The sequence below is a fragment of the Chryseobacterium sp. 14P4.3.2 genome (assembly GCF_057799275.1).
Genome location: NZ_JBYOKO010000013.1, coordinates 1 through 57,671, shown reverse-complemented (window position 1 = coordinate 57,671; position 57,671 = coordinate 1). Strand labels below are relative to the sequence as shown.

General features: G+C 34.4%; 42 protein-coding genes (1 of these 42 running past the window's edge). 28 read left to right on the top strand and 14 right to left on the bottom strand.

What is annotated here, in order from left to right:
- A protein-coding gene (locus tag AC27VX_RS17495) for a tyrosine-protein phosphatase (RefSeq protein ID WP_300686989.1) crosses the window boundary here: on the top strand, positions 1-544 show its 3' portion. 332 nt of this gene lie to the left of the window's left edge; 544 of the gene's 876 nt are visible here — the last part of the coding sequence; the start codon falls outside the window, past its left edge; the stop codon is at positions 542-544.
- A 122-nt stretch (positions 545-666) separates the two neighbouring features.
- Positions 667-2,061 (top strand): type III PLP-dependent enzyme domain-containing protein, encoded by a 1,395-nt coding sequence (locus tag AC27VX_RS17490; protein WP_236855697.1) that lies wholly within the window; start codon positions 667-669, stop codon positions 2,059-2,061.
- Between the two features lie 62 nt (positions 2,062-2,123).
- Here the strand turns inward: AC27VX_RS17490 and AC27VX_RS17485 are convergent, their stop codons facing one another.
- The gene (locus AC27VX_RS17485) at positions 2,124-2,783 is read right to left on the bottom strand and encodes an HAD family hydrolase (RefSeq protein ID WP_488696938.1); all 660 of its coding nucleotides are present in this window, start codon (positions 2,781-2,783) and stop codon (positions 2,124-2,126) included.
- Between the two features lie 254 nt (positions 2,784-3,037).
- Here AC27VX_RS17485 and speB point away from each other — a divergent pair, with 254 nt between their 5' ends.
- From speB to AC27VX_RS17470, 3 genes are all read left to right on the top strand, one after another.
- Positions 3,038-3,895, top strand: coding sequence for an agmatinase (speB, locus tag AC27VX_RS17480; protein WP_488696936.1), 858 nt, complete (start codon positions 3,038-3,040; stop codon positions 3,893-3,895).
- A gap of 69 nt (positions 3,896-3,964) precedes the next feature.
- Entirely contained in the window at positions 3,965-4,807 is an 843-nt protein-coding gene (locus AC27VX_RS17475; RefSeq protein WP_488696934.1) for a bifunctional helix-turn-helix domain-containing protein/methylated-DNA--[protein]-cysteine S-methyltransferase, read from the top strand.
- A 370-nt stretch (positions 4,808-5,177) separates the two neighbouring features.
- Entirely contained in the window at positions 5,178-5,789 is a 612-nt protein-coding gene (locus AC27VX_RS17470) for an alpha-ketoglutarate-dependent dioxygenase AlkB family protein (RefSeq protein WP_488696932.1), read from the top strand.
- A gap of 144 nt (positions 5,790-5,933) precedes the next feature.
- Here the strand turns inward: AC27VX_RS17470 and AC27VX_RS17465 are convergent, their stop codons facing one another.
- The 4 genes from AC27VX_RS17465 to AC27VX_RS17450 all read right to left on the bottom strand — a co-directional run bounded on the left by AC27VX_RS17465 (position 5,934) and on the right by AC27VX_RS17450 (position 11,797).
- Positions 5,934-7,793, bottom strand: coding sequence for a CocE/NonD family hydrolase (locus AC27VX_RS17465; protein ID WP_488696930.1), 1,860 nt, complete (start codon positions 7,791-7,793; stop codon positions 5,934-5,936).
- 297 nt (positions 7,794-8,090) lie between these two features.
- The gene (locus AC27VX_RS17460) at positions 8,091-10,796 is read right to left on the bottom strand and encodes an outer membrane beta-barrel protein (RefSeq protein WP_488696928.1); all 2,706 of its coding nucleotides are present in this window, start codon (positions 10,794-10,796) and stop codon (positions 8,091-8,093) included.
- An 89-nt stretch (positions 10,797-10,885) separates the two neighbouring features.
- Positions 10,886-11,305: an SH3 domain-containing protein gene (locus AC27VX_RS17455; RefSeq protein WP_236855692.1), complete on the bottom strand. Its 420-nt coding sequence runs from the start codon at positions 11,303-11,305 to the stop codon at positions 10,886-10,888.
- A gap of 6 nt (positions 11,306-11,311) precedes the next feature.
- Entirely contained in the window at positions 11,312-11,797 is a 486-nt protein-coding gene (locus AC27VX_RS17450) for a BON domain-containing protein (RefSeq protein ID WP_236855691.1), read from the bottom strand.
- A gap of 221 nt (positions 11,798-12,018) precedes the next feature.
- Here AC27VX_RS17450 and AC27VX_RS17445 point away from each other — a divergent pair, with 221 nt between their 5' ends.
- Both AC27VX_RS17445 and AC27VX_RS17440 read left to right on the top strand, forming a co-directional pair.
- A complete protein-coding gene (locus AC27VX_RS17445) occupies positions 12,019-13,269 on the top strand; it encodes a dicarboxylate/amino acid:cation symporter (RefSeq protein ID WP_236855690.1) in 1,251 nt (416 codons plus the stop codon).
- Positions 13,270-13,279: 10 nt separating this feature from the next.
- Positions 13,280-14,002 (top strand): phytanoyl-CoA dioxygenase family protein, encoded by a 723-nt coding sequence (locus AC27VX_RS17440; RefSeq protein ID WP_488696925.1) that lies wholly within the window; start codon positions 13,280-13,282, stop codon positions 14,000-14,002.
- Positions 14,003-14,051: 49 nt separating this feature from the next.
- Here the strand turns inward: AC27VX_RS17440 and AC27VX_RS17435 are convergent, their stop codons facing one another.
- Positions 14,052-14,822 carry a hypothetical protein gene (locus tag AC27VX_RS17435; RefSeq protein WP_488696923.1) on the bottom strand — a complete coding sequence of 257 codons (771 nt, stop codon included), beginning with the start codon at positions 14,820-14,822 and terminating at the stop codon, positions 14,052-14,054.
- Between the two features lie 16 nt (positions 14,823-14,838).
- The gene (locus tag AC27VX_RS17430) at positions 14,839-17,640 is read right to left on the bottom strand and encodes a GH92 family glycosyl hydrolase (RefSeq protein WP_236855687.1); all 2,802 of its coding nucleotides are present in this window, start codon (positions 17,638-17,640) and stop codon (positions 14,839-14,841) included.
- Between the two features lie 101 nt (positions 17,641-17,741).
- Here AC27VX_RS17430 and AC27VX_RS17425 point away from each other — a divergent pair, with 101 nt between their 5' ends.
- The 3 genes from AC27VX_RS17425 to AC27VX_RS17415 all read left to right on the top strand — a co-directional run bounded on the left by AC27VX_RS17425 (position 17,742) and on the right by AC27VX_RS17415 (position 21,722).
- Positions 17,742-20,084 (top strand): TonB-dependent receptor domain-containing protein, encoded by a 2,343-nt coding sequence (locus AC27VX_RS17425; protein WP_488696922.1) that lies wholly within the window; start codon positions 17,742-17,744, stop codon positions 20,082-20,084.
- 234 nt (positions 20,085-20,318) lie between these two features.
- Complete coding sequence (locus AC27VX_RS17420) at positions 20,319-21,425, top strand: Mrp/NBP35 family ATP-binding protein (protein WP_236855685.1); 1,107 nt, start codon at positions 20,319-20,321, stop codon at positions 21,423-21,425.
- 48 nt (positions 21,426-21,473) lie between these two features.
- A complete protein-coding gene (locus tag AC27VX_RS17415; RefSeq protein WP_002977212.1) occupies positions 21,474-21,722 on the top strand; it encodes a NifU family protein in 249 nt (82 codons plus the stop codon).
- Between the two features lie 341 nt (positions 21,723-22,063).
- On the opposite strand, the gene AC27VX_RS17410 is transcribed toward AC27VX_RS17415, so the two are convergent.
- From AC27VX_RS17410 to ppk1, 5 genes are all read right to left on the bottom strand, one after another.
- Positions 22,064-25,102, bottom strand: coding sequence for a choice-of-anchor I family protein (locus tag AC27VX_RS17410; protein WP_488696918.1), 3,039 nt, complete (start codon positions 25,100-25,102; stop codon positions 22,064-22,066).
- Between the two features lie 143 nt (positions 25,103-25,245).
- Positions 25,246-25,395: a hypothetical protein gene (locus tag AC27VX_RS17405; protein WP_236855683.1), complete on the bottom strand. Its 150-nt coding sequence runs from the start codon at positions 25,393-25,395 to the stop codon at positions 25,246-25,248.
- On the bottom strand, positions 25,392-26,045 hold the full coding sequence (locus tag AC27VX_RS17400) for an NAD-dependent epimerase/dehydratase family protein (protein WP_488696916.1): 654 nt from the start codon (positions 26,043-26,045) through the stop codon (positions 25,392-25,394). The genes AC27VX_RS17405 and AC27VX_RS17400 overlap by 4 nt, the downstream gene beginning before the upstream one ends.
- Before the next feature lie 220 nt (positions 26,046-26,265).
- The gene (locus AC27VX_RS17395) at positions 26,266-27,150 is read right to left on the bottom strand and encodes a Ppx/GppA phosphatase family protein (protein WP_488696914.1); all 885 of its coding nucleotides are present in this window, start codon (positions 27,148-27,150) and stop codon (positions 26,266-26,268) included.
- Positions 27,147-29,219, bottom strand: coding sequence for a polyphosphate kinase 1 (ppk1, locus tag AC27VX_RS17390; protein ID WP_236855680.1), 2,073 nt, complete (start codon positions 29,217-29,219; stop codon positions 27,147-27,149). Before ppk1 ends, AC27VX_RS17395 begins: the two co-directional genes overlap by 4 nt.
- A 542-nt stretch (positions 29,220-29,761) precedes the next feature.
- Between ppk1 and dnaK the strand changes: the two genes are divergently transcribed.
- The 8 genes from dnaK (at position 29,762) to AC27VX_RS17350 (ending at position 38,849) form a co-directional block, all read left to right on the top strand.
- Positions 29,762-31,654 carry a molecular chaperone DnaK gene (gene dnaK, locus AC27VX_RS17385; protein WP_236855679.1) on the top strand — a complete coding sequence of 631 codons (1,893 nt, stop codon included), beginning with the start codon at positions 29,762-29,764 and terminating at the stop codon, positions 31,652-31,654.
- A gap of 231 nt (positions 31,655-31,885) precedes the next feature.
- Positions 31,886-32,455, top strand: coding sequence for a helix-turn-helix transcriptional regulator (locus AC27VX_RS17380; protein ID WP_488696911.1), 570 nt, complete (start codon positions 31,886-31,888; stop codon positions 32,453-32,455).
- Complete coding sequence (locus tag AC27VX_RS17375) at positions 32,452-33,699, top strand: tyrosine-type recombinase/integrase (protein WP_488696909.1); 1,248 nt, start codon at positions 32,452-32,454, stop codon at positions 33,697-33,699. The genes AC27VX_RS17380 and AC27VX_RS17375 overlap by 4 nt, the downstream gene beginning before the upstream one ends.
- A complete protein-coding gene (locus AC27VX_RS17370) occupies positions 33,696-34,475 on the top strand; it encodes a hypothetical protein (RefSeq protein ID WP_488696907.1) in 780 nt (259 codons plus the stop codon). Before AC27VX_RS17375 ends, AC27VX_RS17370 begins: the two co-directional genes overlap by 4 nt.
- A gap of 125 nt (positions 34,476-34,600) precedes the next feature.
- Positions 34,601-34,978: a helix-turn-helix domain-containing protein gene (locus AC27VX_RS17365; protein WP_144281937.1), complete on the top strand. Its 378-nt coding sequence runs from the start codon at positions 34,601-34,603 to the stop codon at positions 34,976-34,978.
- The gene (locus AC27VX_RS17360) at positions 34,975-36,204 is read left to right on the top strand and encodes a primase-helicase family protein (protein WP_024564151.1); all 1,230 of its coding nucleotides are present in this window, start codon (positions 34,975-34,977) and stop codon (positions 36,202-36,204) included. Before AC27VX_RS17365 ends, AC27VX_RS17360 begins: the two co-directional genes overlap by 4 nt.
- A 422-nt stretch (positions 36,205-36,626) precedes the next feature.
- Positions 36,627-37,409 (top strand): DUF8464 domain-containing protein, encoded by a 783-nt coding sequence (locus tag AC27VX_RS17355; protein ID WP_488696904.1) that lies wholly within the window; start codon positions 36,627-36,629, stop codon positions 37,407-37,409.
- 279 nt (positions 37,410-37,688) lie between these two features.
- Positions 37,689-38,849, top strand: a complete 1,161-nt coding sequence (locus AC27VX_RS17350; protein WP_488696902.1) for a hypothetical protein — start codon at positions 37,689-37,691, stop codon at positions 38,847-38,849.
- Between the two features lie 331 nt (positions 38,850-39,180).
- Here the strand turns inward: AC27VX_RS17350 and AC27VX_RS17345 are convergent, their stop codons facing one another.
- Together AC27VX_RS17345 and AC27VX_RS17340 are read right to left on the bottom strand one after the other, a co-directional pair.
- On the bottom strand, positions 39,181-40,275 hold the full coding sequence (locus AC27VX_RS17345; RefSeq protein ID WP_488696900.1) for a nuclease/transposase family protein: 1,095 nt from the start codon (positions 40,273-40,275) through the stop codon (positions 39,181-39,183).
- 1 nt (position 40,276) lies between these two features.
- Positions 40,277-41,092: an RNA polymerase sigma factor gene (locus AC27VX_RS17340; RefSeq protein WP_488696898.1), complete on the bottom strand. Its 816-nt coding sequence runs from the start codon at positions 41,090-41,092 to the stop codon at positions 40,277-40,279.
- Between the two features lie 356 nt (positions 41,093-41,448).
- Here AC27VX_RS17340 and AC27VX_RS17335 point away from each other — a divergent pair, with 356 nt between their 5' ends.
- The 10 genes from AC27VX_RS17335 to AC27VX_RS17290 all read left to right on the top strand — a co-directional run bounded on the left by AC27VX_RS17335 (position 41,449) and on the right by AC27VX_RS17290 (position 57,565).
- On the top strand, positions 41,449-41,706 hold the full coding sequence (locus tag AC27VX_RS17335) for a helix-turn-helix domain-containing protein (RefSeq protein WP_488696896.1): 258 nt from the start codon (positions 41,449-41,451) through the stop codon (positions 41,704-41,706).
- 198 nt (positions 41,707-41,904) lie between these two features.
- On the top strand, positions 41,905-44,814 hold the full coding sequence (locus AC27VX_RS17330; RefSeq protein ID WP_488696894.1) for an SNF2-related protein: 2,910 nt from the start codon (positions 41,905-41,907) through the stop codon (positions 44,812-44,814).
- 15 nt (positions 44,815-44,829) lie between these two features.
- A complete protein-coding gene (locus tag AC27VX_RS17325; protein ID WP_488696892.1) occupies positions 44,830-46,569 on the top strand; it encodes a site-specific DNA-methyltransferase in 1,740 nt (579 codons plus the stop codon).
- A gap of 2 nt (positions 46,570-46,571) precedes the next feature.
- Entirely contained in the window at positions 46,572-49,262 is a 2,691-nt protein-coding gene (locus AC27VX_RS17320) for a DEAD/DEAH box helicase (RefSeq protein ID WP_488696890.1), read from the top strand.
- 2 nt (positions 49,263-49,264) lie between these two features.
- A complete protein-coding gene (locus tag AC27VX_RS17315; protein WP_488696888.1) occupies positions 49,265-49,477 on the top strand; it encodes a hypothetical protein in 213 nt (70 codons plus the stop codon).
- Positions 49,464-51,785: an AAA family ATPase gene (locus tag AC27VX_RS17310; protein WP_488696886.1), complete on the top strand. Its 2,322-nt coding sequence runs from the start codon at positions 49,464-49,466 to the stop codon at positions 51,783-51,785. Before AC27VX_RS17315 ends, AC27VX_RS17310 begins: the two co-directional genes overlap by 14 nt.
- A 103-nt stretch (positions 51,786-51,888) precedes the next feature.
- On the top strand, positions 51,889-52,158 hold the full coding sequence (locus AC27VX_RS17305; RefSeq protein ID WP_488696884.1) for a hypothetical protein: 270 nt from the start codon (positions 51,889-51,891) through the stop codon (positions 52,156-52,158).
- A 45-nt stretch (positions 52,159-52,203) separates the two neighbouring features.
- Positions 52,204-54,000, top strand: a complete 1,797-nt coding sequence (locus tag AC27VX_RS17300) for a hypothetical protein (protein WP_488696882.1) — start codon at positions 52,204-52,206, stop codon at positions 53,998-54,000.
- 143 nt (positions 54,001-54,143) lie between these two features.
- On the top strand, positions 54,144-56,504 hold the full coding sequence (locus AC27VX_RS17295; protein WP_488696880.1) for an AAA family ATPase: 2,361 nt from the start codon (positions 54,144-54,146) through the stop codon (positions 56,502-56,504).
- 5 nt (positions 56,505-56,509) lie between these two features.
- A complete protein-coding gene (locus AC27VX_RS17290) occupies positions 56,510-57,565 on the top strand; it encodes an HNH endonuclease (protein ID WP_488696878.1) in 1,056 nt (351 codons plus the stop codon).
- Positions 57,566-57,671 lie beyond the last annotated feature (106 nt).

The window sequence follows — 57,671 nt, the reverse complement described above, 5'->3', positions numbered from 1 at the left end:
AATTTACAAAAAATATTCAGCTTTTGAAGATGAAGGAGATCAGTTGGCTCAGGCTAGAAAATTAGTTCTCAAAGGGAAAGTGAATGCTTCAGATGCCGATAAAAGAATGATTGATTTTTATCGTGAATACGTTACAGAAAATCCGGAAATTATAAAGTCCATCATCAATGAGGTTCTGGAATCTAAAGAACCGGTTCTATATCACTGTACGGCAGGTAAAGACCGAACCGGAATTATTACTGCTTTAGTTTTAACCATTCTGAAATTTGATAAAGAGACTATTTATAATGAATATCTTTTGTCTAACAATTACAGAAAAGATCTTGTTCAGAAAAGACTCCGTTTGGCAAATACCTTACATTTCCTTTACCCAAAGATGGATTTACAGGTGCTGGAAAAACTAAGCTGGGTAGAAAAAAGATATCTGGATGCTGCTTTTGATGAGATCAATAAAAAGTATGGATCAACGGATGCCTACATTCAGCAGGTACTGGGGGTTTCTGAAAGTAAAAGGGAGGAGTATATTCAAAAGTTTACCTATTGATTATCAGAGATAAATTTTTGTAAGATATGATATTGGGGGATAATTTAAAATTATAATAATTTTAACACCCAAAAATCAAACTTTTTTAGCAATTTTGCATTTCTTAATTCACTTGTTTAGAAATGAAAATAAAGTACTCGGAACTTATTGATCAGACGTTATATTTCCCTACAGAGGAGTTTAATGTTTCTGAGAACAATTTGTTGTTTCACGATGTTCCATTGATGGACGTTGTTGAGCAATTTGGCACTCCGCTAAAGATTAGCTATTTGCCGAGAATTTCTCAAAATATTCAGAAAGCCAAAAGCTGGTTTAAAGAAGCTTTTGAAAAAACCGGATATAAAAAGAATTATACCTACTGCTACTGTACAAAATCCAGTCATTTTAATTTTGTATTGGAAGAAGCTTTGAAAAACGAAATTTCAATAGAAACTTCTTCTGCTTATGACATGGATATTGTAAAATCTCTTTACGGGAAAGGTAAGGTAGATAAGAATATTGAGGTAATCTGTAATGGTTTTAAAACAGATGATTATCTGATGAAAATCTCAGATATGATCAATAATGGGTTTGAAAATATTACTCCGATTCTGGATAACTACCGCGAGCTGGATAAACTTACGGAAAGTATAGATTCAACCTTTAATATCGGAATAAGAATCGCTTCGGAAGAAGAACCTAAGTTTGAATTTTATACCTCAAGATTAGGGATCGGATATAAAGATATTATCCCTTACTACAGTCAGAAGATCGCTGAACACCCGAATGCAAGATTGAAAATGCTTCACTTCTTCATCAATACGGGGATTAAAGATACTTCTTATTACTGGAATGAGTTGTACAAATGTCTTCGTGTGTACGCACGTTTGAAGAAAATTGCTCCTGAAGTAGATTCACTGAACATTGGTGGAGGTTTCCCAATCAAAACTTCTTTGAATTTTGATTATGATTACCAATATATGGTAGAAGAGATTGTTTCTCAGATCAAAAAATTCTGTGAAGAAGAAGGAGTAGAAGAACCAAACATCTATACCGAATTCGGAAGTTTTACTGTTGGAGAAAGTGGAGCGAACCTCTATAAAATTATTTCTCAGAAACGTCAGAACGACAGAGAAAAATGGAATATGATCGATTCTTCTTTCATGACAACACTTCCTGATACATGGGCAATTTCAAGGCACTTCATCATGCTTCCGCTAAACCGTTGGGAAGATACTTATGAAAGAGTCTTTTTAGGAGGATTGACTTGTGACTCAGATGATTATTACAACTCTGAGCAGCATACCAATGCTATTTATCTGCCGGTTTTCAGTGATACAAAACCTTTGTATATCGGATTTTTCCATACAGGGGCTTATCAGGAAACAATCGGAGGTTACGGTGGAGTTCATCACTGTCTGATGCCTCAGCCAAGACATGTCCTGATCCAGAAAGATGAAAATGGTGAATTACACTACGAAATTTTCCGTGAAAAGCAGGAGCCTGAAGATATTTTGAAAATTTTAGGTTACAAATAATAAATTGACTTTAGTCAAAACGTATACAAAACGAAAGCTCTCATCACTGAGAGCTTTTTTATTTAGAAATAATTTGAAATTTTATCAAGTTCGAGATCATCATAATCAGAAACTACGGTGTCTGCTAACGTATAGTCCTGATTTTTTGAATGTGGACTTCTGTAGGCAGCACAGAATATTTCAGCTCTGTGAGCTGCTAAAATTCCATTCGTAGAGTCTTCTATAACCATACAGTTTTCAACTGGTTCACCTGCCATTTCGGCTGCTAAGAGAAAAACTTCAGGATGAGGTTTGGATTCTTTTAAATCCGCTCCACTTATTTTTCCACTGAAATATTTCTCAAGACCGAATTTTTCAAAAACCATATTAATAGTGGTCATTGTTGCGGAAGAAGCCAATATAAGTTTGATATTATTTTCATGATAATGCTCGATCAGTTTTTTTACCCCCGGAATTAAGTCAAATTCATCATCATTATAAAAATAATCTTTGAAATGAGATCTTTTGATTCCGGAAATAGCTTCGTGAGTATAATCCAGATTAAATTGATTGATCAAAGTTTCACAAACCCTCTTGGTAGAAGCCCCTGTGAAAGAGGTATATAAATCTTCGGAAACTGTAATTTCCAATTCATCAAACGTTTTGAAATAAGCTTTTCTGTGAAGAGGTTCCGTATCTACAATCACCCCGTCCATATCGAAAAGAACAGCTTTTAAAGACATATTGAAAGTTTTACGTAAAAATAGCTATTTGAATTGAAAGATGAAAGATGAAAATTGAAAATGGAGATTTCATAGTGAAAAGCCTGAATTTATAATACGGAAAAGTACAATGAAGCCTGAAATATCACCTCTGAAATCGAGTATCTTAGCCCTTTCAATTTTCAATTTTCATTTTTCCGTTTTCAACTCTTAACTTCTTCGTATCTTTGTTACCGATATTTCAATAGTAAAACATTAAAATTTTTAAATAAAGCATGAGAACATACGCAGGAATTCCCGAAGAAAACGCATCGTTAGAGAATTCGAAAGTAATGTTGGTAACTGTTCCTTATGATGGAACTTCAACATGGGGTAAAGGAGCTGATAAAGGTCCGGAATTATTCTTAGACGCTTCTGAAAACATGGAGCTTTATGATATTGAAACACAAACTGAGCCTTATCTTCAGGGAGTGTATATGGCAGGAGAAGTTTCTGAAAACTCTACTCCAGAAGCAATGACAGAAGCTGTTTATCAGAAAACAAAAGAGCTGTTGAATAATGACGGAAAACTATTCACTCTTTTTGGTGGAGAACACTCTGTTTCTATTGGTTCTATCCGTGCAGTAGGTGAGAAGTTTGAAAACCTTACCGTTCTTCAGTTAGATGCTCACACAGACTTACGTCCGGATTTTCACGGTTCTACTTCTAACCACGCCTGTGCAGTTTTTGAAGCGAACCAAAAGCATAATTTAGTTCAGGTGGGAATCCGCTCTATGGATGTAGAAGAGGTTGAATATTTACCGGAAGGAAGAGTATTCTTTGCTCACGAAATCGCTAACAACGAGAACTGGGTTAATGATGTATTGGAAAAAGTATCAGGAAACGTATATATTACGATAGATTTAGATGCTTTTGATCCTTCTATTGCTCCTTCTACAGGAACTCCGGAGCCAGGTGGACTACAATGGTATCCAACATTGGAATTATTAAGAAAAGTATTTGAAAAATGTAATGTGGTAGCATTTGATATTGTAGAATTAATGGATTCTCCAATGGCTAAACCTTCAGCTTTCTTATCTGCTAAGCTGTATTATAAAATGCTTGCTTATTACGATATTTATAACAACAACTAATATTCCGCAAGAATCGGATTTTTTCTGCCGTATATTCTTCGGAAATTTGTGAGGTAAAAATAATATAAGATGTCCACACAAAGTCAGATAGATTATAATAGAATTGCCAAAGCGATAGAATATATCCAGCGCAATTTCAGGCTTCAGCCAAGTTTGGAGGAAGTGGCAGAAAATATTCACTTAAGTCCCGCCCATTTTCAGAAGATCTTCACAGATTGGGCAGGAACAAGTCCGAAAAAATTTTTACAGTTCATCAGCCTTGAACATGCTAAAAATTTATTGAAGGAAGAAAAAGCAAGTTTATTTGATACCGCTTACGAGACAGGATTATCCAGTACCAGCAGACTTCATGATCTGTTTGTAAAGATAGAAGGAATGTCTCCGGCGGAATATAAAAACGGTGGAAAAAGCCTTGTTATCAATTTCAGTTTTTCCGAAAGTCCTTTTGGAACTTTATTGGTAGCTTCTACAGAAAAAGGAATCTGTTATATGGCTTTTGAAAAAGATAAAGAAACAGCATTAGGGGAGCTGAAACATAAGTTCCCCAATGCTTCTTTTCTTGAAAAACAGGATGCACTTCAAAAGAATGCATTGTCCATATTCGATAAAGACTGGACAAAACTTAATACCATAAAACTTCATTTAAAAGGAACAGATTTTCAGCTTAAAGTCTGGGAAAGCCTACTGACTATTCCCATGGGAAAACTATCTACCTATGGAAGTCTTGCTGAAAAAATTGGAAATCCAAAAGCATCAAGAGCAGTGGGAACAGCTATCGGAAGCAATCCGGTCGCATTTCTTATTCCATGCCATCGCGTGATTCAGTCTACAGGGCATCTTGGTGGTTATCGATGGGGTATTGATAGAAAACAACTGATGATGGGCTGGGAGAGTTCACAGATTTACACATAAACAAATCTTTACTTTAACCGTAAAAACTACAAAAGGCTTTTAGAAAAAGGTTAAGACTGAGTTTAATTTGTATAAAGTTAACACGATGAAAATCAAAGATTTGCAAAACTTAAGTGGTCTTCGTATACATCAGGTTTCTTACTTAAATTAAATGTTTAAACTTTTGTGGAAACAGGTTTTGGCTAAAGCTGATTGACTTTCTTATCCTTTATTAAACACGTTAAAGTCTATTTCTCTTGATGAAAATTACCGTGCTATTGTGGAAAATATTATGGTAATTTATAAATCATTACCAAAATGTAACGGTTGTAAAAGATCACCAATCTGCTTAACCTCAAAATCATAAATACATTTTTCAAATTAAATAATTATGTTGAGTCTCTTTGAAGAAATATCAGATTATCCACTTAATGTTATCCCACATGACGGAACCGTTCATTATTACGGAAAAGTTTTTTCTAAAGAAAAGTCTGATCTGTACTATGACTATTTATTCAATCAAATACCGTGGGAGAATGATGAAGCGGTAATATTTGGAAAGCTCATTTTAACTAAACGAAAAGTAGCCTGGTTTGGAGATAAACCTTTTGAATATACCTATTCAAAAAGAACAAAATATGCCAAATTATGGACTCCGGAATTATTAGAATTGAAGAAGAAGTGTGAGGAAGTTTCCGGAGAAACCTATAATTCATGTCTGCTCAATTTATACCATGACGGAAGCGAAGGCATGGCGTATCACAGCGATGGTGAGACAGATTTAAAAAAGCATGGTGCAATTGCTTCTCTTACTTTTGGAGCGGAAAGAAAATTTTTATTCAAGCATAAAACCACCAAAGAAAAGGTAGAAATATTCCTGGAAAACGGAAGTTTATTAATTATGAAAGGAACCACTCAGGACAATTGGCTTCACAGGCTTCCACCCACTACAAAAGTGAAAACTCCCAGAGTAAATCTGACATTCAGAACGATTGAAGATTAAGTGTATTGCTTCCGGATCAATAGGAGTGGGATTTAGCCCACTTGAACAAAAACAACAAATTCATTTGACTTTAGACAAAATCTAAAAATAAACTTCAAGTTCTCAAAAACAAAAAAAGCTGTTCAAACGAACAGCTTTTTCAATTTATTTTAAAACTTCAGCTTCAATAGAGCTGTCATCATATACTTTGATAAACGCTTTGGTGTAATCCTCTTTCGTTGCAAAATTTGGATTATCCATGAATTTCTGCGGATTGATGGCGAAAAGCGGGAACCATGTACTGCTGATCTGAATCTGGATTTTGTGTCCTTTTTTGAAAGTATGAACTACATCCTGAAGTCTGAAGTTAACAGCCGTTTTCTGATTGGTAACCAGAGCTTCTCCCTTTTCTCTCGAATTTCGGAATCTTGCAGGCATGATTTCACTTCTTACCATCTGATGGTAGTTTCCGTAGATCACACCATCTTTCTTTTCTGCAGGTTTAAAATCTTCAGGATAAACGTCAATCAGTTTTACTGCAAAGTCAGCATCTGTAGAAGAAGAGGCAATATTCAGTTTAGCCATGATTTCTCCGGCAAAAGCCATGTCTTCAGTCAAAACATCAGTAGTGAAAGTCAGAACATCAGGTCTTCCTACTGCAAATCTCTGATCTTCCGACATATAATTTTTGGGAGTAAAGCCATTAAAGTCTTTTAAATGATCTGAACTTAAAACAGGGTTGTCAGGATCACTGTAATATTCAGAATATCCATTTCCTGAAGTTTTTTTCAAAGTTTTATCAGACAGATAGAAGTTTACTTTCTGTGCATTTTTAGGGGGATAAGAAGCAAATTCTTTCCATTCTTTTGCTCCGGTATCATACATTAGAGCTTCCGGAAGTCCTGCATCTTCTTTGGTATTGCCCTTCAGGTAATGGTTGAAGAATTTTGTTTCAACATTTTTCTGATAATAGGTAGCAATGCTGTCTCCAAAATAAGTTTCACTGTGGAAATGTTTTCCCTGTTCCTGTGACCAGCCGCCATGGGAAAATGGCCCCATTACGATTGTATTTTTAGCTTTTGGGCTTGTTTTTTCAATCGTTTTATAAATATTCAAAGGGCCGGAAAGGTCTTCTGCATCAAACCATCCTCCTACAGTCATTACCGCATGGTTGATATTCTTCAGGTGAGGAAGTAGGCTTCTTTTTTGCCAGAATTCATCATAGTTGGTATGATCCATAATCTCCGTCATGAAGAAGTTATTTTTATAATACTTTTCATAAGCATCCTTTAGAGTACCAAGTTCTCTGTAGAATTTTAATCCATCTTCAGAGGTTTGTTTAATGAAAGAATCCATATACCATGCTTTTGTTTCTGGTTTTACTTTCTGAACTCCAAAAACCGGAAATGTTCTGAAATATCCCAGCATAAATCTTCCGTTGTGAAGGAAATCATCATTCCAGAAATCAGAAATAGGAGCCTGAGGAGAAGAGGCTACCAAAGCGGGATGCTGCGACAATGTTCCTACAGCAGTATAGAAACCAGGATAAGAGGTCCCAAACTGTCCTACCTTACCGTTGTTGTCCTTAACATTTTTCAAAAGCCATTCAATAGTGTCATAGGTATCTGTACTTTCGTCAACATCTTTTTTCGTTTTGTGTTCCACCTGTGGTGTCATATTGGTAAAAGTCCCTTCACTCATATATCTGCCACGTACATCCTGGTAGACAAAAATATATTTGTCCTTCATAAGATACGTGTTAGGGCCTACTTTTGCTTTGTATTCATTTTCTCCGTACGGAGCAATACTGTAGCAGGTTCTCTGCATCAGGAAAGGATATTTATTCTTATTGGAAATATCTTTCGGGATATATACGGCTGTGAAAAGCTTCACACCATCGCGCATCGGAACATAAAATTCTTTCTTGGTGAAATTGTCTTTAACGAAATTGTCTTTTTGTTCCGTTGTCTGAGCTTTTCCAAGAATGAAAAAAAGAATAAGTAAAACTGAAATATGGATTTTCATAAAAAAAATTTGTTGCTAATTTAAAAATAAAAAGACTTTCAGCGATGAATCTTCTTTAAAAAGGTTTTGGGGTTTGACTTTTGTTAAATCATTCCGTCAAATGCCCCTTGTGAAAAACGGGAATTGTTATACATCCATTTGTACAATTTGTGAAAAATAGAATAGAAAAAAAGTTAATTATAATTCCTGTACCTTAAGTGTATTAAAATGTTTGATGATAAAAACAGAAATCAGAAATAAAAAACAGCCGGAAATGTCCGGCTGATCATTAAAAAATATATAAAAGTATGGTGTTTATTATTTTTTACCTTTGAATGTATTCAGTTTCATACTGATAGAAAACATAATGTATCTTTTCAGAATAAGGTCTTCGCGGTCCTCAAAATAGGTGTCTGTAATTGTTCTTCTGACACTTTGGTTTTGATTTAATACGTCGTAAATTTTGATTTTTGCTGTAAACTGTTTCTTATAGAATGCATATCCAAGACTGGTGTTCCAGAAGTAAAAATCTTTTTTAAAGCCCGGTGCAATATTGGAATTGGTATTGTATTCAAAGTCATTACCAAAAACAAATCTGCTTTGGAAAAGATAATTCGTTAGTTCCAGTTTTAATGACTGGCTGGTTGTATTTACGCTGTTGATATCAGAATTAGAATATTTGGAAAAATTATAATTCAGGCTGTATGATGGTTTTATACTGAGCTTGTCTTTGATATCAAAATTAAAGTTTAAGGAAGGACTGATGCTGTATGAATTGCTTTTGATCAGCTGACCGTTGATGGAGCTGTTATTGTACATGTAGCTCATAAGAAACCTTGGGCTTATGATGAGTTTTTTATCCTGCCATTTAAACGTTTTGTTTAAACTTGAACTTATATTAAAGCTTTTATTTCCGCTGATATTATCATAAGTGACAATTTGCTTCCCGGTATCATCATATCGGGTATAATTAATGACATCATTGTTTCTGTAAATAAAACCTGCATTGATATAGTAATTGATACCGGAAACAATATTATAGCTGTTAAAAGAGATCATGCTAGTGGACATCCATGAATTTTTCAGATCCGGATTTCCGGTATAGGTGGCCAGAGGATCCGATTCATCCTTATAAGGAATTAATTTTTCAGCACTTGGAACAGTGAATCCTGAAGAGTTTGACACTATTAATCTTTGGCGTTCAGAAAGAACATATTGAACATTTACCATGTATCTTGGAAGAGCAAAGTTTTTCTTAAGCTCATATTGCTGGCCTTTAAAGACAGAATTCACCTTCATGTCCGAAATATCAAGATTCACAGTGGCCCACGTACTTATTTTCTTTTTTGTAAGATAAAAAGAAAGCTCAGGGGAGAACTGATTGATTCTTTGTTCCATACTGTTTGACAAAAGAATATTGTATTTGGAATATTGTCCCGTAGTATTATCGAAATCATTAAAGTCCCTGAAATCCCTGGATAATTTTGAAGTGTAGTTCATTTCCATACTTATGGTTGCAGAATCGGAGATCGGTTCTGTGTATCCTGCATTGAAGCTATAGTCATTACCCTGGCTTCTGTTTTTTTGCAGCTGGTTTCTGTTATCTGTTGTAATTCCGGATTCTCCGTAAAATGTATTTTGGGAGAGGTTAATAGTATTGGTCTTGGATTCGGAAATTGAAGTGTTGACCCTTGCAGAGATTACACGTCCTTTTTTCTTCAGATTTTTAGAAAAATTGATGTTGGGACTGAAAGTATTATTTTCGCTGTCTGTAGTATTGGAAGACTGGCTTTCATTCAGAAGCTGGTCATTTTTTGATGTTGAAGATTTTGATCTTCCTGAGCTGAAGCCTTCTGATCTTGAAAAAGAGGGGGATATATAAATATTGGTTTCAGGATCTAGTTTTATTCTGGTAGAATTATCAAAACTATATTGCCTGGACTCATTTTTATTACTGTTTTCAGAATTTGTTTTTAGAATATTATCAGGAAGAAGAGTTGTTCTGGATACTTTTGATGCCGTTTCTCTGTTAGACACGGAGTATTTTAAGCTGAGGTTGTCCAGATCTGCATCTTCTGAAAGTTTGTCATTGTAATTAAGCCCAATGGTTGAAGATCTCAGAATCCCGCCGCCACTGCTTTGTGTTCCGCCACCTCTGATACTTCCCATATTATCAAAAACATTATCACCGGAAACACTTCTTGAATTGATATTATTGGACGAAAGCATCAGGCTTACTTTCGTATTTCCTTTAAAATAACTTACCATTCCGCTTCCCTCATATCGTTTATCTGAACCATAGCCAACGATTGCTCTTGTAATCAGGCCTTTGTTTTTCTTTTCATCAATATTAAAATTGATAGTGGCATTTTGAGACTTAGGAGTTTTTTTGCTGAATTCTTCCTGTTTTGTTTTGGTAGTGGTAACCTGAATATTTTTAATAATGTCTGCCGGAAGATTTTGAAGAGCCATTTTTCCGTCTTTATCGAAAAAAGGTTTTCCATTGACCATAATCTGGTCAACATTCTTGCCGTTGACCGTGATTTTATCATCATTGCTGACTTCAACTCCGGGAACCTGTTTCAGCAGTTCCAGAATATTGCTGTCAGGGCGCACTTTAAGTGCAGACGCGCTGAATTCTACTGTATCATTTTTTATTTTTACAGGAGAAATAGTGATCTTTACCTCATCAATATTGATTATTTTTTTTTGTTCAAGAATTATATCATCCAAAGATAAGGGTTGATCAATTTTTTCAAATCTCTTAGAATAAGACAGCTTTTCGTTATCAATTTTCAGAATGGAGGGCTCTTCCTGATTGTCTATTTTCAATGAAAATTTCCCTTCGTTGTTAGTTGCTGTATAATTGACGATAGATGAATCTTTTGCCTTAATCAAATAGACGGTAATATTTTCTACCGGCTTTTTCCCAGAGTCAGAAACTTTTCCGTTAATATAAAGTTTTTGTGCAGGCACTATCAGCATACCACATACCAGCAACATCAAAAACAAGAATCTCTTCATTTGGCTTTTCAAAGCGGTAAAAATAGAAAAAACATCTCCATATAGAGATGTTTCTTAAAAATATTTAGTGAAAATTATTTTTTATGAAATTATGCCTTCAAATATCTTGAATAAGCATAGCCTTCCTGGCCGTCAGTAGTTTTTACTTTCCACCAGTCATCAGAAGTTTGTTCAATTAAAGTTACAGAAGAACCTTTGGCAGCTTTACCTACCACTGCAGCTTCAGTAGAAGGCTCCTGTCTGATATTCAGATTAGAATCTTCCGTTGCAACAGTTAATGAAGCTCCGGAAGCAAGACCTGCAACCTGTACGTCAATATTAATATCTGAAGAAGAATAGGTAGAATCAATAGCTCCTAAAGCATTCCATACTGCGTCTTTTGCTGCTGTATTGGAAGCATTACCGGAAACATAAAGAATACCGTCCTGCTCCTGAACCTGAAGGTTTGAAATTCCAGCTGATTGTGCTGCTGAAACTACGCTTGAATATTTATCTTGTAATTCGCCCATTTTAAATTATTTTACAATTAGGTTGTTGTTATATTTTCCGATTTTCAAAGCATCTACAGATTCTTTGATCTTTCTAGCCTGTAGGCTGGAAACATTTCCTGTAAGAGTAAGCTGTCCGTTTACAATTTCTACTTTTACAGAAGGGAAATCTTTTACCGCATCCTGAACTTTTTTCTGAACAGCAGGATCTACAGCAGATGTAGTCTCAACAGCCGGAGCCGGAGCTGCAGCTACAGTACTCATATCCATTACTTCTTTTATTCCGTTAATGGCTTTTAATTTTGTAACCATTGCATCTTTAGACTGAGCGTCAGCGAAAGTTCCGCTTAAGTGAGCTACACCATCTTTTACTTCTACAGAAGCACCGGGATTTGAAGTTACTACAGTTGTAGCCTGAGTCTGAAGATCGGCATCAGAAATTTTCTTTTTACAAGAAACTGCCCCGAAGGATACAGCTACAGCTAATGCAGCCATTGCGATAGTTTTTTTCATATTGTATATTTATTTAATGTTGTTATACTATCAAATGTAACAATAAAATTTGTACCAAAAGAATAAAAATTCAATAAATGTTTCTTAATTTTTTTGCAATATTTTCTAAACCAGAGTTTTAATTTTTAAGGATTAAAAACTTAATGTAAAATTAACAGGCATTGAAGAAAATCTTCTGCCAATTGAAAAACCATTATATTTGCGCAAATTGAACTATATATATGAAAGGACAGAATAAACTTTTTATAGCAATTATCATTGCACTTACCCTTGGAGTAGGAATTGGAGGGATAGTACATGTGAAGTATCCGGAAAGTGCAGAACCTTTTTCCAAGAATATAAAACTTTTGGGAACTGTTTTTATCAGATTGGTACAGATGATTATTGCTCCCCTGGTTTTTACAACTTTGGTAGTAGGAATTGCCAAAATGAGTGATATCAAAATGATCGGAAGAGTAGGAACAAAAGCAATGCTTTGGTTTATTTCCGCTTCTTTGATTTCTCTTTTCATAGGATTGATACTTGTTAACTGGCTGGAGCCTGGGCATGTAACGAAACTGCCAATTCAGGATGTTGCATCTGCGGACGAGCTTCTTAAAAGCAGTAAGAGCTTTTCTATGGAAGACTTTGTAAAACACATGATTCCTAAAAGTTTATTTGAGGCATTTGCTACCAATGAAGTGTTGCAGATCGTTATATTTGCCGTAATGTTTGGAGTTGCACTGGCTAATTTAGGGGAAGACTATTCTAAACCTGTAGTGAAACTTTTTGATATTATTGCCCATGCTATTCTTAAAATGGTAGGGTATATCATGTGGTTTGCTCCATTAGGAGTATTGGGAGCCATTGCAGCAGTAGTTTCGACTAATGGTTTTGAAATCTTTAAAGTATATGCAATTTATTTAAGGGACTTCTTTTTTGCAATAGGAGTACTGTGGCTTGTACTTTTATTAGTAGGGTATTTAATTTTAGGAAATCGTCTTTTTGATCTTTTAAAAAGAATTAAAGAACCATTATTGATCGCTTTCTCTACTACGAGTTCGGAAGCGGTATTTCCAAAATTGGTGGAAGAACTTGAAAAATTCGGATGCAACAGCAGGGTAGTATCTTTTATCTTACCGCTGGGGTATTCTTTCAATCTGGATGGAAGCATGATGTATATGACCTTTGCTTCAATATTTATTGCTCAGATCTATGGTATCGAAATGACTCTTGGACAGCAGATCACCATGCTTTTGGTGCTGATGCTTACTTCAAAAGGAATTGCAGGAGTTCCGAGAGCTTCACTGGTTATTATTGTGGCAACATGCTCTATGTTTGGAATTCCGCCGGAAGGGATCGCTTTAATCTTACCAATTGACCATTTCTGTGATATGGGAAGAAGTATGACAAACGTATTAGGAAATACATTAGCAACTTCTGCTGTTTCGAAATGGGAAGGGCAATTAACAGAGCCATTGGACAAAATCTAAATATTAGTCAATGAGTTTAAAAAACTTAGAAACCTGTAAAAGCCATATTTTTGAATATGGCTTTACTGTTATAAATAATGTGTTCTTACAGACAGAAATTGAAGCAATAGAACAAGTTTTAAGGAATATAGATACTTCAAAAGAGAATTTCAGGAAATCTGAAGACCTTTTTGCGATAAGACAGTTTTTAAAAGAAGTTCCGGAAATTAAAGATCTTGTTTTTAACGACAATATTAAAATAGTGATTAAGGAAATCTTCGGAGATAAATATTTCGTCGTAAAAAGTATTTATTTTGATAAGCCCGAAACCTCCAACTGGTACGTAGCATATCATCAGGATCTGACTATTTCTGTGGATAAAAAGATAGATTTGCCAAATTTCGGTCCGTGGACAACGAAGCAGAATCAGTTTGCTGTGCAGCCTCCGTTGAAGATTTTGGAAAACATTTATACCATCAGAATCCATCTGGATGATACGGATGAAAACAACGGGGCATTAAAAGTAGTACCAAAATCCCATGCCAAAGGAATTTACAGACCGGAAACCATTGACTGGACAGTAGAAACGGAAGAAATCTGTAACGTAGAGAAAGGCGGAATCATGATTATGAAACCTCTTACCCTTCATGGTTCAAACAGAACAACTAATGGTAGGAAGAGAAGAGTGATTCACATCGAATTTTCAGACATGCAGCTTCCGGAAGTCTTACAGTGGTCAGAAAAAATGAATTAAATTTTTTTTAAAATAATAAAACCCTTCAATTCTGAAGGGTTTACTTTTGTTACCAGGAATTGGATATCATTTCTTTGTCCTGGGCTTTTATATTTTCTTTATGGTAGAAGAGTAATAACAAAAATTCTTTTTGTACTGAATTGCCAGAGACTATGGGAGCAGAAACTGCAATTTGCCTTCTCAATGCAGTCTCTATAGTTTTATCTTTACTTCCAAAGCTGATGACAGGTGTCATTTCTTTAATCCTGGACAGACCATTTATTTTTACTTTGTATATCGCAAAAGGCTGTTTAGGCTTGAAACCGCTGATTTTTGACAAACCGGATTTACCGCTGCTTTGGCTGTCATCATAGTAAGATGCAAACTGCAGACCTTTTAACTTGTCTTTATTTTTGTCTAAATAAGAAAAAACTTCGCTTAAAGTTTCAAGTTGAGAGCTCTCATTTTTAGTATGCGCTTTTTTTAATCTGGATCTGGGAGTACAGGATGAAATAGAATAGCCATTACCGGATTTATTTAAAAATATCAGATACCTGTCATTGGGTTCTACATCTATTTCACATGCTGCGGATGAAGACCTACCGATCAGCCCTCTCACATTTAATGTTTTGAATGCTGTCCCTTTGTAGGCTTTTTCAAATTCAACGTCTGCTTTATAGGTTCTTTGTGCGGTATTTTCACCGTATACTTTTAAAATCTTTATAACACCCACTACATCAGCATCCAAATAATTCTTGGCTAAAGTTTCTGTCACACATTTACAAGCCGATACTTTTATGATACTTAAAAGTAAAAAGAGGAATAACGATATTTTTTTCATTGGTAATAATGTTGTTTTATTTTACAGAAATCTCATCGATAAAGATATAAGCTTCTCCACCGGCTCCCTGATGCCATTCCGGAAGTTTTCCGAAGTAGTAGGCTTTTATTTTTATATATCTTGCTTCAGTAGGAAGAATATCAGTATAAAAATCTTTGATCTGTACCTTCTCATCCTTAGCATCAATATCGTTGGCAATGGTCTTCAGAAGAATAAAATCTTTTCCGTTCATAGAAGCGTAATATTCCACTTTTTTAGGCATCAGAATCCATGCTCTGCTGTCCTGAAGATAACTGGAAGATAATGATGTAATCTGCTGTGGAGATTTAAAATCGACAATTGCTTCGAAATTTTGACCCTGATAGCCCTGCCACTCGCCCTTCCTCCAATTAATATCACCTCTTATCCCATCAATAAGAGCCAGTTTCCCGCTGGCACTATATTGTGGAGTGGCCTTGGACAGGATCGTAATGTCCCAGTAATTGGGTCTTCTGTTAAAATGAGCCGTCGTAACAGAACTTTTTTCCCCGTTTCTTTCAGCATAAGCCTGAACCTGTGTCGTTTTGCTGATAGAAAACGGGCCTTTATAAGCTGTAAAGGTCTTCCTTTTATTGCTGTCACTTTCATCCAGAGTCATGTAGTATACCTTGTCTCCCGGATTAATTGGAGTGATCTCAACTTTGGTATTGAAGTCAAAGATCCGTTCTGCTGCAATAACCGGTGAGGCTGTCTGCTGAGTATATTTAAAATCTTTGACCGGTTTTATATTTTCAAATCCCAGTTTTTTAAGCTCTGCTTTACCCGCATTTTTAGTAATAGTTCTGGTAGTTCCATCTTCAAGATGAATTTTAATCTCATCAAAATAAGGAGTAGTGGTTTCCCATTCAGGCAATCCCGGAGTTACAGAATAAATACCCATTGAACTTAAAACATACCACGCACTCATTTGGCCACAGTCTTCATTTCCAATCAGTCCGTCCGGAGTATTTTTGTAGAAATTATCAAGGATATATTTTATTTTAGAATCTGTTTTTTCGGGTTTATCTACATAATTATAGAGGTATGCGATATGATGGCTTGGCTCATTTCCCTGGGCATACTGGCCCATCAGTCCGGTGATATCCACCTGTTCTCTCCCTGTTGTCTGATCTGAAGCTGTAAAGATAGCATCGATAAACTGTTCAAATTTTTCTTTCCCCCCATGTGCTGCAATAAGTCCCGGAATATCCTGTTGTACAGAATAAGAATAATGCCAGGAATTTCCTTCCGTATAATTGTTGTTGACTTCCCTCGGGTCAAAAGGTTCATACCAGTTTCCATTCTTTCTGGGCTGTATAAAACCTGTTTTAGGGTTGTAAAGGTTTTTCCAGTTTTGAGAACGTTTCATGAAATACTGATAGTCTTCTTTCTTGCCTAAAATCTTTGCCATCTGGGCAATACACCAGTCATCATAGGCATATTCTACTGTTTTTGAAACGCTTTCATGCTCATCATCTATGCTGATATAATTATTTTGTTTATAGGCATTCAATCCGAAAATATCCTGCATTGCTGAGCTTTTGGAAGCCTGATAGGCTTTTTCATAATCAAATCCCTGAATTCCTTTGGCCATGGCATCAGCAATTACAGAAACAGAATGGTAACCAATCATACATTCCGTTTCATTGGATGCGAGTTCCCAAACCGGAAGTTTGCCGCCCTGTTCATATTGTCTGATAAAAGTATTGATGAAATCAGCAGTTCTTTTTCTGTCGATTAAAGTCATCAGAGGATGTACTCCTCTGAAAGTATCCCAAAGTGAGAATACCGTATAATAATCAAAACCGTTTGCTGTGTAAAGCTTATTATCACGCCCTCTGTATCTACCGTCCACGTCCATATTGATGTTGGGCTGGGTAAAAACATGATAGAGGGCTGTATAGAATATAGAGAGTTTATTTTTATCTTCAGACTTCACTTCAATTTTTGAGAGTTCCTGATCCCAGTTGGTTTCGGCCTGCTTTTTTACTGCTTCAAAATCAAGATTTTGAGCTTCAGCCAGCATGTTTTTTTCAGAGCCTTCATAACCTGTGGGCGAAAGTGATACTTTGATACTGATCTTTTCTCCTTTTTTAACATCAGTTGAAAATGCAAGAGCAAGCCTTGTTCCTGTAAAAAGAGTATTTTCCTGTTTTCCGTTGACCTCCTTTTTAGAAATTTTCATAGGTTTTGAAAATTCAATTCTGGCATAGATATACTGGTTGGTAGCCCATGCCTCACTTCTTCTGAATACTTCAATGGTTTTATCATCAATGATCTTTACCTCACCTTCCAGAAGCTTGTCTCGGTGGTTGAGGTCTAAAATGATATTGGCATTCCCTGCATTATTGAAAGTATATTCATGACAACCCACTCTCTTTGTTGTCGTAAGGCGGACACCGATGTTATTTTTATCCAGCTTTACAGCATAATATCCGGCTGTGGCTTTTTCATTTTTGTGCGAAAATTTTGAAGAATAATCCTTAATGTTCAGGCTTGGATTTCCCATCGTGGGCATCAGCATAATATCTCCATAATCCGAAACTCCGGTTCCGTTCAGGTGGGTGTGAGAAAATCCATAGATGACAGAATCTGAATAATGATATCCGCTGCATCCATCCCAGCTGCCATCAATTCTGGTATCCGGAGAAAGCTGTACCATCCCGAAAGGAACTATAGCCCCCGGAAAAGTATGGCCATGGCCGCCTGTTCCGATAAACGGATTGACATATTGCGAATAGTTCTGAGCGGAAATAATCTGAGTCATAAACAAAGAAAACGCAATCAGCCTTTTTTTCATATTCAAATTTTATAATAGCGAATATATTGAAAAACAGTAGAACAGATGTAATAAAAGACGAGGGCTGTTTGTCTTATAACAAAACTATTACAATTTAAACTATGAAAAAAACATTACTTTCTGTAATCTTTCTACTGCCAGTAGCTGCATTTTCTCAAAGTATAACTGGCAGGATTACCGAAACAGGAAATGGGGTTTCCTATGTTGAAGTGGTAGCTATAAAAGATCAAAAAAAACAGACTGCCCTTTCAGACGAAAAGGGAAATTATTCATTGAAACTTTTTGAAAATGGAAATTATAATATAAAGCTTATCCAGGACGGTGTTGAAATATCCAACAAAGATATACAGATCAATGGATCAGTAAAACAGGATTTTTTAATAGAGAAAAAGAAAGAAAAACAAATTGAAGGAGTAACCCTTACTTCCAGAAAAAAGCTGATTGAAAGAAAAGCAGACAGGCTTGTTTTTAATGTTGCCAACTCTGTAGCTTCACAGGGAATGGATGGGGCAGATGCTCTTGCAACAACACCATTGGTGAAAGTGGATGACAATACAGGAGTTTCAATTGTTGGTAAAAGCGGGGTAGCAGTAATGATTAATGACAGGATGCTGAACCTTTCGCCTGCTGAACTGGTTACTTATCTGAAAAGTCTCAGATCCGAAAACATAGAAAAAATTGAAGTGATCACCGCTCCGCCTGCAAAATACGAGGCACAGGGAAATAGCGGTCTTATCAATATCGTACTGAAGAAAAATCAGAATCTTGGATGGAGTGGAAGTCTTACAACGAGTCTTCAGCAGCAGACGTACACAGGAACCTCAAACAGTGCGACCATCAATTATCAGAACGAAAAGCTTCGTTCGTCATTAAAACTGAGACAGAACAAATATGCAAAGCATTCCTACGAAAACTATTGGATAGAAGGTGCTGACGGGCTTAAAAGCAATGATAACAGAAGAGATTTCGGTGACGGATTGGGAGCGAACTTAAGCATTGATTATCAGTTGGGAAGCAAGTCTAGTATAGGTTTTATTTATGATTACGGATTTGGGCATTCCAATATGGATATTGTGAATACTTCTAACTATTTTCAGAATAGCAGTTACACAAATACGCTATTTACCGATGCCGCACACAGGGGGACAAGCATGCAGCATACGGCAAGCGCTTATTATGATCTTAAATTCGGGAAACAGGATAATAAATTGAGTATTACCGGAAATTATTTTTCCAATGTACCCGATACGACTATTAATTTTACAACAACAGAGAGCTCAGGAGATCGTTTCGTCGTAAAATCCCCGTCTATGGTAGATTATAAAATTTATTCCGGGCAGGCAGATCTTACTTTACCCTATCAGTTTGCAAAAACAGAAACAGGAGTGAAGTTCACTAATTTTGATAATAACTCGAAAATAGCCTACCAGAACTTTACCAATGGAAATTATGTCACAGATCCTTTGAAAAGCAATGAATTTGATTATAATGAGAAAAACTATGCCGCCTATATCAGTTTCGAAAAATCCTTCAATGAAAAATGGTCAGCAAAAGCAGGTCTTCGCTATGAATACTCCGTTGTTAGCGGAAATTCTTTAACTTCCGGACAGCAGACTGAAAACTCCTACGGGAATTTTTTTCCTACAGCTTATATCAGTTATAAAAGCAATGAAAATAATACTTTTAACCTGAATTACTCAAAAAGAATCAACAGACCCGGATTCCGTGCGATCAATCCTTACCGCTGGTATATAAATATTAATTCATATTTCACAGGAAACCCTTTTCTGAAACCTTCAATTAATCATAATATTGAATTTTCCTATATCTATAAAGGCAAACTGTCTGCATCAGCCTACTTTCAAAGAACTGTGGAAGCATTTGGACAGCTGGCAACCCTTAAAAATGAAAACAGGATCAGTACTTTTGAAAACTATTACAATCAAAACAGTATGGGGGTCTCCCTCAATTATTCGGATACTTTTTTCAAAAAGTGGGAAGCCAATTATTCAGCCAATTATTCTTATATGAACACGGATGTTTTTGCTACGGATGCCGAATCCCGTAAAGGAAGCAGTTATGACTTTGATATTCAGAATAATATATCGCTCAATAAAAGTAAAACCATTCAGCTGATACTCAATTATTGGTTCAGGCTGCCTTCCAATTCACGGAATGTTTATATGGATTTTGCCGGAAGTTTTACATCAGGCCTGAAAATAAGTCTGATGGAAAGAAACCTTCAGATGAATGTCATGGTTTCCGATATCTTTAAACAGGGGAAAAGTGTCGGCAAAATTTATTATACGACAGGAATACACTCTTATAATAATTATTATGATGCCAGAAGGCTTAATCTATCAGTTACTTATACTTTTGGAAATAGAAAAATAAAAGGAGAAAGCCGTAATGTGAATTTTGAGGAAAAGTCGAGAGCGAACTAACTATTGTGATTTGCAATAGAGTGATCCAATAGTGAAAATTTCTTTTGTTAATGCATATTTAACGGATAAAGATGAGGTTTTCTATCAGTTGCTTTCTGTAATAATGGAAGGAGGCAGGATGAAAATATATAAGTAAGAGATTTTTAACGATCTGATTTATCACCTGATATTATAGATTTTATTGATTCTAAATTACCGAAAAAATCCGTAAATTTGTGAACAATTTATATTTATATGTTGACGAAAGAAAAGGTTCAAGATTTCCTTAAAGAAATAGAAGTAGACGATTTGGTGAATAATCTTCAGATTGTGGGTAATGATGTTTATATTGATATGACTGCTCATTCGCCGGCAATGCATGAAAAGAAAAAACTGGAGGCTGCCATGAAACAGGCTTTTGCCAGTGAGTTTGGAGAAGATGTTCATTTAAAACTTAAAATCGTTTCTCCGGAGCCTAGTGAAATTCAGCAAAGTCAGATCAAAGGAAAACAAATTCCGGGAATTCAAAATATTATCGCTATTGCTTCCGGTAAGGGAGGAGTAGGTAAGTCTACTGTTTCTGCAAATATGGCAGTAACATTAGCTAAAATGGGCTTTAAAGTAGGATTATTGGATGCCGATATTTATGGGCCGTCTGTTCCTACTATGTTTGATACAGAAGGTGAAAAGCCGATTTCTGTAGAAGTTAATGGGAAAAACATGATGAAGCCTGTTGAGAATTATGGTGTGAAAATGCTTTCAATAGGATATTTCTCAGGAGCAAATCAGGCGGTAGTATGGAGAGGTCCTATGGCATCAAAAGCATTAAACCAGATGATCAGAGATGCTGCATGGGGAGAATTGGATTTCCTGTTAATAGATCTTCCTCCGGGTACCGGTGATATTCACCTGTCAATTATCCAGGAAGTACCTGTAACAGGAGCAGTGATTGTAAGTACGCCTCAGCATGTAGCCTTGGCAGACGTTAGAAAAGGTATTGCAATGTTCCAGATGGAAAGCATCAATATCCCTGTTCTTGGATTGATCGAAAATATGGCTTATTTTACACCGGATGAACTTCCTGAAAATAAATATTACATCTTTGGTAACCAGGGAGCTCAATATTTAGCAGAAGATCTTGGAATTCCTGTATTAGGAGAAATTCCTTTGATTCAAAGCATCAGAGAAGCAGGAGATGTAGGAAGACCGGCAGCGCTTCAGGAAGGATCTAAAATTGCAGATATCTATACAGAAACTGCCAGAAAAATGGTAGAAAGCTTGGTGGAAAGAAATAAAAGTCTTCCTCCAACTGAAGCTGTGAAGATTTCAACAATGGCTGGATGCTCACCAAAAGCAAAATAATAATAACTTTCAATAGAATTTGAAAAACCGAATTGAACTGAAAAAAATATGGAAACAAACATAACGCACGAAGATACAGTAACAAGAGTAATGGAAGCTCTGGAAAGCATCAGACCGTTTTTGAATAAGGACGGAGGTGACATTGAGCTTATTGATGTGAAAGACAACCAGGTTTTTGTGAAACTTTTAGGTAACTGTTCCGGATGTTCATTGAATTTTTCAACCCTGAAATTGGGTGTTGAAAATACCATCAAACAACATGCTCCGGAAATCGAAAAAGTAATCAACGTAGAGTAAAAACTACTTCTGAGATATTTTTAAAAGACAGGCCTTTTTAAGACCTGTCTTTTTTTTTATTTAAATTAAGATGTTGATTTTCAAAAGTTAATTCAATAAAACCTTAACAGAGCATATAATTAGTCAAAGATTGATAATTGATTGGTTTCTGTACAAATATAAAATAAAAAGAAGCGGAATTTTTAGAATTAAATCATAGAATAAGCAGACAGTTTTTGAAATTTTATTTCGTTTTATCTGCGGATTATATTTTCTAATTGAAGTACTTTTAATTTATAGATTTTCCATTAATAAAAAGAGCTCCGAAATATTCCGGAGCTCTTCAATCAACTAAATATATTTTACTTTACAATTACTCTTTTTATTTGTCCTTCCGAAGTTTTTACAAAATAAACTCCGGTAGAAAGATGAGCCGTATCTACTGTTAAAGCATTCTTTTCTTTGCCGATCAGTTTTCCGGACATATCATACAGTTCATAATCCTGTTTTCTGTTGAAATAAAGTATATTTCCTTTGGTGACGGGATTTGGGAATACAGTAAAGGTTGCCTGCTCAGAGGTAGTCTCACCGGTTCCCAAAGTAGGAGGTATTGCCACTTCATACATAGATAAGGTTCCGCTGATTTCGTTGGCGATAATCACATATCCCTTATTGGTTGTCGTATTCTCCGGAGCAATATAAATAATCCCTTCAGGACCATTGTCGCCACCGTATGCTGAGGTGGATCGGGAGTGTTTATAGTCCGTAAAAGTAGGATTGTTAGGATCTGTAATATTATAAACCATTACACCTCCTGTTCTTTCTAAAGTAATGAATGCGTAAGTCTGTCCGTTAATTGTACCCAAAGCAACACCTTCCGGCTCCGGACCCTTTGCACGGCTTCTGCTTTTAATAGCATTGGATTCATTATCCGCATTGAAAATTAATGGATGATTGTCCGCAATGTATCTTTCAAACTGATCTCCACTGTCGTACACGATCTGCCGGGTATCAGCATTAAAGATCGAGAACGAGCGGGCTCCTAAAGCAGCCATTTCTTCAAAATCTGCATCCCCGTCTGTATTTCCGGTGGCAGAAGAAACTCTGAATCTTCCCAGGTTATAAGAAGCTTTTAATATTGCTGAATTCGGGAAAATACCAGGATCTAAAATATAATTGTTGGCTCCAACGGTTGTTCTTTCACTGTATCCGGAAAGATCTTTTTCATCTCCTTCATTGGCAGTTACAATATAATGGGTATTCCCGACTTTATAGTTCTGTACTGCATCCGGAACATAATACGCCTTTACAGGCCAGTTGGCAATCAAAACTTCCCCGTTGTTATCCGAAGCATCAAAACCATTGCCTGGAAGGCTCATATCTTTTTTACCCAGTCCCCACACTCCTGTGATTGTTTTTGTGGCAAGGTTAACCTCAGCAATAGCGTTATTTTCCTGAAGAGTTACCCATGCTTTCTGGCTGTCAGCACTTATGGTTACATATTCAGGCTCCAAATCCTGAGAAAGCGTGTTATTGGTTCTTACCTTTCTAAGGCCTGTAGCTGTTAGAGCAGCAAGCTGGGAATCAAAATTATTGAAATTAAGAGTAGCTACGTTACTTTGGTTAAGACTTCCGATACCGCCTGAAATATCAATGATACTGATTGTTCCTTCCGGATCTACAGTATAGGCATCATTAGGCTCTCCTTCATTGGCTGTGACCACTTTAGTTCCGTCCGGGGTGAAGGTTATCATATCCGGTAAAGCTCCTACAGTCACCTGTTTCAGGAAATTTCCGTTAATATCAAAGAATACTACAGATCCATTTTGCTGAGGATCTGTATTAGGTGAAGCCGCAGCGATAATTCCGTTTTTCACAGCAATACTTGTGATGCCGCCATATGCCGCCATATTTACAGTTTTTATCACAGCTGGTGTTGCCGGATTACTAAAATCAATAATATCAAAAACATCCGTAATGGAACTGATTGTAAATAGCCTTTGCGTTGATGGATCATGTACTACAATTTCGGTAGAGCTGTTATTATTTCCTGAAGGGTCAAAACTTCCGACATAGTTGAGCTGGATCTGCCCGGAAGGTACCGGAGCCGGCTTATCATTATCTACAATATATACTGTTGCAGAATTATCACCGGAAATAGTAGCTCCTACAGGATTTTCAAGACTTACTACAAAATATTCTGCCTGCTGTTCAGCAAGAGTGTCATCAATAATAGGGATATTGACTGTATAACTGGTTGTAGAAGGGGTAATATTAATGGTCTGATTGGCTAATGTGAAATCATTGCTGTCTGCAGTACTGAATGGTGCGGGTTTTACAACAAGATTGACCGTAGAAGTGGATGGATTTGTAATATTGATCTTTAATGCAAGAGTTCCTGCATTTTCATTCACTTTAATAAAATTCTTTTCCAGTGAAATTGAAGTACCCGTGGTACTGAAGGTTGTAGACGTTGATGCTGTTAACGCATTATCACTGAAATCCTCAATAGTATTAGGTTTTAGAGCAAGATAATAGGTTTGTCCTGCTGCCAAAACGGAATTCGGAATGATTGTAATCATATTATTACTGAAAGTAGTAGTAAAAGGAACCTGCGTACCGGCTGCACTGCCCATCCTGAAATCAACGATATTTTGTGCATTAGCATTATTGATTACAGAATTATCTATTAACCTGATGTTTTCATTAAAAGTTAAGGTTGGGTTTACAGCAGTTGATACATTATTTGTATTGTTGCTAGGGAGATAAGTGACCGTGGGTGGAGTAGTATCAGTTCCTGTTGCAGGACTGGCGTCTACCGTGAAGTTATCAAACCGGTTATTGCCTCCGGTACCTCCTCCGGCTGCTGTAAATTCAACTTTTAATTTAAAATTGGGGTTGTTTGAGGCTCCCTGTACAGTAGAAAAATCGAAAGTAATCAGCTGTGGATTGGCATCTTGAGGGCTCACCGTCTGATACTGAACAAAAGTAGTTCCGTCTGTAGAATAAGACCATATCTGTGTTCCTGCTCCCTGTGTAGATTTTCTTGTGGTGAATTTAACAATGACGTTATTATAACCTGTGGTGGGCAGGTTGAATTGTAATGCCCCTCCAATCGGATTGTTGAATCTTAAATGAGTCCCGGATGCATCTCCGTTTCTGGCATTTAGATTATCTATATTAAAATTCTGTCCGGTACCGCCGGCAAAATCTATCACACTCGTACCTCCCGATACAGCCATAAGTGAGCCATTGACTAGTGTAGAGGAGGGAGTAGTGACTGAAGTTGCAGAAGAATTATCGTTAAAATTCCAGTAATGAAGGAGGGTCTGTCCGAAAAGTCCGCTCTGAAAAAAGAATGCGGCGATGACAGACCCTTTAAATAAGTAGTTGTTGATCATTTTTTGCTTCAATTAGATAAATACAAAAATGAACTTTATGTTTCGCAACTATTTTAATGGAATTTTAAGAAATGTTTAAAAAATAGGTTTGTTTCTGATAAAATATAGAATTTTTATTCCAGTGATATACATTTAGAATTCAACTATTTGGAAGATTTACCGGAAAAGTTTAGCATTGTTCCTGACCTGCCACCTTCCAGAGGATGCTTTTGCATATAGAAATATCCTGAAACTGCAGTCAGAAGCAAGAGTACAAAAATAACCAGAACAATTCTTTTTAACATGTCTCTCATATAGCTAAATTTTTAATATCTCTAATTTCTAATGTTGATGTAGGGTATCCTTTCTGTGTGACATTGATCATTGCTCTCCCCACTTCGTGTAAAGTTAATGATTTTGCTGGTAAAAAAACAGGAAAAATCCAAATTAAAGGTTTAAAAAACCATTTTACATTCAACTGTCCTTCAACAGGTTTCATAAATCCGGGTCTGAAGTTGTAGGCGTCTTTAAAACCCATTTTTTTTAATGTATTTTCTATTTTTCCTTTTACCCTTGCCCACATGATTTTTCCACTCTCTGTACTGTCTGTTTGAGCTCCTGATACATAATTGAATACCATTCCCGGGTTTTGATGTAAAACTGCTTGTGCAAAATGGAGGGTAGTGTCGTACGTAATTTTAGTATAATCTTCTTCGTTCATTCCGACACTGCTGATTCCGGCACAGAAAAAACAGGCATCATAGCCTTTGAGGTTTTCATCATTCAGGTCAATTGATAAAAAGTCAGATACCAGGTATTCTTTAAGTTTAGGATGCTTTTTTCCGGAAGGTTTTCTGCTGACACTCAGGATTTCAGAAACATTAGGGTTTTCCAGACATTCCATTAAAACGCCTTCGCCTACCATTCCTGTGGCTCCTGTAAGTATTATTTTGATTGAGTTCATTGCTTTGCTATTGATAATGGTTAAGACGAATGAGAGAGGGTTTTTACTTTAAAAAAATGGAAAAAAGATAAAAATTAATTTATGATTATTCAGTTTTTAATTCATTAGATTCCTTTTTGAAATTAGGCAGAATGAGATTGCTCTGCTGCCTCAATGATGTTAAATAATTTAAGAAAAAACCGGACAAGAAGCTGGCCGGTTTTGAAGTATGTTTTTAGAACTATTTTTTTTGTTGCAACTGGCTGTAGATATTCTGAATTAAACCATCTGCTACAGAAATTTTAGGAACAAATATTTTATTGATTTCCGACCATGTCATAACATTATTGAAAATGTTAAGAGCATGAGCCACCACATCAGCTCTGTCTTCTCTAAGGCTGTGTTTTGTCATTCTTTCCTCTACTGAAAGCTCACTGAATTCTTTATAGACTTTCTTAAGGTGAGCTAAAGACATGGGTTTGCCATCTTTGGTTTTGCTCATAGAAAATACTTTATTGATATTTCCTCCAGATCCTATGGCGACAATCGGTTTATTACTGACAATATTTTTCTTTATTTCGTCTTTCATTTCTTTCCAGTTATCTGCAGTAACCAGATCGTTGAGAAGCCGGATTGTTCCGATGTTGAAAGATCTTTCATACATCATTTTACCATTTTCATAGAAGGTAAGTTCAGTAGAACCTCCGCCTACATCAATGTATAGATAGGCATAATCTTTATCAAGTCCTTCTGCTACGTGGTTTTCATAAATCAAAGTGGCCTCTTCATCTCCTGAAATAATCTCTATATTAATTCCGGATGCTTCCAGAACTTTGCTGATAATTTCATCTCCGTTGGCAGCATCACGCATGGCGCTGGTTGCACAGGCTCTGTAATGGTCTACTTTGTAGATCTTCATAAGGTCACTAAAGATTTTCATGGAATCGATGACCATTACTTCTCTTTCGGGACCTATTTTTCCCATGGTGAAAACATCCATCCCTAATCTTAGAGGGATTCTCAACAGATTGAGTTTAATGAATTCAGGTTTTTCATTATTTATTTTTACTTCATTGATAAGAAGTCGGGCTGCATTACTCCCTATGTCTATCGCTGCGATCTTCATTTTTTGCTTGTTTTAGCTTTTAAATATTTATAGGTTTCTATTTGTGAGCGGCATTCTTTTTTATCATTTCTTATATATTCATTGCTCAGTCTTTTATCTAAAATTCTTGCTTTCACATTATCCCTAAGCTGAATGTCCAGAATATCTTTTAATTCTTTCTTAAGGTTCTTATCAGTGATTTTAGCTGCGGCTTCGATCCGGTAATCCAGGTTTCTGGTCATCCAGTCTGCAGAAGAAATGTACATATCTTCTACTCCTTTATTGTAGAAATACATGACTCTGGCATGTTCCAGATATTCATCTACAATACTTATGGCTTTTATCTTTTCTTTGAATTCTTTTTGGTTGACAGGACAGTAAATTCCTCGTACTATTAATCTGATTACTACTCCTGCTTTGGCTGCATCGTATAATTTCTCAATCAGTAATCTGTCACTCAAAGAATTTGCTTTTACAATAATCTCCGCTCTTCTTCCTGCTTTTGCTTCTTCGATTTCTTTATCAATATGATGAACAATCTTTTCACGCATGAACTGTGGGCAAACTAATAAATTTTTGCAAGTTTTCAAAACGGGAATAAAGTCGTCTTTTGGTTTTTTGAGGACATTAAAGACTTTATTAATGTCTGCCATGATGCCCCGGTCAGCGGTCAGCAATAAGTGATCACCATAGATTCTTGCTGTTTTTTCATTGAAATTTCCGGTGCTTACAAACCCATACTGAATCGTTTTGTTGTGGGCTCTTTTTTTGATCACACAAAGCTTGGCATGAACCTTTTTGTTGGGAATCCCTACAAGAACGGTGATTCCTTCCGGCTCCAGCATTTCTTTCCATTTCAGATTGGATTCTTCATCAAACCTTGCCTGAAGTTCCAGCATTACGGTAACTTCCTTGCCGTTTCTCGCCGCATAGATCAGTGCATTGCTTATTTTTGAACTGCTCGCCAGACGGTAGGCTGTGATTTGTATTGATTTTACATCCGGATCCATTGCCGCCTCACGCAGCAGATCAATGACCGGGTTATATTTATGGTAAGGAAAGCTTAGTAATATATCTTCTTTGAGAATAACATCTGTGACTCTTTCCCCATGTTCAAATGCCTGATGGGTAAATGAAGTTCTTTCTTCGGGCCTTTCATATGTTTCAAAAACATCAGGAAAATCCATGAAATGCTTGAAATTATGTATTTTACCTCCGGGAATAATGCTGTCTTTTTTTGTTAAATTTAATTTTCGGATAAGAAGCTCTAATAAGGCCTTATCCATATCTTTATCAAAAACAAAACGAGTAGGCTTTCCTTTTCTTCTGTTTTTGAGGCCCTTTTCTATTTTTTCTGCAAAGTTGGTTCTGATATCATTATCAAGATCCAGTTCTGCATCTTTTGTTACTTTAAAAGCATTGGCCGCAAATTCATCATATCCGAAATAAGAGAAAATATGCGGAAGATTAAAGGTGATTACATCTTCAAGAAGCATGACATTTTTTTCTTCCGGATCTTCTGTAGGAAGCAGTACAAATCTTCCCACAAAACGGGAAGGTATTTCAATAATGGCATAATTGCTGGAATACTGCCAGTCTTTTTTTCTCATAGCAACCCCCAGATAAAGACTTTTGTCTCTCAGATAAGGCATTGGAGTATTTTCATGAAGCAGGATGGGGATCACATTGGACTCTACCACTTCATCAAAATAAGTTCTGACAAATTCTTTCTGTTGTGCAGTCAGGTTTTTAGAGTTTTTAATAAAAACTTTATGATCAGCCATTTCGGTCTGGATTTTTTTCCAGGTTTTATCAAAATTCAGCTGCTGTCTCATGACTATTTCATTGATTCGCTGAAGAATTTTGGAAGGAGGCTGATAGAAAGACTCAGCAATCACTTTTTCCTTAAAATCCATAGCACGCTTTAACCCGGCAACACGTACTCTGAAAAATTCATCCAGATTGTTGGAGAAAATTCCCAGGAAACGTATTCTTAAATGCAAAGGAACTTTTTCGTCCATGGCCTCCTGCAAAACTCTTTCATTAAAGGCAAGCCATGTGATATCTCGTGGATTAAAGTGTAATGACATTATTAATGGGTATATTTTATCAAAAATAACAATTAGTGGAGATTCCGTCTCTATTTCTTAGGTTAAACTTTGATTAATTTTTAAAGATTTGTAAATTGATCTATGGAAATAGTAGTAAATATATTGATAATCAATAATTTTTATGTTTAATATCATAATAGTTGGGTCATTTTATATAAAAAAATTCACAGTACATCATCTTGATAATGATTGCGGGCCGGAGTTATATGGTGAGTGGAAAGCAATGAAATTCTCTATTTTAAGATGCCTATACCTTTAGGATGATCATTTTTTGTTTGCACAATCATAATATATAGTTTTATATATCAGAGGTCGGAGAAAATTCCGGAAACTGGAAACAATACAAGGAAGATTGGTAAAGGATATGTGTCTAAAATTTCCAGATTATTCAATATTAAACTCCGATTTTATCAGGGTTTTAATTTTTATTATGTCATTTTGTCACAATTTTTTGAATGGTACAGATATTGAGAAATTGAGAATGTAAATAAAATTAAAAATTAGAAAAAATATAAAATATTATGAGTAAAATAATTGGAATTGACTTAGGAACAACCAACTCTTGTGTTGCTGTTATGGAGGGTAAAGACCCTGTTGTTATCCCGAATGCAGAAGGAAAAAGAACAACTCCTTCTATTGTAGCCTTTACAGAAGATGGTGAAAGAAAAGTAGGTGATCCTGCGAAAAGACAGGCTGTAACGAATCCAACAAAAACGGTTTACTCTATCAAAAGATTTATTGGAACGCACTTTAAAGATGATGCTTCTGAAGTTTCAAGAGTACCTTATAAAGTAGTTTCTGGTCCAAATGATACTGTAAAAGTAAAAATCGACGATAGAGAATATACACCACAGGAAATTTCTGCAATGACTCTTCAGAAAATGAAGAAAACTGCTGAAGATTATCTTGGACAAGAAGTGACAAGAGCGGTAATTACTGTTCCTGCATACTTCAACGATGCGCAAAGACAAGCGACTAAAGAAGCTGGAGAAATTGCAGGTCTTAAAGTAGAAAGAATTATCAACGAACCTACAGCTGCAGCATTAGCTTATGGTCTTGATAAGAGCCATAAAGATCAGAAAATCGCAGTATATGACCTTGGAGGTGGTACTTTCGATATCTCTATCCTTGATTTAGGAGATGGTGTATTTGAAGTATTGTCTACAAATGGTGATACACACTTAGGAGGTGATGACTTTGATGATGTGATCATCAACTGGATGGCTGATGAGTTCAAAGCTGAAGAAGGTGTAGATCTAAAAGCTGATGCTATTGCTCTTCAAAGATTGAAAGAAGCTGCTGAAAAAGCTAAAATCGAATTATCATCTTCTACTCAGACTGAGATCAATTTACCTTATATCACTGCTACGGCTACAGGTCCTAAGCACTTAGTAAAATCTTTAACAAAAGCTAAGTTCGAGCAATTATCTGCTGATCTTGTAAGAAGATCTATGGAGCCGGTTGCTAAAGCATTAAAAGATGCAGGTTTATCAACTTCTGATATTGACGAAGTAATCTTGGTAGGAGGTTCTACAAGAATCCCAATCATCCAGGAACAAGTAGAAAAATTCTTCGGTAAAAAACCATCTAAAGGAGTTAACCCGGATGAGGTTGTAGCCATTGGTGCAGCAATCCAGGGAGGTGTATTAACAGGTGATGTAAAAGATGTATTATTACTTGACGTTACTCCACTTTCTTTAGGTATCGAAACAATGGGATCTGTATTCACTAAATTAATTGAAGCAAACACTACGATCCCAACTAAAAAATCTGAGGTATTCTCTACAGCTTCTGACAACCAGCCAGCTGTAAGCATCAGAGTAGGACAGGGAGAAAGACCAATGTTCAATGATAACAAAGAAATCGGTAGATTCGATCTTGCAGATATCCCACCAGCACCAAGAGGAGTTCCTCAGATTGAAGTAACTTTCGATATTGATGCAAATGGTATCTTAAGTGTATCTGCTAAAGATAAAGGAACTGGTAAAGAGCAGACTATTAAAATTCAGGCTTCTTCAGGTCTTTCTGACGAAGAAATCGAAAGAATGAAGAAAGAAGCTCAGGAAAACTCTGCAGCTGATGCTAAGAAAAAAGAAGAAGTTGAGGTTTTCAACAAAGCTGACGGATTGATCTTCCAGACTGAAAAACAATTGAAAGAATTCGGTGATAAACTTTCTGCTGACAAAAAAGCGGCAGTTGAAAGCGCAGCAGCTGAATTGAAAACAGCTTTCGAAGCTAAAAATACTGATGACGTAAAAGCTAAAACTGAAGCGTTAGATGCAGCATGGATGGCAGCTTCTGAAGAATTATATGCAGCTGGTCAACAGCCAGGTGCTGATGCAGGTGCTCAGAACCCTGGAGGAAATGCAGGATCTGAAGATGTACAGGATGCAGACTTCGAAGAAGTCAAGTAAGTAGCAATTATCATCGATTAATATCGATCGAAATAAATTAGCAAATCGCTGTAAATGTAATGTTTATAGCGATTTTTTTTGTTTTTGTATTTTTTATTAATAGTTGATTTTAATCGATTTTTGTTATAATTTTGTATCTCATTTGTACCGCGTCTTAATAACGGAATTTCTGCGTCTTATTATGTCTTATTCGGTCTAGTTTGATTTTTATTTTTTAAAATAGTTGTTTTTATGGGCTTTAGTAATCTTAGAATACCAAAACTTTGCGAATTTTGTGAAAAACCATTTGAAGCGAAAAAAGTTACTGCTAGGTTTTGTAGTAAATATTGCTCAGAAAAATCAGGAAAAAGACAGAAACAATTGGCTAAAGAAATGGAAGCGAGGCAAACGCTTTTAGAAAAATCCGTTTCTAAAATTGCAGATATACAAACTCGACCGTACATTTCCGTGAGTGAAGCAGTAACACTTTTTGGAATATCAAGAGATACTATTCACAGATTAATTAAAAGTAAAAAAATACCTGCCATCAATTTGGGAGAGCGACTTACTCGTGTAAGCAAAATCGATATAGAACAAATGTTTACGGCAGTTGAAATGCCAGATCAATCCAAGGAAAGTCCTGAAAAACCTAATTTTGAAGTTGGTAATTGTTACACAATTTCCGAAATTAGTTCAAAATTCTACGCTGATCCAGGAACTGTAACAAACCTGATTAAAAGAAACAAAATTCCGACAAAGAAAGTTGGAAGTTTCGTATATGTTCCTAAAAATTTAATTGATAAAATTTTTGACGGAAAATGAAAGAGTTATTAAAAACCAAAGTTACCGTAAGATTGCGAAAATCCGAATTCCGAAAAGAATGGTTTATTTATTTGGAAAGTTATCCTGTGATGATTCCTGGTAAAGATAAAGTTCAGAGAATCCGGGAGTATTTGAACCGAAGCGTCACAACCGTAGATTTTGATAAGAAAAGACCTGCAAGAACAACACAAGAATCCGTTTCATTTAAACCTAAAAGAGATGACAATGGTATTATCGTTTGCAAAAGCGAAAATGATCGGGAAACAATGTTCTATGCAGATTCTATGCGTAAATTACGTCAGAGAGAATATGATAATATAGAACTTTACAGCGAACTCGACAAAATTCAAGTAGAACAAAAAGAAAAATCGCAGGAGAATTTTGTGAGATATTTTGATCGGTTGGTTAATAAAAGACATAAAAACAATTCCGAATCTATCCAAATAAATTGGTATCGCTCGATAGAATTTCTAAAAGATTTTGGAGGTGAAAAAATTATGTTTTCGCAGATCAATACAAAATTCTGTGAACACTTTAAATCATATTTGTTGACTGCGAAAAGTGGTAGCAATAAGGAAGATATTATTTCTCAAAATACAGCTTCAACTTATTTTTCTGTTTTCAAAGCTGCACTAAAACAAGCTTTTATTGATGGATATTTTACGACTGATATTTCTGCTAAAATAAAAGCGATTCCGCACGAGGAATCAAGAAGGGAATATTTAACACTTGATGAACTTAATACTTTGGTTGAAACGCCGTGCGAACTTGAAGTTCTTAAACGAGCAGCACTTTTTTCAGCTTTAACCGGTCTACGACATTCCGATATTCAGAAACTGACGTGGAACAAAATAACTATTGAAAACGATCAGGCAAAAATAAATTTTACACAAAAAAAGACTAAAGGTGTAGAATATATGCCGATGTCTAATCAAGCATTACAGCTTTGTGGTGAAGTAGGTCTTCCAAATGAGTTGATTTTTAAAAATCTGACTAATCCGGCTTGGATTTCACGACCACTCAAGAAGTGGATTGAAAGTGCTGGAATTACCAAAAAAATAACATTTCATAATTTTAGACATACTTTTGCTACTCTTCAGCTTTCAAGTGGAACAGATATTTACACAGTGAGTAAAATGCTTGGTCATACAAATGTAAAAACTACTCAAGTTTACGCAAAAGTGGTAGATGAAAAGAAAAATAAAGCTTCACAAGCCATTCATCTAAAGAACTTACAAAAATGAATTTGAAATATTTCGAATATATAGTTATTTATCTTTCGGTTCTGCTCGTATGTGTAGTTGCAGGAACATTGGCAAGACTTTCTTTTCTTCATAAAGGGGGAGATGAATATACTGCGAATATTGTTTTTTGGTCAATTACTGCTTTCAGTGTTTTGATTTATGGAATTATTATTTTATTTCTGGATGTAATTTTACTAGGTATTAAAAAATTTATACAGAAACGGAAGAATTCAAAAAACAACGTGATAAAATCAGTTCCAGCAAATAATTTAGATGAAAAAAGTGAGAACAAAAAAGCATTGATCAACGATAATACATCAATTCTTTTCGACGAAGATCCAAAGGAAAATACATTAGGTCAAACTTCTGTATTGGCAAATTTGGAGTCTATAAGAGAAGTTCAACTTCAAGAAAAGCAACAGATTGAAAATCGAAAATTACAAGTAGCTATTGATTACACCCGTAATCAATTTGCTTTATATGTAACTGACGAAAGTCTTGCTGCAATTTGCAATTCAATAAGTCTCTATTCAAAACAAGAAGAAATTCCACCTCACACTTCAGTCGTTACCAAAGGGCTTTCAAATCTTGATCTCTATCATTTTGGCTGGAATATTTGGAATCATTTTAAACCGATAAAACAAGAAAGGGTTTCGAAATTATTAAAAACTGTGTTCGTTTCGCTTGATGATATTGATGTTGATACCATCAAATCACATTTAAAGGACGAGCCTAAAAAAGGCATAATCAAAATTCAAGAAAATTTGATGTACTAATAAAACTTATAAAAAATTACAAAACATAGTGTTTGTACAGTGATTCCTCTGTGATTGCGTGTTTAAGGCTATCACGGAGGAATCACTTTTTTTCTTTGCACAATAACAATTAAAAACAATAAGTTATGGATAGTAAAGAAATTTCATTTGAAAACCTGCCACGGGCAGTCGCACATTTAGTTAGCGAAATCGCTGAGATTAAGTTTCTTGTAGAGAGAAAAGAAGTTCCTGTGATTTCTCAAAAGAGAGTTCCGATTGACATTGATGCAGCTTGCCAATTAATTGGTAAAGCAAAACCAACTGTCTACACATTGGTCAGAACCCGAAAAATTCCCTGTTATAAAAATGGAAAGAAACTTTATTTTTTTGAAGATGAACTTTTAGACTGGATTTCTAAAGGTAAAAAGAAAACTCTACAGGAAATTCAATCAGAAGCTGAAGCCAGCTTTAAGAAAAATTCACGACAGTCAAATATAGGTTCTAATCAAAATCTGTCAAGATGAGCAAGAAATCCCCTTATTTGAGAGTTGGAACCACTTACTATAAAAACATAGAAAAGCCCTTAATCTCTGGTGATACAACTTCGGTTTTGGTTCGTTGGAATCGGGAAACAATTATCAACGACCACGGAAAAAGTTTTGTTGGGGATATTCCGAAATATGATGGATTTTGCTGTATTCCGGAACATTTAGATTATCAACAAATCGTTAAAGGTTTTTATAATATTTATAATGAAATTCCTTTTGCTCCTTCTTGCGAAAAGGAAGATTTAAAAAACTCGATTCCTTTCTCGTTAAAGTTTGTCGACCATATTTTCGGCGAACAGCTGGAAATGGGTTTGGATTACTTGAAAATTCTGTTACAATTTCCGACGCAAATTCTACCAATTTTATGTTTGGTTTCTAAAGAAAGATCAACCGGAAAATCTACATTCATCAAATGGTTGAAAGAGATTTTCGGTTTGAACATGACCTACATTAAAGGTGATTCTTTTGGAAGTCAATTCAATTCCGATTGGGCAGCAATGTTAGTGGTGGCTATAGATGAAGTTTTCTTTGATAAAAAAGAAATTACCGAACGATTAAAGTATTTATCGACAACCAATAAAGATAAATTAGAGGCAAAAGGAAAAGACAGAGAAGAAATCGATTTTTTTGCGAAGTTTATTTTGTGTTCCAATAATGAGGAAAATTTCATTCAAATTGATGAAAATGAAATACGATTCTGGATACTGAAAATCAATCCCATTAAAACTGAAAATACCGAGTTTCTTAGCAATCTCATTTCAGAAATCCCCTATTTTCTTCGGTTTTTAATTGATCGACCATTTTCAACTGAGAAGAAAACCAGAATGTGGTTTTCTGCCGATGAAATAAGAACTAAAGCACTTCAAAAATTAGTTTTCAAAAATAATAATAAACTGGAATCTAAGATAATTGAGTTGCTGTATGAGTTTTTTGAAAGTAATAATGATGAGCAAATCAATGTTGTTCCACAGGATTTACTGAATATGATGAATCGAATGTTCAGACCAACGTATTGGACAAGAAATGATATTCGAAATCTGCTGAAAGAAACTTGGAAATTAGTTCCACAAACTAATGGTTTGACTTATATCAGATACGATATTGATTTTGCTGGAATCTTTTACCAAAACAATTCAGTTGGTCGGTTTTTCACCATAAAAAAGGATTTTATCCTTAGTAAATATGTTGAACTGTTGAATTAACTGATAATGAAAATAAAATCAAATACTTAACAGTCAACAAAGTCCTCAACAAACTTTAAAATCCATCTTTTTGTTGAATGTCTGTTGAGTGCTAAAACTCTAGTTTGTTGAAGCGTTGAGACTTTGATGAATATCCAAATTGTATTTAATCAATAGGTTACAATGTTTACTCAACAATTCAACAAGAAATATCTCATTCAAAACACGGAAAATTTAACGCTATGAACTGCAAACAATTTAACAGCATATCGTTGGAAGAAGTCCTCCTTTCTCTCGGACACCTTCCAACGAAACAAAATGAAAAAGAAGCTTGGTATCTCAACCCCTTTGCCGGCGAATCCCAAGCCTCTTTCAAATTGGATAAAAGAATTAATGCCTGGTATCTTCACTCAGAAGGTGTCGGCGGGAACAATACCGATTTTATGAAAAAATATCTGAATACTTCGGTCAATGAAGTTCTGGACTGGGCACAAAAACAAAATTTTTCTTCTTTTCATCAGCAAGCACTGATCAAAAAGTCAGAACCAAATTACAGAATCGATGAAATACTGAATTTAGAAAATGTAAACCTTAAAAAATATTTGAAGAAGCGTGGATTAAGTTCTAAAACCTATGAGTATATAAAAGAGGTGCGATTTACAATCGGAGAAAAAAAACTCTATGCAATTGGCTTCGAAAATTTATCAGGAGGCTTTGAGCTTCGTAATTCTTTTTATAAAGGTTCATTGTTAAAAAAGGATATTTCAATAATTAATCTCAATAGTAATGTTCAGGATAGATCAAATTTTCAAGATAAAAGTATTAAGTCTGTAGCAGTTTTTGAAGGTTTTATGGATGCCTTATCTTTTATAGAAATGCAGAAATCTTTCTCAGGAGATATTCTCGTAATGAATTCCATTGCTCTTTTAAACAAATCCATAGAGCATTTGAATAAATATTCTGATATCAATCTTTTTTTGGATAATGATAGTGCAGGAATCAAATGTAAGTCTGTAATCATAAAATCTTTTCCGGAAGCAAAAGATCATTCTGATATCTATTCAAACCATAAAGATCTGAACCAATTTTTGATACATCGGATAAATAACGATGTCGCGATTAACTCAGCTAAGAATTCTATAAAATTTCCTGAAGTTGATAAAACAGAAGAGAGGAAGCCGGAACCAGAAATTAGATACTCAAATAGTTTTAAAATAAAAAGATAATAAAGCGTAATGTATGTTTTTACCAACTACCCGCAGAAGTTAGGAGCGCATTCGCAACTTTGAAGGTCGTTCCTCCCAACAAAGTTTCAAATACGCTCTGCGAGGCTTCTAACCTGAGTAAAATAGACTAAGGTTGACTGATCACAACCTGTGTAAAAAGCACACAGGTCTATTATCAAAGGTGCGTAAAACATGCATAGGTAAATTGGAATGCTGCATAATATTACTACAACAATTTTAATCAAAGAAATCTTTGATAAACTTTAAAGATGAAAAATAATGAAAACTTCAATTAATTTTAAGGCTGTCAAATCGGACTCTGAAACTCATAATTTCAGAAAGAAAACTTTCGACTATATCCGTAAAGATCTGACATCAAAGAATGAATATTGGATAGAACAAAAAGTAGCAGACCGAATTCAACGGATCGAAGCGTATTGCAAAGAAAAGTCCCGAAGAAAATTACAGAAGAATGCAATGCCAGTTCGGGAAGCAGTTGTTGTTATTAAAGAAAACACAACGATGTTGGAACTTCAAAACTTGGCAAAGAGACTGGAAGAAGAATTGAAAATTCATGTTTTTCAAATTACTATTCATAAAGATGAAGGGCATACCAATAAAGACACGAAAGAATGGAAACCAAATTACCACGCTCATCTGGTAGCAGACTGGCAGGATCTGAATACTGGCAAAACACTTAAACACCGATCCTTCCATTATTCAAAAATGCAGGATCTGACAGCTGAATGCCTGAATATGGAAAGAGGGATCTCTGGTTCCAGAGGAAGATTGGAAGCCATCGAGTTTAAAATTCAGCAGAAAGAAGAAGATCTCAAAGTTTTGGAAGAAAGGTATGACATAATGAAATCTGAGATGGGTTCGAAAAATTCGGAGGAACTGGTCGTCAAGGAAAATGATTTTCTAGGTTTTAAAAAAATTAAGACTGACAAGACCATCGAGAATTATGAAAAAGCATTTCGAACGTACAAAAGCACACTTCTAAAAAATAAAACGGAGTTGGAATCTAAGTCGAAGCAAATTACTGAGCTCAATACAATGGTTGGTGATTTAAAAAAGCAGGTGCATCTATCCAAAAACAAAAACGCTGTACTATTGACCAATCCGACAGTTTTTGCTTCTGAAAAGAAAAAATATCTGGATTCTGTTATTAATATTGTTGAGAGGGAAATCAAATTTTCAAGATTGAGAAATCCTCACCTAGACAGAACAGATAAGCAAAAGCTGATATCGGAAATGGAAAAAATAGCGCAGAAAATTTTACAGGAAAATACGGTTCCATTTTCAGCCTTCAATGAGATCTTTAAAGATACTGAGATCACAAATCAGCTTTTCACTCTGTTGCAGTTCGGTAATAACAGTACAAATTATGAGTCTGAGGATATTCCAATTCAAAATAAAAGAAAGAGAAAAAGACTCTGAAAACATCAGTGTATTGGAGAGTATCTTTTTTGATTGACAGCAATCAAGGAAGCAAGATTTCAAGATTTCAAGATTTCAAGAAAGCAAGAAGTCAGGAAAGCGAGGAGGCAACCAATCAGGCAAGCAATCTCGCTGGATTGATTGATGATACCTTTGATGATGTAGGATTCTCCTATTTGCAATACTTTGCTTTTTTATTATGCTTTCTTCATTTTTGAAAAAAAAAGAAACCCACGCCGTTGTATACACCGGAAAATATTTTTAAGTTCCAGTATTTAGTGAGTGTTAAAAACCTCACCCTACGGGTTTACAAGTACCCTCATTTTTTTAGCTATCCGATGATCAATTCGATACCGGCTTTTTCTGCTTTGTATTTTATTTTGGTCTGCAATTCATAATAGCTCCAGTTGCGAAGCACAAATTCCTGTTCTTTTGCAATGCTTATCTTGTCTTCCTGATCTTTAAGAATTAGTGTGCCTGCCTGCTGCCGGATGCAGAAATCAATCAGCTTACGGCTGTACAGGTGAAGATGATGAATGACAAAACGGTTTTCCAGATTCTCTGTTTTTTGCAGTGCCTTCTGTTTCCGTTTGGTTCCATTTCCGGAACGAGAATAAGCGACTCCGGCTCGAATCCTTTTGTTACTGGCTTGGATCGCTAACCTACGATAGAGGAATTCCTCTTTCGAGCCAATATTCATTCGCACATTATTGGCTTTCACCACGATCGGATGTTCTAATGACAGGGACGCTTCTGCAATGATTTCGGGTTTTAAATGGTGCTCCTCTTTTTCAAATTCAAATACAGCAAGCCAAAAGATTTTCCTGTCTTTCAGTTGGATCTGCGAGGTGCAAAGCTTTATCTCTTCTTTTAGCAGGCGCTCCATGATCAGCCGCTTATCCGAATAGTCTTTTCCTAAATAGGTTTTGACAGGAATCGCAAACATATTGAAGCAGAACGCTTTCTTTTCGGGATCATACCTCATTTTGCTGATGCATTTAACCGGAAGCGGTATCGGAATATCTTTTTTAAAATTTCTCAATGATTTTGTTCCCTGCCAATAGTCGGCTTTATTTTTAGAAAAAGTAGATTGAATCGTATTGTTAAGGCATCCCAGAATGTCAGTGGGGATTTCACCCTTGAAACGGTCAAAGACCAGACGTGCCGTGGTGTTCGTTTTCGAACGGTTGAAGATTCCCATTTCATCTTTTTTTTCATCAGCCAGCTTGTATTGGATTTCTTCGGTGAGATAAAAGAAATCTTTGATCATTTCCTGCACATACAGATGGTAAACAATCAGATTAGCTGCCCGGAAACAGCGGTTTTGATACCGGCAGAGCTTTTCCCACATCTGGCTTTTATCATCAGATGGAACATCAATCACCAGCTGAATTTTCCGTGTCAAGGTTATCGTGGACTTTTCCATATCAAAGGGGTATTTCAAAGGTGTTTTGATTTTGGAGATATTTATAGGCATATAGAAATTCCCGATGAACTTCTTTTTCCGGAAGTTGGAGTTCCTGTGCAATCTTTGTAAAAGAGGATTTCTGTTCAAACCGTCTTTTGACAATCTCCAGCTGCTGACTGCTGAGTTGTTCTGAGCGCTCTTCTTTAATCAAAACTTTTTCCTCTGGCTGCTCAAAGGAAGTGACTTTAAGAATTTTCCGAAGATCATCTATGGCTTTGCTTATCTCCATACTAATTCCTGTCACGCTGCTTCCCATAGCTTCTGCTATGGGCTTGTACTGAAAGCCATATTCAAGGCAGAGTTCTATTAAGTGTTTCCTTTTAGGATTCAGAACAGGTAAAACCTTTGTGATTTCATCGAATTTGTTCTGGTCGGATTCCTGGCTAAGTAAAAACTCTTTATCTTTCAGAGGGTCGTAACCTCCTAGATATTCCTGATAATTCTCAAAACTGTCAAGAGAAGCCATCAAGCGGCTGAATTTATTTCTGGGAGCAGTAATATACGCTATACAATCCCTTTTCATCACAAACCGTAAAAAGCCTGTAATATGATTAGGTGTCTCAATGGTGTCGCGGTGCAGCCATAATTTGAGAAAGGTATCCTGAACAATAGTGTCTACTATAAAATCATCCTTAAGCACCTGCCATCCAAGCCAGAAAAGAAGTCTTTTGTAGCGTAGATGAATATGTTGCAAAGCGGTCGGATTGCCTTTTTTCAGCAGTTCATACAGCTGGAGATCGGTTAACTTTCGGGGCAAAGAGTTTATTCTTTTCATAAGCAGTGTATTTTGCAAAACTATTGCGGGAAGGAACTGCTTATATCTGTGAAGAGAATTCTACTTAAATTTTGACTCTCATTTCTTTTAGTTTAGCACGAAAGAAAAAGCGTGGAACTCAACTTACCGACTGGAGGTACTGGCATACCGAGCAACGATAAGAGAGCCCACGCCGAAGTCGTGGGCACATTTACTTATCAACTCGTTGCTTTGTGAAAAGTGCCAGTTTTCCAATCGAGAATCTAAGCAATAGCTTCTTTATTTCTTTGAACTATCGCAAAGTTACACTCTTGTAACTTGTATTACAAATATATAAAAAAAAAATTTAATTACGGTCGAACGACCGTGATATTTCAATGGCAAAATATTTCTTTTGTTTTATGATTGACATAAACGAGAAAATCTGCTCTTATATAACTAAAAATTGGTTAATTCCTTGGCTTAAAGAAAATAAGTCACAAAACTCGTTTGCTAAAGATCATGATATCGAAGAAAGTACCGTGCGTAAAATTAAGAGTGACAATACATATAGAATCCCTGTTGAAACACTCTACAGGATTTGTAAGGCAAGAAAGCTTACTCTTGAACAATTTTTTAAACTTATAAATGAATGAATACCGACGAGAGTTGGTATTTTTTTATAAGAAAGTTAATTAATATTTTATAATACGGTGTATAGATTATCTTATTTTAATGCAATTTCTAGGATGGTTTTTGAAATAAATACAAAAAAGTATTGAATATACGGTTTACCGTTTTTTTTCTTTGTTTGCTTTTATTATATTTATCAATTACTAAAGACAACCTAACTAATGAGCCTCACAGATTTTCACGCTAAATTCCTATCCCACGATTTAACTCGTCAACAACCATCAAATAGTTTAGGAAAATTTACCGCTTCCTTACAAGATGCTCAAGTAGATCTTAATCCTCATCAGGTAGATGCAGCACTATTTGCTTTTAAATCCCCGTTATCAAAGGGAGCAATCCTAGCAGACGAAGTTGGTCTTGGTAAAACAATTGAAGCGGGAATTATTCTTTCGCAACAATGGGCAGAACATAGTAGAAACTTGCTAATTATAGCTCCATCCAATCTTCGTAAACAATGGAATCAAGAGCTTCTGGACAAATTTTTTTTACCATCAGTAATATTAGAAAGTAAATCGTTCAGTAACGAAGTTAAAAAAGGAAATCTAAATCCTTTTAACCAAAAGGATCAAATTATCATTTGCTCTTATCAATTTGCGAAAACCAAAGCATCATATATCAATCAAACTAAATGGGATTTGGTCATCATTGATGAGGCACATCGATTAAGAAATGTTTACAAGCCAAATAATCAGACCTCTAATGCTATTAAGGATGCTTTGTATCCCTATAAAAAAGTATTACTGACAGCAACGCCACTTCAAAATTCAATATTGGAATTATATGGTTTAGTCTCCATAATAGATGATTATATATTTGGAGATTTAAAGAGTTTTAAATCGCAATACTCAAGAATTGTTGATGATAATGATTATTTTTCTTTGCGCAATCGCATTGCCCCAATATGCCACAGAACTCTACGAAGACAAGTCTTAGAATATATAAACTACACAAACCGTGTTCCTATTTGCGAAGAATTTATACCTTCTGATGAAGAGCATCAATTGTATCTAGATGTCTCTTCTTATTTACAACGTCCAACATTATATGCTTTACCAAATAGTCAAAGGCAATTGATGACTTTGATTTTACGAAAACTGTTGGCATCATCCTCCTTTGCTATTTATGGAACATTGGATTCTTTAGTGAAAAAATTAGAGGCAATATTAAATAAACAAGAGAGGAAAAATCTTTTTTCAGAAATTGATGAAGATTTTGAAATTGCTGATGAAATTGCAGAAGAATGGATTGATCACGATGAAAATGATGAGGAAGAAGATGAGGACGAAATATTTTATAGTCCGGCAGATTTACTTAATATTAAAGATGAAATTGAAGATTTAAAAACTTATCGAACTCTTGCACATAAAATTAAAAAAAATTCTAAAGCAGAACAGTTATTTGTTGCTTTAGAAAAAGGCTTCAAGGAGTTAGAACGATTAGGGGCTAATAAGAAAGCGTTGATATTTACCGAAAGTCGCCGTACGCAAGATTTTCTGTACAGTGTTTTAGAAGCTAGAGGATATAAAGATGAAGTAGTTCTATTTAATGGTGTGAATAATGATGCGAAATCCAAAGAAATCTATAAAAATTGGTTAGAAGTCAATAAAAACTCCGATAAAATCACAGGGTCGCCTACGGCAGATAAAAGGGCAGCTCTTGTAGAGCATTTTAAAAATAATTCGACCATTATGATTGCAACTGAGGCAGCAGCCGAAGGTATCAATCTTCAATTTTGCTCATTGGTGGTCAATTTCGATTTGCCTTGGAATCCGCAAAGAATTGAACAGAGAATTGGACGTTGTCATCGTTATGGTCAAAAACACGATGTAGTTGTTATTAACTTTCTCAATCGAAAAAATCAAGCAGATGTACGTGTATACGAATTACTTGATCAAAAATTCCAATTATTTGATGGCGTTTTTGGAGCAAGCGATGAAGTTTTAGGCTCGATTGGAAATGGTGTTGATTTCGAAAAGCGAATTGCAATAATTTATCAAAACTGTAGAACAAATGAAGAAATAAAGCAAGCATTTGATGATTTACAAGATGACCTAAGACCACAGATTTCGGAACGAATTCAAGAAGCAAAAACCACTTTGTTGGAAAACTTCGACGAAGAAGTTCGGGAGAAACTAAAACAAGACTTATACGAGACCACTCAGAATTTATCCATTTTTGAAGAAAAATTATGGAAGTTAACTCAATATTTTCTGAATGGACTAGCCGTTTTTGATGATAATTACACATTCAGACTGCTAGAAAATCCATTTCCAAAGGAAAATATTCATTTAGGACCTTATATGGTTTTAAAATCTGATGACAGAGGGAAGAAGTTGGATCAGACCATTCCTGATGACACTAACGTCTACAGAATCGGACACACATTAGCACAGAGAATTATCACTGAATGCAAAAATAAAGAAACCAAACCTTCGGTTGTAAATTTTGATTATAGCAACACAGCTACCAAAATCTCTTTTTTAGAGCAATTCATCGGAAATTCCGGTTGGATGACATTGCAATACCTTAATGTGGATTCTTTCGAAAATGAAGAATATTTGGTGTTCTCTTGTTTCACAGATGACGGTGTAGAAATTAGTTCTGATATGGCAAAAAGGTTTTTTTCTATTGATGCTCAGGTACTCGAAGATACTGCTGTGCCTAATGACATAGATTTAAAATTAAGTGAAATAGCATTTGCTAACAAACAAGAAGTCATTAATGAAAATGCAGCCAGAAATTTTCAGTTTTTTGACACTGAGATGAACAAACTTGATCAATGGGCAGATGACATGAAAATTAGTTTGGAAAAGGAAATTAAAGATTTGGATGCTGAAATAAAGCTTAAAAAAGGAGAATCAAAGAGAACAATGCAGTTAGAAGCAAAAATTCAATTACAGCGTGAAGTGAAAGATTTAGAAAAGAAGAGAAGTGATAAAAGACAAAGACTTTTTGCCGCTCAGGATGAAATTGATGCAAGAAAAGAAAGTTTACTTTCGGATATCGAGGAAAGATTAAATCAAAAGATTACAGAAAAAGAACTATTTACTATTAATTGGAAATTAATATAAAAGCACATAACAAAAATGGCTCAAAATAAAAACTTACAAAAATTAGAATTAACTTGGATTGGCAAAGGAGAAGAACCTAAACTGGAACCACGCATTCTCATAGAAAACCCCGAATATTCTTATGGTGATCCCAACACCGAAAATATGCTCATACACGGTGACAATCTTTTAGCATTGAAAGCATTAGAGCAAGATTATGCAGGAAAAGTTAAATGTATTTATATTGATCCACCATACAATACAGGCTCAGCTTTTGAAAGTTATGATGATGGTGTAGAACATTCCTTATGGCTATCGTTGATGTCAGCAAGGCTTAAAATTCTATGGAATCTCTTATCCAATAATAATGGTGTCATACTTATAAGTATTAATGATGATGAATGTCATTATCTAAAAGTTTTGTGTGATGAACTATTTGGACGTAACAAGTTTGTAAGTAGTTTAGTATGGAATTATGAGGGTAATACTGATAATCAGGCAAAAATTATAAATTACCACGAATACATCTTAGTATATTCCAAAACAGGTGAGATTAATGATCCTAATGTTATAGACCCAAACATACCTGAGTCAAGTAAATTATTTAAAGAAGAGATAAGGAATACAATTATAAAAAATGGTCCAAAAAATCCTCCTAAAGCAGTTCTTATTCCAAAAGGATTCCCGTGCTCCTTCAAAGAAGGTACTATAAAAAAGGAATCTGTAAAATATCCATTATATGATAATGATATAATTATAAAAGATTTTAAAACTCAAAATGAGGTTTTAGCTACAACTGGATGGAGTTCTAAAGCAATTTTAGAAGAATTTATAAAATTAAATTTTTTGTCTGTAAAGGATTCTAAAGGTCAAAAAACCTTATTTGAACTAAAATCGACAGGAGCTATTGAAGCAGTTAAAATAAGGGAACAAAATAAGGGACATTTTGTCTCTGTCTTACGAGGGTTTGGAACAACGAATCAAATGAGGTTGTGGCTAGAAAAATTGGATTTGAAATTTACATATCCTAAGCCTATAAATTTGGTTTCTTACTTGATAGAAGCATTTACAGAAGAAAATGATCTGGTTTTAGATTCTTTTGCTGGTAGCGGTACAACAGCAAATTCAGTTTTAGAACTAAATAAATTAAAGAAAAGTAATAGAAAGTTTATAACAATTGAGTTAGAAAAGAAAAATGCGTTCGATGTGATTATTCCAAGACTCAGGGCGGTTATTAGTGGTGATCAAGATAAATCAATTGTAAGTTTAGGAGGTGGTTTTAAGTTTTACAATTTAGCATCAAGCCTTTTAAAGAAAGATAAATTTGATCATTGGGTAATGTCTGATGAATACAATCCCAATATGTTGGCTGCCGCAATGGCAAAACAAGAAGGTTTTACCTACAACCCAAGCGAAACCCAATTTTGGAAGCAGGGGTTTTCATCGGAGGAAGATTTTATCTTCACTACTACGCAATTTATGACGGTGCAACAGTTAGAAGCTATTGCCGAAGATATGAAGGAGAGCGAAAGTCTTTTAATTTGTTGCAAAGCCTTTCAATCGGAGTGTAAAGCCAAGTACAGCAATATTACGATTAAAAAAATCCCGCAACTTCTTTTAGACCGTTGTGAGTTTGGTAAAGATGATTACAGTTTAAATATTGTCAACCTACCGCAAGACGAATCACAAAATCACGATGAAGAAGAGTGGAGTGATGAAACTGAAGATACCGATACACCACCAAAAGATCAAAACAAAAAAACATTATTTGATTAACCATGAATCAAAATATACTCAATCAGATTAAACAAAGATTATCATTGCGTTTACCATTGGTAGAAGCTTTAGAAATCACAGCCAATATCGCAGATCAAATTCCACTTAACAAGAATAAAAGAAATGCAACTGTAGAAGCTGATTTAGAAGTTATTAAAACTTTATATCCAACTTGTACAGATTTTCAGAGAGCCTTTCCCTCCGTCACCCATAATATTGCAACAGGTGTAGGAAAAACACGTTTGATGGGCGCCATTATCTCTTATTTGTATTTAGCTAAAGGCATTAAGAATTTCTTTATTCTAGCACCAAACCTAACGATTTATGAAAAGCTGATCAAAGATTTTGGAGATCCTTCTTATTCTAAATATGTCTTCAATGGTATTTCAGAATTTGTACATAATCGTCCTGTCATTATCACCGGAGACAATTACGCACAGCAAGGTGCGTTATTTACAGAATCTGAAATCAGAATTAATATTTTCAATATCTCAAAATTCAATTCAGACAATAAAGTTTCGCGATCAGGCGGCGTTGCATTAGCTCCAAAAATGAAACGGTTGTCAGAATATTTAGGAGAATCATACTGGAAATTTTTATCCAATTTAGATGATTTGGTGGTGTTGATGGATGAAGCGCACCGTTACCATGCGGATGCTTCCAAAAAAGCAATCGATGAACTAAATCCAGTTTTAGGCATAGAATTGACTGCAACGCCAACTGATGAAAAAGGTAAGTCTTTTAAGAATATTGTGTACGAATATACTTTAGCCAAAGCACTAGCCGACGGTTTGTATGTGAAAAATCCAACCATCGCAAAACGAAAAAACTATGATCCCAAAGGAAAAAGTGCAGAAGAAGTAGAACAGGTTAAATTAGAAGATGCCATTTCCATTCATCAACAAACCAAGACAGATTTAGAAATCTATGCTTTAAACAATGAGCAAAAGTTAGTGAAGCCTTTTGTGTTGGTGGTTTGTAAAGATATTACACACTCCAAAGCAGTGTATGACTTAATCAATTCTCCATCATTTTACAGTGGTCAATTCATCGGGAAAGTATTGCAAATAGACAGTTCTACCAAGAAAGATGAAGAGATTGAACAATTATTTGTTTCACTGGAAAATCCTGATAACGAAATTGAAATTGTTATTCACGTTAATATGCTCAAAGAAGGTTGGGATGTTTCAAATTTATACACTATTGTACCATTGCGTGCAGCCAACGCCAGTGTTTTGATTGAACAGACTATTGGTCGTGGCTTACGTTTGCCCTTTGGAGGTAAAAGAACAGGAGAGGCCAATATTGATAAATTGACAGTGATTGCGCACGATAATTTTGATGCTGTGATAGCGGAAGCACAAAATCCGGACTCTATTTTAAACAAACTTTCTTTTGTAGAATTTGATGAAAACGAGGTAAAAGAAAAAACAGTTGCGACCACTTCTGTTTCTAAAACAGATAAAGAAATAGAACAGGAACAAATAAAAGTAAATGCGATTGTTGATGTAAAAGAAAAACAAACAGCACAAAATCAAGTAGATGCTAAGAAAGCCATTATCTCGGTTCTACCTACATTGAATACAATCCCTGAAATCAAAAAAGTAGAAGATTTTGATAAGCCTGAAACTAAAGCTATTGTTATAGAGAAGATTAAAGCAAATTTCAATCAAGGACAAGGAAATTTATTTGCAGAGGATATCGTAAACGAGGCCGAAGTAATTTATGAAAAGGTGGTCTCTAGTTACAAATCGCAAATCATCGAAATTCCACGTATGGATCTGGTGCAGGGAGACGCTCGTGCTTATTTTGAAGATTTTGATTTAGAATTATCAGGATTCCAGTTCAAAGCATTAGAAGAAGAAATTATACGTGTAAGTTTGGCCAATCAAAAAGAAGTTGAAACTTTACGGGCAACTTCAAGCGGCAATTATGGCAATCCTGTCAATATGATTATCGTAGAACTGCTCAATTTTTCAGATGTCGATTATGATGATAATGCAGAGCTTCTCAATAAATTAGCAATGCAGGCATACACTGCAATAGAAGGAAGTAATACGGAAGAAAAAGAAGTTAAAAAAGCAATTTTTCAATTTAAGAGAACGATTGCCGAACGTATTTATCTTCAGATGAAAAAGCATTTCAAAATAGAGTACAGTAATTATGAAAAGCCAAATATTTTACCTTTCACGAAAATATTGCCCCATAATTTTTCTGTTCTGGCAAGTAATGGAGTTAAAGATTATAGAGATGTTATCAGTCCGGTTAGTCTGGTTTCTAAATATGTGTATTCCGGTTTTGAAAAAGCCTGTCATTTTGAGTATAAGTTCGATTCAAATACAGAAAAAGATCTAGCCTACATTTTGGAGAATGATTCCAAAGTTGTAAAGTGGTTGCGTCCTGCTGCCAATCAGTTTCACATTTATTGGGATAATAACTCCAAACGTTACGAGCCGGATTTTGTTGTGGAAACAGATGACGCCATTTACATGGTCGAGCCAAAGAGCAAAGACAAAATGCAAGATGCCGATGTAAAGCAGAAAGCAGATGCTGCAGTTATCTACTGCAAATATGCCTCAGACTACAATCTTGAACATGATAAAAAGCCTTGGTTGTATTTACTTGTTCCTCACGATGAAATCAATAGAACGACCAGCTTGGCAAACCTAATCAGTAAATTTAAAAACTTTTAACCATGAATAATAATGAACGTTTAGCCGAGATCATTGCAAACAAATTACTTGAAAAAGGTTTGATTGCAGAAACTAACACTGATTTTGTGAACAGGTTATCTGGCGGAAATTTAAAAGAAGGTGATTGGAAATTCTTATTAGAAGATGTAATGTCAACCTCGCAAACCTCTCAAGCAGAAATCAACGAAAACACACCAACAGATGAGACTGAATGATTTAACTTTAGAAGCGTTTCGAGGAGCAACGCAACCTGTCACCATTCATTTTGATTCATCAAAACCTATAACAATGGTTTTTGGGGAAAATGGTAATGGGAAATCAACAATTACAGATGCGCTAACTTGTTTACTAACGGACAATAAAGGTTCTATAGAAGATAAATCAGAGACGGAACCAAAATACCTCAAATCAATTGGTAAAACTGAAGCAAAAATAATATTGAATACCAGTGGTGGGGCTTTTGCGGCATCGATAACTGGAACTGCAAGAACAATCGTAAAAAATCCGGAAGTTGGTCAACCGACATTAAAATTCCTACGTAGAAAAATGATTGTAAACCTTATTGAATCAAAAGCTTCAGAAAGATATAAAGAACTAAAAGATTTTATAGATGTTGCCGAAATATTCAAGTGTGAAGAAGAACTTAGAAAAGCGAAACGAACTGCTGAATCTGATTTAAATACAATTATATCAGTGATTGCAGAATCAAATGAAACTTTAGAACGAGCTTGGATAGAAGAAGGGCAACCTGCTGAAAGTTATTTAAATTGGGCGGAAGCGCAGGCAGCAATAGACATTTCAGATTTAACCTTAGAGGTTCAGAAATACAGTAACCTCAAATCAAAATGGTTAAATATCCTTTCTAAATACGAGTCTTACCTTGCGGTTAGAGAAACCTTTCGTGCAGCACAATTAGATTTACAAAGTAAAGATATTGATCTAGAAGCTGCAAAAATTCAAAATGAAGCAGGTGATGTTGGTTTATTGGAACTACTAGAGAAGGCGAAAAATCATATAGAACATCAAGAAGAAATTGATGTTTGCCCAATTTGTTCAAATAATATGGAGAAGAATGTAATATTGGAATCTTTATCTAGTAGAATTTCAACAATGAGTGTGTTAAAGTCTGCTTATGATGCTCATGCTCGTTCCAAAATAAACTTTGATCAAAATAAAGCAATTTTAGATAGAGAAATAATTGCTTTAAATATTTTGCTAATTGCATATAAAAATTTAATTAATGAATTTGTTGTAACAGCTCCGACAATTGGCGACTTTATTAGTAACCTCGGAGATGATGCAGAGACAAATATTTCGATTTTTGTAACCAACAAAAATCATTTAGATGATTTAAATGTTACGATTTATCGCAATGAAGAAAAAAAATCAAAAGAACTAAGTCAAAATAATCTTATTGTTTCCCAATTTAATTCAATTTCTAGAAACAAAATTAACGCAGAAAAATTACAGTCTTTAGGACGTTCGCTTTCAGATACCTTAGATATTGTAGAAACGAGTAGAAAAGAATTCATTGAAACTGAATTAGAATCAATTTCAGAAGAGGTTGACAGGTTGTATAGCTCCCTACATCCAGGAGAACAAATTGGTAATATTAAATTATTCCTTAAACCTAATGCACAAAGTTCATTGGTTTTAGGCGGAAGTTTCCATACAGAAGCACAAATTGCGCCACAATCATTGTACAGCGAATCACATTTAGATACTTTAGGCGTATGTATTTTTGTCGCGTTGGCAAAAAAATATGGTGATGAAAATACAATCTTGGTTTTAGATGATGTAATGATGTCGGTTGATGAAAATCACTTAGATAGATTTATTGATTTACTACACTCTGAGTCAGTAAATTTTGGGCATATTTTGGTAACTACGCATTATCGTCCGTGGAGAGATCGATATAGAAATAATAGAGCGCCGGGAGGAAGAGTACACTTTTTAGAACTAAGAAATTGGACGATAGAAAATGGCATTAAAGTCTATAATGGGAAATTAATTTTGGAAGAGCTTAAACAATTAGTAACTAATCAGGATGATTTTCATAGAGAAAATATAGCCTCTACGGCAGGGCGAATGCTTGAAAATATATTGGATTATTTAACTCTAAAGTTTCAGTGTAAATTAGCTAGAAAACCCAAAAATGATTATACATTATCCGAATTAATAAATGGTTTTCCTACAACTCTATTAAGATTATTAAAGGTTGAACATCTTTCTAAAGATGCTTCTGGTGTATATACTGATGTAAATAAGACAGAAGTTCTGCAACCAATAATTGATAAGTTGAAGGGACTGAATGCTGTAAGAAATCAGGTAGGTGCGCATTTTAACTTTGACGGATCATTTGTAAGTGATAATGACGTTTTAGAATTTGCAAACACTGTAATCGAACTTGCGGATTTACTCATCTGTCCTGATTCTGGTAATTTACCTACAAATAGTAGTTCAGGATCATATTGGCGTAGTTCTTCTGGGTCGGTAAGGTTGTATCCAATTGTTTCGCCTTAATATTTTAAAACATTATATTATTAGGTTTAATAATATAATAAGACGTATAACAAGTTAAATCAGTGATTATAAATTCTGCAAATAAATCAAATTAAATGCTTAAATGAATTTAGAGAATTTTTTGCTAAAAATACAAAATGAATGCACTGCAGATTCCGATGCTGGGCTTCAAAACAGCGCTAAAGGAGAGCATTATTTGCAGCAGGCTTACGAGGGAAGGTATCTATTTGAACTAATTCAAAATGGTCGTGATACGAATAAATTAGCGGATACCAAAGGGCATGTTATTATCGAAGTTTTTGAAGACAAATTGGTAATATCCAACAATATCTCAGATTCTGATATTTATGAAGGTGTTTTTTTTAATAATTAAAACTCATAATCTTATTTCAATACCACCTAAATAAAACAAAAGCCAATGACAAACGATGAAAAGTTAAAAAATCTAATACTGCACGAAAATGCATATTTTTTCACGAAGGATACTTCAGGATTTTTATCTAAAGCAAAAGTATTACAAATATTTAGAGCTGCTTCTGAAGACAAGAGAAGTCAAAATTTGCTGAAAATAGAACCTGTTCTAAAAACATTTGATAATGGAAGGGAAGCAAAATATTCTGTAATTGTTTTTAAATATGAAAAGAAAGCTCCTTTTATTGACGAGCCGGTTGATAAGTGGGAAGAATGGAAATTAGCATTCTTATGTATTGTTGATTTTGAAGAATATATTGTTATTTCTCGGCGTAACATTTCAAATATTTCTGAATATTTAGAAGATTTTCAACCTCTTGATTACAGTATATTAACTTCAATCTTTTTAGATGATAATACTACTTATGAGAAGTTTACAATGGATAACATTAGCATTGCTCCAAATGCTATGCGTCAAAAAATGTTGGAATCCACAAATTTGCAAGATATTTTATCTGGATTAGGTTTACAAACTTATACATTAAACAACGCAAGAATACGACAAGGAGATCAACAAGTAGGTCTCGCACTAAAAACTTCAAGAATCAACAACTTAGGAGAAAAAAAAGATATTTTCAGTTTGTTTAGGTGGGCAAATGATATGGTTACCTTAATTGAAAATTGTCAACCAACAGAAGGCTTTTTAGCATCTTTTGCTAAACCAATCAATTTTAGCGATTATAGTTCTACTTTAACTCCCAATGCAATTCTTATTACACTAAGTAAATTATACAGTGATTTCGAAGCAAGCAAAATTCGCCGTTGTTTTATTAAATATAAAGATAGGGAGAAGAATATTAATTTGTTAAAATTTTTAAAAGGATTTGAAACATATATGGAAATTGTGCAGGATGCAGGAGTTTATTCAATCCCACATTCATCCATTGATGATTTACGCGTATCAAAGAATCTAAAATCAATTACTTTACAGTCACAAAAACTATCAAATGTTTATATTGAATATGAAAATAATTTTACACAAAGAATTTTAGCAAGTATAAATTCTAACAATAGTTTTATAGTAACCTTCGAAGATGCTGAATTTATATATACTAACCGAAAGCTTTTTAAAGACAGCAGATTACTCGGCGATATTGATGTGATATTAAAAATCTTTGTGCCTTATCTTGATTTAGAAAGGACCTTGACAGAAAAAGGTTCATTTAATGCAAATAGTACACAATTCTCACCCGACAGTGTTTTTGGATTTGTTGAAAATCAGTTCAAATCAAATTTTGATTATTTTGTTTGTGATGACTTAGCAAAAGAATGGGCAGATTTTATTGGAATAAATGATAATGAAATTGGATTTTTCCATGCCAAGTCCAGTGATAAAATTTTATCAGCATCTTCATTTCAAGATATTGTAGGTCAGACATTAAAAAATCTAGGTAATATTTTACCTACTGATAATCAGTTTGTTATAAAACAAAATCTGTGGGATGAAAAATATAAGAATAATCGAATTGCTACTCAGATAACAAGAATTAGAACTGGACAAAGATCGGAAGATCTAATTAATAGTTATAAAAAAATCAAGACTTATCCTAATCTTAAGAAATCAGTTTATTTAGTTGTAGATTTTATATCTAAAAGTACATTTGAAGATAGATTGATAAAATTGCAGAATAATGAAAATTTCCGTGAAAGAAATGAAGTTATACAGATTTTATGGTTTATTTCTTCGTTAATTTCTAGTTGTGCAGATGCAGGAACACAGGTTCTTATTTGTTGTAAGCCCTAAGAATAAAAATTCTGAAGAATTATGGTAAGGACCCAATTGATACTTTCTTTAATGTAATGCACTTAATTTTAAAATTTGTAAATGTGAGTTTATTAATAAATTAAAACAAACTACAGCACTTAAAAACTACAAGATAATTTTAAATGGAAAATTCAAAAACTAATGATGGATTTAAATTAATAGGTATTGTTCCTCTAAAGGATTGTGATAAGAAATTCCGAAAAAATCTCATAATAGGAATTCCCTATTTATTTTATAATAATTATGAGATTAATGTTAAAGAGAATTTTTCTGCTATCAACATTGTTAAAAAGCATCTGTCCAAAGTTCCAACAATATTGTATAATTTAGATAACGGTATTAAGGTAAATGTATCTGCAATCGTCGGAGAAAATGGCGCAGGAAAGAGTGCTGTGGTGGAATTATTTTATTATTTAGTTTACGCTGTTTCTTCACAAAAAAAATATACAGAGATTGGTTTGACTCGGTACTCTAAAATTATTCAAAATGATTTAGAGCAATTAAAGGATGATATTCGATGTTGCAAAGAGGAACATGAAAGTGTCCTTCGTTTCAGTATTAACCTTCAAAAGAAATATAATTTGCAGTTTGAATCAAAATATACAGGTATAGTATACTTGAGAAAACTTAAAAAAGAATTAAGAGAAAAGATTTTTTTTTCAAATAAATTAAACGCATCTACTAATGTTCTTAGCAAAGACTTGACGCAATTTGAAAAGGATATTCTATCACTCGATGAAAAGCAAGACTCTATTTATCGCTTTTGTATCGGTCTTCAAAAGAAACATGATTTTCAAGTTGAATTGAAGGATGAAAATAAAGATTATTTGCAAACTGTTGAAAAAGAATTAGAAGAAAAGAAAAACTCACTTGAAAAGGTACAGCAAGAATCTGAAAATATTGATAAACTAATTGATAAACAATTAAATGTTGCGCTTGTATATGAAATAGCAGGCGTAATTTATATTTTAGAATATAGTAAGAGTAAACTAGTTGTAAAAAATATAGAGGGTAAAAAAATTGCTGATCAATATATCTTTAATAATTTCTTTTATACCATTAGTTTAAATTATTCGCACCATTCCTTGAATTCAAAAGTATTAGGAGGATGGTTAGACTCCCTTTTTCATAAGAATGATGGATATAGAACACCTGTTGTAATTAATCCAATGCGAACAGATGGAATATATGATATTAATCATGAACTTAACTTGTCGAAAGAAAGGTTAATGTTTAATTTGGCATATTATCTAGTACAAAATCAACAGACTGAAGAAGAATACAAATTGTTGGATAAATACAAAATCGAAACAGTCAATTTATCGATAAAACCTTATACCTACTCATTTCCAATGAGATTTGATAAAGATGGTTTGAAACAGTTAAGTTCATATTTTTTATTAAAAAGTTTTATTAATGAATATAATTCTTCAAAAATAATTCACCTTGATATTTGTGTAGGCTATTTAGAGAAAAAACTGGAAAAATTAGAAAAAAATTATTATGCAATAATTTATAAAGATTTTAATCCTAAGCTAGATAAGAGAGATTTGTATTTTAAAAATTTCGTATTAACTGATAATTCACATATTACAAAAAAAATAAAACAAGTAGTTAATTATCTAAGATATGCTGTTGAAGACACTCAAATAAGAGGAGCTTTTAGTTCAATTTTTAAATTGAAAGTTCTAGAAGCAACATCATTTACAAGTGAGGAATTTGTATCGTACATTCAGGAAAATAAAAATTTAGATTTGAAACAAATAGATAACTCTCTTAATGTTTTGGATTTAATGAATTATTTACCACCTGCAATTTTTAATATTGATTTTAAATTATCATTTGACAACAACAACAATATACTATTAAGCCAGTTAAGTTCTGGAGAGCAACAGATGATATTTAATATTAATACAATTTTATATCATCTCTACAATCTACAATCCTCATTTTCTTCACAAAATACCAGGCAAGTATATAAAAATGTGAGTATTATAATGGATGAAATAGAATTGTATTATCATCCAGATATGCAAAGAAAAATTTTAAAGGAGATATTAGATTCCCTTGAATTAATAAAGGAAAGGGAAGCAAAAGGTATAGAATCCATAAATCTGTGTTTTCTTACTCATTCTCCTTTTATACTTTCAGATATTCCTAGTCAAAATGTACTAAGATTAAGAAAGAAGGATGGGAAACTAGAAAATGGAACTAATTCATTCGCTGCAAATATCTATGATTTGTTAAATGATGATTTCTTTCTTGAAGAAGGTGCTATTGGAGCTTTCGCTTCTAGTAAAATAAAAGAAATATTAGAAAAAGAAAATTTAGAAGCTGAAGATATGGAAATAATAAATCTGATAGGAGATTCATTTCTAAAAGGTGTAATAAAAAAGAAAATTGAAGAGAAACTATCAAATTCTTTAATAAGAAGCGAGATTGATAGATTAAATAGAATTCTTAACGAAAGAGATAAAAATTAAGATAAATGTTACATATTAGCGAAAATTACTTTGGTAGAATAAATACAGATGTTAAGAATAAATATTTAAAAATAGATAAGTTAATTAAAAACGATCTTGTTAAATTAAGAGATTGTAACATAAGTACGTTAAAATCATTTTTCATTGCAGTAGAAAAAGTAATTTCTATAGAAGAGAGATCAATAGATTCTTTTGTTATGGCTAGCTTAGAAACTGTACAAAAATTATCTGTAATAAATACAAAATTTACAACTTTTCAAAAAAAAGATCTAATAAATGATGAAAAAGTTATAGCACTAAATAAAAAATTGAGAGATATTGCTATAAGTGTCAGCGATAGAGATTATGCCGAAAATCAATTAAATGAAACCATACAACTAAATGTTTATTTAGAGTCAATATTTAATTATTCAAATCGCAATGACAGGTTAATTATCTATTATGCTGATCGAGGTACAACTAATTGCCACTATTGTTTAGCTCAGTTTACAACTATATATACTGGATCAAAAAAAAGATATCTAAAAGGTAACTTGGATCATATTATTCCAAAAAGCAAAAATGCATTAGTTAGTGTTAGTTTAAATAACTTAGTACCTATATGTGCACATTGTAATCAGCGCAAATCAGATGCTGAAAATGAAAGGTTTGATTATAATCCTTTTGATGAAATTGATACAGTAAATAATCCGAAATTTGATTTTTCAGAAACACTGCAAATAAAAAATAATAATATTATAATTAAAAGTTTATCTGAATTAAAAATAGTTAATGTTAATAAAAGTTTAGAAAATAGATTAGAACTCACAATGTTGTACCGTGAATATCTTTCAACAATAAAAAATTTATTAGATAGATATAAAAAATTTAATTCCCCACAGTATAATAAACAAATAAAAGAACTTCTTAATATGAATATCTCGGATAGTTTAGAATATTTTATATCAGATACGCCATTTACAGATGAGAATATTCAAACTATACCATTACATAAATTTAAATCTGATTTTTACAAAGAATTAGAGGAATATAAAAAGAATAGTACAACAAAATTTTCATAATCGAAGCTAAATGAAATAGAACGAATATCAATTAGAACAATCATTCGTCCATCTTTAGGAATAGGAAGAGAATGAGTACAAATGACAAAGATGTATTTCGGACATC

What these genes read in the sequence shown, in the direction of transcription:
- AC27VX_RS17445 (WP_236855690.1), top strand. Translation starts at nt 12,019, where the DNA reads ATGAAAGGACAGAATAAACTTTTTATAGCAATTATCATTGCACTTACC.
- AC27VX_RS17405 (WP_236855683.1), bottom strand. Translation starts at nt 25,395, where the DNA reads ATGAGAGACATGTTAAAAAGAATTGTTCTGGTTATTTTTGTACTCTTG.
- AC27VX_RS17435 (WP_488696923.1), bottom strand. Translation starts at nt 14,822, where the DNA reads ATGAAAAAAATATCGTTATTCCTCTTTTTACTTTTAAGTATCATAAAA.
- AC27VX_RS17380 (WP_488696911.1), top strand. Translation starts at nt 31,886, where the DNA reads ATGGGCTTTAGTAATCTTAGAATACCAAAACTTTGCGAATTTTGTGAA.
- AC27VX_RS17415 (WP_002977212.1), top strand. Translation starts at nt 21,474, where the DNA reads ATGGAAACAAACATAACGCACGAAGATACAGTAACAAGAGTAATGGAA.
- AC27VX_RS17365 (WP_144281937.1), top strand. Translation starts at nt 34,601, where the DNA reads ATGGATAGTAAAGAAATTTCATTTGAAAACCTGCCACGGGCAGTCGCA.
- AC27VX_RS17330 (WP_488696894.1), top strand. Translation starts at nt 41,905, where the DNA reads ATGAGCCTCACAGATTTTCACGCTAAATTCCTATCCCACGATTTAACT.
- AC27VX_RS17460 (WP_488696928.1), bottom strand. Translation starts at nt 10,796, where the DNA reads ATGAAGAGATTCTTGTTTTTGATGTTGCTGGTATGTGGTATGCTGATA.
- AC27VX_RS17355 (WP_488696904.1), top strand. Translation starts at nt 36,627, where the DNA reads ATGAAAAAATATCTGAATACTTCGGTCAATGAAGTTCTGGACTGGGCA.
- AC27VX_RS17295 (WP_488696880.1), top strand. Translation starts at nt 54,144, where the DNA reads ATGGAAAATTCAAAAACTAATGATGGATTTAAATTAATAGGTATTGTT.
- AC27VX_RS17470 (WP_488696932.1), top strand. Translation starts at nt 5,178, where the DNA reads ATGTTGAGTCTCTTTGAAGAAATATCAGATTATCCACTTAATGTTATC.
- AC27VX_RS17375 (WP_488696909.1), top strand. Translation starts at nt 32,452, where the DNA reads ATGAAAGAGTTATTAAAAACCAAAGTTACCGTAAGATTGCGAAAATCC.
- AC27VX_RS17320 (WP_488696890.1), top strand. Translation starts at nt 46,572, where the DNA reads ATGAATCAAAATATACTCAATCAGATTAAACAAAGATTATCATTGCGT.
- AC27VX_RS17325 (WP_488696892.1), top strand. Translation starts at nt 44,830, where the DNA reads ATGGCTCAAAATAAAAACTTACAAAAATTAGAATTAACTTGGATTGGC.
- AC27VX_RS17450 (WP_236855691.1), bottom strand. Translation starts at nt 11,797, where the DNA reads ATGAAAAAAACTATCGCAATGGCTGCATTAGCTGTAGCTGTATCCTTC.
- AC27VX_RS17475 (WP_488696934.1), top strand. Translation starts at nt 3,965, where the DNA reads ATGTCCACACAAAGTCAGATAGATTATAATAGAATTGCCAAAGCGATA.
- speB (WP_488696936.1), top strand. Translation starts at nt 3,038, where the DNA reads ATGAGAACATACGCAGGAATTCCCGAAGAAAACGCATCGTTAGAGAAT.
- AC27VX_RS17410 (WP_488696918.1), bottom strand. Translation starts at nt 25,102, where the DNA reads ATGATCAACAACTACTTATTTAAAGGGTCTGTCATCGCCGCATTCTTT.
- AC27VX_RS17485 (WP_488696938.1), bottom strand. Translation starts at nt 2,783, where the DNA reads ATGTCTTTAAAAGCTGTTCTTTTCGATATGGACGGGGTGATTGTAGAT.
- AC27VX_RS17430 (WP_236855687.1), bottom strand. Translation starts at nt 17,640, where the DNA reads ATGAAAAAAAGGCTGATTGCGTTTTCTTTGTTTATGACTCAGATTATT.
- AC27VX_RS17290 (WP_488696878.1), top strand. Translation starts at nt 56,510, where the DNA reads ATGTTACATATTAGCGAAAATTACTTTGGTAGAATAAATACAGATGTT.
- dnaK (WP_236855679.1), top strand. Translation starts at nt 29,762, where the DNA reads ATGAGTAAAATAATTGGAATTGACTTAGGAACAACCAACTCTTGTGTT.
- AC27VX_RS17370 (WP_488696907.1), top strand. Translation starts at nt 33,696, where the DNA reads ATGAATTTGAAATATTTCGAATATATAGTTATTTATCTTTCGGTTCTG.
- AC27VX_RS17490 (WP_236855697.1), top strand. Translation starts at nt 667, where the DNA reads ATGAAAATAAAGTACTCGGAACTTATTGATCAGACGTTATATTTCCCT.
- AC27VX_RS17455 (WP_236855692.1), bottom strand. Translation starts at nt 11,305, where the DNA reads ATGGGCGAATTACAAGATAAATATTCAAGCGTAGTTTCAGCAGCACAA.
- AC27VX_RS17360 (WP_024564151.1), top strand. Translation starts at nt 34,975, where the DNA reads ATGAGCAAGAAATCCCCTTATTTGAGAGTTGGAACCACTTACTATAAA.
- AC27VX_RS17340 (WP_488696898.1), bottom strand. Translation starts at nt 41,092, where the DNA reads ATGAAAAGAATAAACTCTTTGCCCCGAAAGTTAACCGATCTCCAGCTG.
- AC27VX_RS17335 (WP_488696896.1), top strand. Translation starts at nt 41,449, where the DNA reads ATGGCAAAATATTTCTTTTGTTTTATGATTGACATAAACGAGAAAATC.
- AC27VX_RS17420 (WP_236855685.1), top strand. Translation starts at nt 20,319, where the DNA reads ATGTTGACGAAAGAAAAGGTTCAAGATTTCCTTAAAGAAATAGAAGTA.
- AC27VX_RS17400 (WP_488696916.1), bottom strand. Translation starts at nt 26,045, where the DNA reads ATGAACTCAATCAAAATAATACTTACAGGAGCCACAGGAATGGTAGGC.
- AC27VX_RS17345 (WP_488696900.1), bottom strand. Translation starts at nt 40,275, where the DNA reads ATGGAAAAGTCCACGATAACCTTGACACGGAAAATTCAGCTGGTGATT.
- AC27VX_RS17350 (WP_488696902.1), top strand. Translation starts at nt 37,689, where the DNA reads ATGAAAACTTCAATTAATTTTAAGGCTGTCAAATCGGACTCTGAAACT.
- AC27VX_RS17310 (WP_488696886.1), top strand. Translation starts at nt 49,464, where the DNA reads ATGAGACTGAATGATTTAACTTTAGAAGCGTTTCGAGGAGCAACGCAA.
- AC27VX_RS17315 (WP_488696888.1), top strand. Translation starts at nt 49,265, where the DNA reads ATGAATAATAATGAACGTTTAGCCGAGATCATTGCAAACAAATTACTT.
- AC27VX_RS17425 (WP_488696922.1), top strand. Translation starts at nt 17,742, where the DNA reads ATGAAAAAAACATTACTTTCTGTAATCTTTCTACTGCCAGTAGCTGCA.
- AC27VX_RS17300 (WP_488696882.1), top strand. Translation starts at nt 52,204, where the DNA reads ATGACAAACGATGAAAAGTTAAAAAATCTAATACTGCACGAAAATGCA.
- AC27VX_RS17440 (WP_488696925.1), top strand. Translation starts at nt 13,280, where the DNA reads ATGAGTTTAAAAAACTTAGAAACCTGTAAAAGCCATATTTTTGAATAT.
- AC27VX_RS17395 (WP_488696914.1), bottom strand. Translation starts at nt 27,150, where the DNA reads ATGAAGATCGCAGCGATAGACATAGGGAGTAATGCAGCCCGACTTCTT.
- AC27VX_RS17305 (WP_488696884.1), top strand. Translation starts at nt 51,889, where the DNA reads ATGAATTTAGAGAATTTTTTGCTAAAAATACAAAATGAATGCACTGCA.
- AC27VX_RS17465 (WP_488696930.1), bottom strand. Translation starts at nt 7,793, where the DNA reads ATGAAAATCCATATTTCAGTTTTACTTATTCTTTTTTTCATTCTTGGA.
- ppk1 (WP_236855680.1), bottom strand. Translation starts at nt 29,219, where the DNA reads ATGTCATTACACTTTAATCCACGAGATATCACATGGCTTGCCTTTAAT.